This is a genomic window from Rhizobium sp. Leaf321, assembly GCF_001423215.1.
Classification (GTDB): Bacteria; Pseudomonadota; Alphaproteobacteria; order Rhizobiales; family Rhizobiaceae; genus Neorhizobium; species Neorhizobium soli.
In genome coordinates this window covers 809918-865021 of record NZ_LMOF01000008.1, presented here as the reverse complement: position 1 = coordinate 865021, position 55104 = coordinate 809918, and the positions used below count along the sequence as shown (strand labels likewise).

Genomic DNA, 55104 nt, shown 5'->3' with positions numbered 1-55104 from the left:
TATTTCCTGTTCGACAGCTCGGTTCCGGACCTGATCCAGGGCGTGAAGCGCGGCATGACCTCGTTTACCCGACTGAGCGAATACGAGCGCGTGCCTTCGCTTTACAGCGAACCCGGCATCACCGGCGTCTGGCTGGACAACTTTCTGCCCGGCCGCTGGTACGAAGCGCCGCTGGTCGAAAAACTGCTGGATGACGGCAAGCTGGTCGCGCTTGTCGCGCCCGACCTGCATCGCCGGCACGACGAATACGAACCTTTCCTGCACTGGCTGGTCTCTTCCGGCCTGCGCGATCGCGAAGGGCTGATGATCTGCACCGATTTTCCCGAGAAAGCCAAAGAACTGCTGCGCGTATAGCGCAAAGTCTGGCGCACGAGGTTTGATGACGATGATTAAGGCTGTAATTTTCGACATGGATGGCGTGCTGATCGATGCCCGCGAGTGGCATTACGAAGCGCTGAACCGCGCGCTGGAACTGTTCGGCTTTACCATTCCGCTGCACGAGCACCTGACCACGTTCGACGGCCTGCCGACCCGCACCAAGCTGCAGATGCTGACCTCCACCCGCGGTCTTCCGGAATCCCTGCACGGATTCGTCAACGAGATGAAGCAGCGCTATACGACCGAGCTGATCCACACCAAGTGTAAGCCGGTGTTTCGCCAGCAATACGCGCTCGCGCGGCTGCGCGGCGAAGGCTACCGTCTCGGCGTCGCCTCGAACTCCATCCGCAGCACCGTCAACCTGATGATGGCAAAGGCCGGCCTCGAGGACTACCTGGAGTTCCAGCTCAGCAACGAAGACGTGAGCGTCGGCAAGCCCAGCCCGGAAATCTACCTGAAGGCCATCGGCATCCTTGGCCTCTCACCCGAAGAATGCCTGATCGTCGAGGACAACGACCACGGAATCCGGGCAGCGCGCGCTTCCGGTGCCCATGTCATGGTCGTCAACGACGTGTCCGAGGTGAACTACCAGTCGATCAGCAAGTCGATCGACAAGCTGCAGGCATCGTTCGAGCTTCCGGCACTGCAGGTGGTCGCATGAACATCCTGATCCTGATGGCGGGCGAGCCCCGCATCCTCTCCTCCGAAAGTTTCCCGACGCCGCTGGTCGAGGTGGACGGCATGCCGCTGGTGCAGCGTCTGCTCGAACAATGCGCGCGGATCACCGGCCACCGGGTGATCATCGCGATGCAGGAAAAGGAACTGCGCCGCTACCATCTCGACGACGTCGTCCGCCTGATCGATCCGACGGCCGAGATCGTTGCCGTCAAGGACAAGACCCACGGTGCGGCCTGCACCGCACTGCTTGCCGCCGGCAGCATCGACAATGACACCCCGCTTCTGATCCTCAACGGCGACGAATTCCTGACCGTTCCGATGGAAACCATCATCGCCGATTTCAGCCGGCGCGAGCTCGATGGCGGCACCGTCACCTTCCGGTCGGTGCATCCGCGCTATTCCTTCGTCCGGCTCGACGAGCGCCAGATGGTGGTCGAAGCGGCCGAAAAGCACCCGATCAGCGACAATGCGACGGCGGGCTTTTACTACTTCCGCAAAGGGTCCGATTTCGTCAAGGCAGCCAAGGCGGCGATCCGCAAGGATGCCCGGCACAACGACATGTTCTATGTCTGCCCGGTCTATAACGAGCTCGTTCTCGAGGACAAGAAGATCGGCGTCTACCCGATCGACGCGAAGGACTATCATCCGATCAAATCGGACCGCCAGCTGAGCGAACTGTCGATCTGAGAGGGCAAGATGAGCGAACCGTCCTATAATCTCGACAACATGATCGGCGGCTGGTTCGTCGGCGATTTCGATCCGAGCGTCGTCAAGACCGACGCGTTCGAAGTGGGCGTCAAGAGCTACAAGGCGGGCGATCGCGATGCCCGGCACTACCACAAGATCGCCCGGGAAATCACGCTCGTCGTCTCCGGCCGTGTCCGCATGCTGGACAGGGAATGGGGCGAAGGCAGCCTGATCGTCATTGAGCCCGGCACGGTCAACGCGTTCGAAGCGCTGACGGACGCTACGCTGACAGTGGTGAAGATACCGAGCGCCAAGAACGACAAGTATCTCGTCGACTGACCAAGAATCCTGTCCTCTCAACGAACGATATCAGCAGGTTAAGTCGGCCTGCTGAACAGATCCATGCGCGTCGGGCCGGGATATTGCCCGCAAAGCCTTGACGGACGGCTCTGCGTTCGCGACGATCTCCACCCCGCTGAACCACAGCGAAACGTTGGCACGAGCCCCACAAAGCTCAGCCGCAAATCATTCGATCGGAGACATTCATGGCCGAACTCTCAACCCAGGCGTTCAATCCCGAAACGCTGGCCGAGAGCCTGATCACGCTGCGCAAGGAAGGCCGCAAGGCGCCGTCCGCAAGCTTTGCCCTGCCCCAGGATCTGAGCGCCGGCATGGCGGCACAGAACGCCGTGGCACAGAGGATCGGCGCCAGCGCGAAGATGATCAAAGTCGCGATGTCGACGGACAAGCAGCCGGTGATCGCGCCGCTGTTCCCTTACGTGGAGACGACCAGCGAAGCGAAGCTTCCCTATCACCCCGGCACACGGTTTGAAGTCGAGATCGCCGTCAAGCTCGGCGCGGATCTGCCGGTAAGATCCGAAGCCTATACAAGGGCGGAAGTGCTGGACGCCGTGGCGGATGCCTATCTCGGCTCGGAACTGCTTGTCACCGCAGTCGAGGAAGGTGGCAGCGTCTCCTTCCCGCTCTACCTCGCCGACCGGATCGGCAATGGCGGCTATGCGCTCGGCCCGAAAGTGCCGAAGACGCTGATCGACACGGTCGGCGGGCTTGTCCTCAAGGTCACCCATGACAGCAGCCCGGTCTATGACGGACCAGTGGCCCATCCGGTCGGAGACGTGCTCGCCTGGCTGGTTGCCTATGCCAATGACACCAAGCGCCCTGCCACATCCCTCACCTCAGGGATGGCGGTGACGACAGGTGCGCTCTCGGGCGCGATGCCGCTGCCCGGCGCCGGTCGCGTCGTCGTGGAACTCGAAGGCGGTTATCAGATGAGCGTTCTGCTCTCGGCTTAACCGGAAATCTGCAGCACGCGACCCCAAGGCTCGCGTGCTGCCTTCACGACGTGAGGATCACGGGCAGGTGTTGACTGGTGCCGCCTTGACGATCGGGAAGCAGCCTTTCCACTGTTCGGTGCGGGCCGGCCACGGCGTCAGCGTCTTCGGGCTTTCCTCGAGCTGCAGCACGCCGAGCGCCTGCAGATCCTTCACCCGGCCGTCGAGATATTCCTTGATCACCGAAATCTTGCCGTCCTTGACATGGGCGATCCAGACATCGTTGACGACCTGGCGGTTGCCGCGCTGAAACGTGCGGAACTGCAGCTCCACCGCGATGCGGCCGGTCGTCGTATCGATGAAGAACGCGTCTTCCGGAAGGTAGATGCTGGTATCCTTGGCCGCCTTGCAGAACGTGTCGAGGTCGGCGAGCATCTTGTCGCGACCGGTGATGCTGCTGGTCGGGTAGGAGAACGCCACGTCCTCCGTAACGGCATTCGTCATCAGTTCGAGATTGCAGGACGCCCAGGCGGAGGCGAGGTCGAAGACCAGGTTCTCCATGGCGGCACGCGCGGGATCGGTGGACGGCGTGCCCGCGAAGGTGACACCGGGACGGATGTCCGCGGCTTGAGCCGAGCCGACGGAGGCGACGACGAGAGCGGCGGAGAGAGTTTTGAGCACGAAGCTGCGAAGATGGAAGGTCATTACGAGTTCCCCGGTTTGTTCGTTTATCGAACTTGTGTTCGGATATGAGTAGAAAAGCGTAAATTCTGGTGCAGTGCAATATCACCGTGTCGAGATCTTGCTGATTTCCATCAAGACGATCCGAGCGCCGCATCTGCGACATTGCGCATCAGGCAAGCCGTGGTGACCGGACCGACGCCATCCGGCACATGCGTCACCGTGACGTTGCGCCCAGCAACCGCGTCGAGATCGACATCCCCGACAAGTCCGTTAGGGCCGCGATTGATCGAGACGTCGAGCACGATCGCGCCATCGCTCAGATGGTCGGAACCGATCAGCCCGGCAACGCCCGCAGCCGTCACGACGATATCGGCGCGGCGCGTATGAGCCGCCAGATCCCGTGTCGCCGCATGCGCAATCGTGACGGTCGCCTCCGCGTCAAGCAGCAGGTTGGCGAGTGGACGACCGACGATCCGCGACGCCCCGACCAGCACGATCTCGCGCCCTTTGAGCGACCCGGCCAGCGCCTGCGCCATCAGGAGACAAGCCTTCGCCGTCGCCGGCGGGCGGGTCATGGCACCGAGCGCCAGGTCACCGGCATTGAGAGGATGAAGTCCGTCCACGTCCTTGCCCGGCCCGATCAGAACAGCAGCCGTGCGCGCATCCATGCCCGCTGGCAACGGATAGAGCGTCGCGATTGCATCGATCTCGGCCACTGCTGCCAACTCTTTCAGCCGCGCCGTCAGCGCGCCGACATCAGACGGATAGGCTTCGAGCTGCAGGTCTATGCCGACCTCCTGCGCGCTGGCCTGCTGACGACGCGCATAGGCGGCCATGCCGGCATTGCTGTCATCGAGCAGCACGACGCAACGAACCGTCCGACCACTTGCCGAAATGCGCCGCCGTGTTTCGGCATTGATCCCGGCTGCAATTTCGAACCCGGTGACGATCTCAAGCATGTGACTTCCCTAGAGTGTGGAGGCTATCTGCCCGGCGCAGATTTTCAGCCTTGCCGCCATCTCCGCCAGCGCCGCATCATCATACTGTCCATGCTCGAAGATGATCGACACGGCACCGACGACCTCGCCGATGCCGGGATGAAACACGGGGGCGGCCAGCGATGCGACGCCGCTGACATATTCGCTGTCGGTCAGCGCATAGCCGCGCTCACGGATCTGTTTCAGCGCCTCCTCCAGACGATCCCGGTGGGTCTCGGTCTGGTCGGTATGGGCCGAGAAGGCGGCACTGTCGAGGATGGCATCCAGCCGCACCGTATCGAGGAATGCAAGGATCGCCCGCCCCGAAGCCGTCGGCAGCAACGGCACCCGCGTGCCGGTCGTGACCCGATTGAGCGTGAATTTAGACGGTAGGAACGCGTGCGCGACATAGACGGCATCCGTCTCGTCCAGCATCGCATAGGAGACGGACTCGCCGACCTCCTGCGCCGCATTGCGCAGCACCGGCTGGATGATCTGCGGAATGCCCCGGCCCTCGATAAAACCCTGGCTCAGCCGCAGCACATGGGGGGTCAGCTCATAGCGGCCGCGATCGCAGGCGAGATAGCCAAGCTGCTCCAGCGTCCGCACCAGCCGCCGTGCAACGGCGCGGTTGAGCTGGACCTTGTCGGCAATCTCGCTGATCGTGATGGCGCGATCCTTCGCATCGAAAGCAAGCAGGACCGCAAGCCCCTTGGCGAAGGTCAGCGAGACTTCCTTGTCGTTTTCATCCAGCACCGGCGCTCCTTCCAGACCCGAGGTTGAACTCGTGTGCCTATCTTTTCCGCACCGCAACATTTTTCACCTTGACGAACCGGCGACATAAGTTACGATTTAGCGAACAATTGCTCGATAAGCGAACAAACCATGCCGTTTCAGTTTTGGCAAGACCTCAAGACCACCGATTTCGCAGCCATCGACAAAGGTCGCGCTGTCGCGGTCCTGCCTGTCGGCGCGACGGAGCAACACGGCCCGCACCTGCCGCTGGCCACTGACAGCATCCTTGCCGAACGCATGGCGATCGAGGCAGCGCGGCTCGTCGAGGATGCAGCTGTCTACATCCTTCCGACCATCGCTTACGCCAAATCCGACGAGCACCTGTCCTTTCCCGGCACGCTGACACTCGATGCCACGACGCTTCTGGCAACCCTCACCCAGATCGGTCACGGCGTTGCCCGCGCCGGCTTTCGCAAGCTGGTGTTTCTGAATGCCCATGGCGGCAACGTTCCGGTTCTGCAGATCGTGGCGAGAAGCCTGCGGCTGGAAACGGAGCTGTTCGTGGTATCGGCAGGATGGATCTCGATGGGCTTTCCGCCGGGCCTCGTCTCGGCGCTCGAACAGCGCGACGGCATCCATGGCGGACTGGTCGAAACCGCGGCCATGCTGCATTTCCGGCCGGATCTGGTCGACATGAACGAAGCCCGCAATTTCGTGCCGGCCTCGGCAGCCGTCGCCGAGAACAACGACGTCCTTCGCCTGCTCGGCCCGATCAGCGTCGGCTGGGTCGCGGAGGATCTGCACCCGGCAGGAGTCGCCGGCGATGCCGCATCCGCAACGCCTGAGATCGGCGCCGCCATCGTTGCCCATGCGGCGGCCCGTTACGCTAAACTTCTGGACGAGGTCGCAGCGCATCCGGGCATGGCTGCCATCGGGACACAACCGATATGAGCGCCGTTCTGCCGCCCTTCGGCGTCGCCCCGCTCACCATCCGCAATCTTCGCGCACCCGCAGCGCTGGTCGATGGCCTTCCCCATCACGCAGCAGACAGCCGCAGCGGCCTCGTCACCTTCGACGTCACGATCCGCGACGGTCGTTTCCATGCGCCAACCTCAAGCGAGCGCGAGTGGGATGCGCAGGGACGCCTCGCTTTGCCCGGCTTCATCGACATGCACGTCCATCTCGACAAGGCTTTCACTGCAGAGCGAACCGGGTTTTCCGACAACGGCCTTGCCGGCGCCGTCGAACTGGCAATGGCCGACGCGCCAAACCGAACTGTCGAGGATATCGTGGAGCGCATGGACCGCGCACTCGTGAAGGCCGAACAGCATGGCACGGTCGCGCTGCGCACCCATCTCGATACGTTCGAGGAACCCGAAAACAGCCCCGCCTGGATCGCCTTTGGCGAAATCCAGTCAGCCTGGAAGCACCGTCTGACCCTGCAGGCGGTCGCCCTGATGGCATTGTTTCGGGTGGAGCAGGACGGTTTCGATCGACGCTGCGCGCAAATCGCGAAGCGCGACGGCGTGCTCGGCGCCTTTATCGGACCGGGCAGCGCCACGCCGGAGCGGATCGACAGGCTGTTTCTGGCAGCCGCAAGACACGGGCTCGACCTCGATCTTCACGTGGACGAAACGACGGACGCATCCGCTGACGGCCTTTCGCTCGTCGTCGAAACGGCCCTGCGGCACAAGTTTGCCGGACGCATCGTCGCCGGACATTGTTGCGCGCTTGCCCAAAAGCACGAACCCGAAGCGCAGGCCCTGATCGCCGGCATTGCCGAAGCCGGCATCCATGTCGTCGCGCTGCCGCTCACCAACGGCTTCCTGCAGGACCGCAAACCCGGCCGCACGCCGCGTCTGCGCGGCCTTGCCCCGGTCACCGAACTGCGCGCCGCCGGCGTCAACGTCGCCTTCGCGTCGGACAATGTGCAGGACGCATTCCACCCCTACGGCGATTTCGACATGCTGGATGTGATGCGCCAGGCGCAGTTCCTCGGCCAGCTCGAAGGCGATCCCGCCGGCTGGTCCACCGCCTGCCATTCTGGACCGGCGGCCGCCGTGGGTCTCGAGAACGCCGGCATGATCCGCGCCGGCGGACCGGCGGATGCCATCATTTTCGAAGCGACCGGCTGGACCGACCTCTTCTCCCGCACGAACACCGCCCGCACTGTTTTGCGCAACGGCAAACCCTTGGGCATCGAGACTGCCGAAGCGGCAGGTATCGAACGGAGGTGCGCGTGAGTGCAGAGCTGGAAGCCTGCCGGGCAGCCCTCGCCCGGTTCGACATCGACGACAATCCGCGCACGGTGCAGCAGAAAAGCCGGGATTTCTACTGGTACAGCCCGGTCCTGAAGGATCTTTTGCAAGACGTCTGCGGCGATCTGGTGGTTGCTCCCCGCAGCGAAGCCGAGGTGATCGAGATCCTTTCGATCTGCCACCGCTGCAACGTGCCGGTTACCGTGAGAGGCGCCGGCACCGGCAACTACGGCCAGTCCATGCCGCTACAGGGCGGCGTCGTCCTCCATATGAAACACATGAACGGGGTCGTTCGCATCGGCAACGATCATCTCGTTGCCCAAGCCGGCGCCGTCATGGCGGATCTTGAACAGGCGGCGCGTGAAAAGGGCCTGGAAATCCGCCTGTTTCCGTCCACCACGGCAACTGCGACGCTCGGCGGTTTCATCGCCGGCGGATCGAGCGGTGTCGGCGCCATCCGCTGGGGCGGCCTGCGCAATCCCGCCAATATCCGCCGCCTGCGTCTCGTGACGATGGAAGCAGAGCCTCGCGTCCTCGACCTTGTCGGCGACGACATTGCCAAGGCGGCACACGCCTACGGCGTCAACGGCGTCATCACCGAAATCGAGATCCCGGTCGATCCGGCCGGAGACTGGGTCGACGTGCTGATCGGCGCCCCCAACTTTGCAGCAGCGACCCGGCTCGCCTTTCGTCTCGGTGAAGATGACGCGATCACGCTCCGCATGCTCTCGACCTTCGAAAGCGCCATTCCCGATCGCTATTTCACCCGGCATGCGGCTTTCCTGAAATCCGGCGAGGCGCTGATCGCGGTCATGGTCGCAAGGCAGGATCTCGATACGCTGGTGACCGCAGTCGACGATACCGCCGGCGCCGTCATCCGCTTCCGCGCCGACCGGGATGGTGCCGGCATGCGCCTGCCGCCAGCCTATGAGCTCGCCTGGAACCACACGACGCTTCGGGCGATCAAGATCGATCCGTCGATCACCTACCTGCAGATGATGCTGCCGCAGGACGATCTCTATGGCGCGATCGACCGCATCGCCGAGACATTCGGCGACGAGCTGATCCTGCATTTCGAATTCACCCGGTTTTCCGGCAAGGTCGCCGCCGTCGCCATGCCGCTGCTGCGATACGAGAGCACTGAGCGGCTCGAAGAGGTGGTCAAGATCCTGGAAACACGGCTGGGCGTCACGGTGTTCAACCCGCACCGGGTAACGCTCGAAGAAGGCGGCATGAAACGCACAGATCCGGCCCAGCTCGAATTCAAGCGCCACACGGATCCGAAGGGCCTGCTCAACCCCGGCAAGATGATCGCCTGGACGCATCCTGACTGGGTCCCCGCTCCCGGCCGCATCTTCCTTTTCAACCGATAACGAGAATTTTGGACCGATGAAGGTACATGTCATTTACGCCCACCCGCTGAAGGAAAGCCTCGCCTCGCGTCTGCACGATACGGTCGTCGCGAGCCTGCTCGAGGCCGGGCATACGGTGGACGATCTGGATCTTTACGCCGAAGGGTTCGATCCGGTTCTGTCGGCGGAGGATCGGCGCGATTATCACGACCTTTCCATCAATCGCAGCCGCGTCGCGCCCTATGTCGACCGGCTGATGTCCTGCGATGCGCTGGTTCTTTGCCATCCCGTGTGGAATTTCGGCTGGCCGGCGATCCTCAAGGGCTATTTCGACCGGGTGTTTCTGCCCGACGTGTCGTTCAAGCTGCAGGACGGGCAGCTTTCGCCGGGCCTCACCAATATCCGCAAGCTCGCGACCGTCACCACCTACGGCTCGAAACGCTGGCGTGCGATGGTTCTCGGCGATCCACCACGCCGCAATGCCACCCGCTTCCTGCGCGTCGTCTGCAATCCGCGGGTGAAGGTGAAATATCACGCGCTCTACGATATCAACAACGTCACCAATGAGCGCACGGAGGCCTTCATCGAGCAGGTCCGCACGTCCATGCTGCGGTTTTGAGATGAGAAAAGGGGATTTGTCATGACGGGATCGCCGACAGTCACCGCCACAGAAATTGGTGCACGTCCCCATCCGCCCCTGCCCGGCGGCAATGCCGTGGTGTTCGAAAAGGTCTCGATGACCTTCCCGGATGGAACGGAAGCGCTCTCCGATGTCGACCTCGCCATCGGCCACGGCGAGTTCGTGTCGATCGTCGGTCCGTCCGGCTGCGGAAAATCGACGCTGCTGCGGATCGCGAGCGGCCTGTCGAGCCACAGTTCCGGCGATGTCTGGGTCGATCGGCAACAGCTCGGCTACACGTTCCAGGATGCGACCCTGCTGCCATGGCGGCGCGTGCAGGGGAATGTCGAACTGCTGATGGAGCTGCGCGGTTACCCGGCCGCCAAACGCCGCGAAATCGCGAAGGAAAAGATCGAGATGGTCGGCCTTTCCGGTTTCGAGGCCCATTATCCGCGCAGGCTTTCCGGCGGCATGCGGATGCGCGCCTCGCTGGCGCGGTCGCTCGCGCTCAATCCCAATGTCTTCATGTTCGACGAACCGTTCGGCGCGCTCGACGAGATCACCCGCGAACGCCTGAACGACGAGGTAATCGACCTCCACTGCCGCGAAGGTTTCACCGGCATTTTCGTCACCCACTCCATTCCCGAGGCCGTCTACATGTCGAGCAAGGTCGTGGTGATGTCGCGCCGGCCCGGCCGCATCATCGATACGTTCGACATCGGCTTTCCCTTCCCGCGCCAGCCGGACCTGCGTTACGAGCCGGAATTCTCGAAACTGTGCGGAGCGGTATCGCGTGCCCTTCGCCATGCCATAGAGGCCTGAGCGCCATGTCGGATCCTATTGTCGCCGCTTACAAATCGACGCCGCTGAAGGCGCAGGTCGAGCGCTACAGCCCCGTCCCGCTTGCACCGGCACCAAGCGTCGGCCGCCGCCTCGTCTTAAGCTTCGCACCGCCTCTCATCCTCGGCATCCTGATCGTCGCAGCCTACGCCCTGATCCGGGCCGACCTTCCAGCGCATCGCCAGTTCCTGATGCCGAGTGCGGAGGGCCTGTGGAGCCAGGCATTCGGCATTGCAGCCTTCCGCTCTGAGCTGCTGATGCGGGCGCTGACCACGATCTCCATCGCCATCACGGGACTTGCGGTGTCGATTCCCGTCGGCATCATGCTCGGCATCGTCATGTTCCGCGTCTATGCGCTGGAAAAAGCCGTCTTCCCCTATCTCGTGGCGCTGCAGTCGATCCCGATCATGGCGATCATTCCGCTGATCCAGAGCGCCCTCGGCTTCGGCTTTCTGCCCAAGGTGCTGATCGTCGCGCTCTTCACCTTCTTCGCCATTCCAACGACGCTGCTGCTCGGCCTCAAAAGCGTCGACCGCAACATTCTCGAACTTTTCAAGCTGCAGAATGCCTCCTGGTGGGTGATGCTGCGCAAGGCGGCGCTGCCATCTGCCGCGCCGACCCTGTTTGCGGGCCTGCGGATTTCCGGAAGTCTCGCCGTCATCGCCGCGATCGTCTCGGAACTGTTCTTCCTGTCCGGCAAGGGAGGTCTCGGTCAGCTGCTGATGAACGCCAAGATCGATTTCAAATACGAGCAGATGTATGCCGCACTGATCGTCGCCTCCGCCCTGTCGATCACCGTCTACCTGACCTTCAACTGGCTCGGGAACCGGCTGTTTGCGCATTGGCACGAATCGAGCGACAGGCAACGCTGACACCGCCGCTGAACTGACCTAGAAAAAAGCAATCAGGGGAACGAACATGACAAAAAAACTGACTGCCAGACTGACCACCGCCGTGGCGATCGCCACGTTCGCAACGGCTTTGCCTACAGCAAACAGTGCGACTGCCGGCGAGTTCGCCAAGACCCGCTACACGACGCCGCTCGCCGATGTCTGCCCCAGCCCGTTCATCATCCAGAAGGACTGGCTGGCCCAGGCCGAGCAAGGTCCCCTCTATCAGCTGATCGGCTCGGGCGGAGAGATGACGTCGGGACAATATACCGGCCCGCTCGGCTCGACCGGCATCGAGCTCACCATCCTCGAAGGTGGCGGCGGGCTTGGCATGGGCGATGGCGAGACCGCCTATTCGGCGCTCTACATGGGCAATTCCAAGGCCGGCGTCACGCCGCATCTCGGCTATCAGGAACTGGACAACGCCTTCATCTTCTCCAAGCGCTTCCCCGTTGTCGGCGTCATGGCGCCGCTCGATATCGCGCCAACGGTTCTCCTGTGGGACAAGGCCACCTATCCTGACGGCTTCAAGTCGATCGCCGATCTCAAGACCTTTGCAGAGAGCGGCAAGGGCAAGATCTACGTCTCGACCACCAAGCGCACCTTCGGTCTCTACCTCGTCGAGCAGGGCATTCCCGCAGACGTGTTCGTCGAGGGATATCGCGGCGACGGCGAGAATTTCGTCACCAACAACGGCACATGGCTGAACCAGGGTTTTGTCACCAGCGAGGTCTACAAGTTCGAGCACGGCAACAACTGGGGCAAGCCCATCGGCTACCTCGACATGAACGACCTCGGCTATCGCAACTACACCGGCATGCTCTCCGTCGCGACCGCGAGGATGGAAGAGCTCGCACCGTGCCTCGCAAAGCTCGTCCCGCTTCTGCAGCAGGCGACCGCCGACTATGCCAAGGATCCGGCCGAGGCGAACAAGGTGATCGTCGACTTCAACACTGCCGGGCACGCGGCAAGCTGGTGGAAGACCGCGCCGGAACTGATGGCCTATGCCGCAAAGACGATGGTCGACACCGGCATTATCGGCAACGGCCCCAACGCGACGATCGGCGATTTCGACATGGACCGTGTCACCGAGATGCTGAAACTGGTGAAGCCCCGTTTCGACGAGCGCGCCGATCCGGATGTGAAGCCGGATCAGGTCGTCACCAACCGCTTCATCGATCCCTCGATCGGTCTGAAATGAGCGTGACCACGCCCAAAACGCCCGCAACAGTGCTGGACGGCGAAGCCCTCGCCGCCCGGCTGCGGCGCGAGATGGCAGCAGAGGTTGCCGGTCTCCGCGCCCGGGGCATTGCGCCGAAGATGGTGACGGTGCTGGTGGGAGATGATCCAGCCAGCGCCACCTATATCGGCCGCAAGCATGCAGACTGCGTCGAGGTCGGTATCGAGGCCATCGACCTGCGCCTGCCCTCGGATACGACCAGCGAAGCGCTGCTCGAACGGATTGCCGCCGTCAATGCCGACCCCGCCATCCACGGGCAGATGGTGCAACTGCCGCTGCCGCCTGAGATCGACGAGACGGAGGTGATGACCGCCATCTCGCCGGCAAAGGATATCGACGGGCTTCACCCGCAAAATCTCGGTCTGCTGCTGTCGGGTAAGCCGAGCCTCCTGCCCTGTACCCCGGCCGCCATCCTCGCGCTTCTGCAGGACAATGCCGTTCCGCTTGCCGGACGCCGGGTCGCCATCATCGGCCGCGGCCAGCTCGTCGGGCGCCCGCTTGCCATGCTCCTCTCGGCCAAGGGAATCGATGCGACGGTGACCCTGCTGCATAGCGGCTCGCGGGATATCGCCGAGGACGTCAGGCGCGCCGATATCGTCATCGCCGCCCTTGGCCAGCCGGGTTTCGTCACCGCAGACATGGTCAAGCCCGGCGCAGCCGTCGTCGGCGTCGGCATCAGCTATGGCACAGATGGATCGATGGTCTCGGACGTCGCAGCCGATGTCGCCGAGGTCGCAGGCTGGGTGACCCCGCCGCAGGGTTCGGTCGGCGCGCTCACCCGTGCGATGCTCTTGCGCAACCTGCTGCAGATCGCCGCCGACTAGACTGGTTCACATCAGGAATTGGATATGCAGCCGGCCGTGATGCGGCGATGTCGAGACATGGGCTTCAACGCCGAATACGTCGGCGATCATCTTCTCGGTCAGAATATCGGTGGGCGAACCGCAGGCGACCAGGCGTCCTTCGGAAAGAACGGCGATCACATCGCAGAACCGGGCGGCGAGGTTGAGATCATGGATCGCGACGACCGTCGTCAGCGGCAGCTCCGAGACAAGCCGCAGGATGTCGATCTGGTGCTGGATGTCGAGATGGTTGGTCGGTTCGTCGAGGATCAGCACCGACGGCGACTGTGCGAGCGCCCGGGCCAACTGCACGCGCTGACGCTCGCCCCCCGACAGCGTATGCCAGAACTGCTCGCGGCGATCATCCAGCCCGACGCGGACCAGAGCCTCGGTCACGATCCGGTCGTCCTCTTGCGTCCAGGGCGACAGCGCCGACCGGTATGGCGTGCGTCCAAGCCGGACCACGTCGATGACGGTGACATTTGCTTCGGTTGCCGAATGCTGTTCGACAACGGAAACGCGCCGGGCGAGCTCGCGTCGTGCGAAACCGCTCATCGGCTTTCCGTCGAGCGTGACCTTGCCGGCGGCGGGCGCCCTCAGACCCGCCAGCAGTCGGATCAGTGACGACTTGCCGGAACCATTAGGCCCGATCAGCCCGAGCGTCCGGCCCTCATCGACCGAAACCGTGACGCCATCGAGGATGACCTTGCGTCCGGCAAGCCAGCGCACGGCAGTTGCGGCCAGGACCGGGGCGGATACGGGATCGGATGTCATGCGACCCTCCGTGCCCGATAGAGAATGACGCAAAAGAAGGGAACACCGACCAGCGCCGTCACCACCCCGATCGGCAGGATCTGCGGTGCGATGACGATGCGCGAGACGATATCGGCGAGCACCATGAACAACGCACCGATCAGCGCACAGGCAGGCAGAAGCCGGATATGGCCGGGACCGACGATAAACCGGGCCGCATGCGGAATGACAAGCCCGACAAAGCCGATCGCCCCCACCATGCTGACGATCGTCGCTGTCATCAGCGCCGTGACGAGCAGCAGCACCACGCGGACCCGTCGGACCGCGATGCCGAGCGACCGCGCCGCATCCTCGCCGAAGGTAAACGCATCGAGCGCCCGCGCATGCCAGATGCAGACGATGAGCCCGATGGTCACGACCGATGCGGCAAGCGTCACCTCCGGCCAGCGGACTCCTGCCAAGCTGCCGAGCAGCCAGAACATCACGCTGCGCGCCTGTTCGGCATTGGCAGACGTCGAGACGATGTAGGAGGTGAGCGCATTGAACAATTGCGAGGCGGCAACGCCGGCCAGAATGGTCCGGTCCGCCGTCTGGCGTCCGCTCGACAGCATCACCACGAAGACAAAGGCGATCAGCGCGCCGGCAAAGGCCCCGGCGGAAAGCGAGATCGCGCCCGCGCCAAAGCCGAGCAGCATGACGCTGACCGCACCGGTCGATGCTCCCGCCGAAATGCCGAGAACGTAGGGTTCGGCAAGCGAGTTCCTCAGCAAAGACTGCAGGATCGCCCCCGACAGCGCCAGCCCAGCGCCGCAAAATGCCGCGACCAGTGAGCGCGACAGGCGGTAATCCCATATCACCGCTTCCTGGATGCGCGGCAAGGCCACGGCCGTAAAGCCGAGCCGGTTCGTCACCGCCGCAATCGTCGTCCCCATGGGAATGGTCATCTCACCGATCGCCACACCGGCGACGATGGCGACGAGAAGCGCCGATAGCACCAGGAACACGCCTGCGGCACCCAGCGCCCAGCGTCCGATACGGGATCGCGTCACTTGGGGCGCCTGGGCAGGTCGGGCAAATTCGCCTCATCGACGATGGCGGAAACAGGGAAAGACATCATCTCCCGCCGCACCCTAGTTCGCAAGTCCGAAGGACTGGATGCCCCGGGCGAGTGTCTCGATGCCCTCGATCGTGCGGATGGTCGGGTTCATCGACTGGGCGTCCATCATCACGAAACGCTTCTTTCTCACCGCATCCAGCTGGCTGACGACGGGATCGGTTTCGAGGAACTTGATCTTCACCGCCGGATCGTCAGCGGCATAGCGGCGACGGTCCATGGTGGCGACGACGATGACGGACGGGTTGGCCTCAGCAATCGTTTCCCAGCCCACCAGCGGCCATTCTTCTTCCGTCGTCACTACATTGCGAGCGCCGATCGTTTGAAGGATGTAGGCCGGCGCGCTGTTCTTGCCGGCGATAAAGGCGTCGCCCTTGGTTTCCTTGCTGGAGTACCAGAAGACGATTGGCAGGTTCTTGATCTCCGCGCCCTTGATCGATGCGACGGCTGCGGCTTCGCGCTGTTTCAGGTCTGCGATCAGAGCGGTGCCCTTGTCCTCGACATCGAAGATCTTCGAGAGCTCTGAAATCTCGCGGTAGATCAGGTCCATCTTGAACAGTTCGTTGCGAACGCCATCGCCGCCGTCGGCATTGGTCTTCGCGACGCAATCGGCGGGCGAGACATAGGTGTTGATGCCGAGATCGGAAAACTGCTCGCGCTTGCCGACCGATCCCATCGGCCCGACATGCCACTCGAACTCGGCAGCGACCAGATCTGGTTCGAGACTGACGACCGATTCAAAGCTCGGGTCGTTGTCAGCAAGCCGTTTGATCTTCGCATCAACTCCGGCATAGGGCGCAAGCACCGGCCCGACCCAGACCGCGGTGCCCGCCACCTTGTCGGCCAACCCGAGCGAATAAAGCACTTCGGTCATGCCCTGACCGATCGAGACGATCTTCTCGGGCGCCTTGTCGAACGTGACGGGGCGACCGCAATTCTCGATCGTCAGCGGGTAGCTGCTCGGTGCTGCAAACGCCAATGTGGGAAGTGCCGCAACTAAGGCGGCGATAAGCCCTGATTTCATGTCCTGTCCTTTAATGATCGGAAAAAAGGGCAGGACGACCTGAAGCCGCATCGCGGCTCGACGTCGACATGGCGCACGAGCGCATTGCTTGCGTCATAATCATCTCCCTGCCGGAACCCCTCGTCCGGTGTTGGTTGTCCATGCCACGGCAGGTCTCCTGACTTGCGGCTCGAACGCCTTCCATCGCCTTCCCGATCGGATGATCAGTGGTATCGATGGCTGGCTCGCCGCTTACAGTTGCGAGGGCAGTCGCGGACTTGGCCCGAAAGCCTCACCGCATTCCCTTTTCATCTGCGATTGCAGAACCGTAGCGCCCCAACTGATAGGGAACACGCCGGTGCTTGTCCAGAGCGATCCCCGCGCGATCTCTGCCGTTGCCGAGCGTAATAGTATAACATACCAATTTACGCAACGGTCTATTTTGGATTGGTCGCGACCTTCGTGAGGCGCTCAATTCAGGGATGCTGTAGATTAAATTGCGATGACATCGCCCTCACCCTACTCCTGCCTCTTTGGCCTGACAGCGCTCTGGTCTATGACCGTGCGGACAGATAGCCTGCGGGGCGATTCGCCGTCCTTCTGGTATGGGACGACCGGAAGGAGCTGAAGGAGACGAAGATGACGGATATTAAGAGCGGCTTGACCGAATTGAAACCGCAGATAACCGTGATCGGTGTCGGAGGCGGTGGCGGTAACGCGATCAACAACATGATCACGGAAAATCTCCACGGCGTGGAATTCATCGCCGCCAATACGGATGCCCAGGTTCTGGCGACATCCAAGGCGTCGCGCCGCATACAGCTGGGTGCGCAGGTGACCGAAGGTCTCGGTGCTGGCTCGCTGCCGGATATCGGCCGCGCGGCCGCCGAAGAATCGATCGACGAGATCATGGATCATCTCGCTGGCTCGCACATGTGCTTCGTCACCGCCGGCATGGGCGGCGGAACCGGAACGGGCGCAGCCCCCGCGATTGCACGCGCGGCACGCTCTGCCGGCATCCTGACGGTTGCGGTTGTCACCAAGCCCTTTTCGTTCGAAGGGCATCGCCGCATGAAGACGGCAAACGAAGGCATCGAGGCCCTGCGTGAGGCCGCCGACACCGTCATCGTCATTCCGAACCAGAACCTGTTCCGCATTGCCGACGCCAAGACCAGCTTTGCCGACGCGTTTATGATCGCGGACCGCGTGCTGTTTTCCGGCGTCAGCTGCATCACCGACCTGATCGTCAAGGAAGGCCTGATCAACCTCGACTTCGCCGACGTGAAATCGGTGATGAAGGGCATGGGTCGTGCGATGATGGGAACCGGCGAAGCCTCCGGCGATGGCCGCGCGCTGATCGCTGCCGAAGCCGCTATCGCCAATCCGCTGCTCGACGACATCTCGATGAAGGGCGCCAAGGGCGTGCTCATCTCGATCTCAGGCGGTACCGACATGACACTGTTCGAAGTCGATGAAGCTGCGAGCCGCATCCGTGACGAAGTCGAAGCCGAGGCCGACATCGTCGTCGGCGCGATCTTCGACAAGAACCTCGACGGCAAGTTCCGCGTGTCGGTCGTCGCAACTGGCCTCAACGGCAACCAGCAGGGGTCTTCATCCCCGACTGCGCAGTACTAAGACCAGTCTCAGCAAATAAAAAAACGCTCCGTGGACATCCGCGGAGCGTTTTTTGTTTGTCGGATCCGAAGAAATCAGCTTCTCGGCTTGAGGTTCTCAGGATCGTAGAGCGGCTTGTAACCAACCGCTGCGACTTCCACCGGGAACGCCTCGTTGAAATAATCCACCGTCAGTTTCCGGCCGACCTGGCAATGCGACCAAGGCAGATAGGCGAGCGCGATATTCTTGCCGATGGTCGGGCCGTAGGCGATCGAGGTCGTATAGGAACGCCGTCCAAGGTCGTCGATTAGAACCTCGCCCGTGTCAGGATCCATCACCGGCAGCGAGCCGACCGGATAGCGGGCGACACCGGACGCATCGACATTGTCGGTCATCAAGAGCGTGCAGAGCATCGCCGGCTGATGGTCGCGGGCCTTGTATTCGAGATGCTTCGCCTTGCCGCAAAAATCGGCTTCCTTGACCTTTGGACGGGCAAGATCCGCTTCGATCAGGTTGTACTGGGTCAGGAGATCGCCGTTCTGCAGGCGCAGGCTCTTTTCCATGCGGCGTGAGTTGGCATAGGTCTCGACGCCAAAGGCCATCACGCCGGTGGCGCGCAGCGCGTCCCAGACGGCAACGCCGTCTTCGTATTTCATATGCAGTTCCCAGCCCTGCTCGCCCACATAGGAGATGCGGAACGCCGTGACATGCTTGCCGGCGATCTCGATAGGCTTGATCGCGGCGAAGGCGAAGTTCTCGACATTAAGACCATTGGGGTCGGCCACGACCTTCTTCAGCGTCTCGCGCGCGTTCGGGCCCCAGATGCCGATGGTGATGTACTTTTCCGAGACATCGGTAATCGTGACGTCGAGCCCGCGATCCTGCGCGACACGCTTCATGTAGAGCAGGTCACGCGGCCCTGCATCCGCGCCGTTGACGAGACGGCCGCGGTCAGCCAGACGGAAGACGGTGAAATCTGCCCGCACCATGCCCTCGTCGTCGAGGAAGTGGGTGTAGATACCCTTGCCGATATTGCCGTCGCCACCGATCTTGGCCGCACACAGCCATTCGAGCAGCTCGACATGGTCGGGCCCCTCGATATCGACCATGTGGAAATGCGACAGGTTGACGATGCCGCAATCCTCGCTCATCGCCAGATGCTCGGCATTCGACACGCGCCAGAAGTGGCGGCTGTCCCACTCGTTTTCGCGCTTCGGCACCCGGTCGCCGTATTTCTCCAGCAGATGCTCGTTGGCCGCGTAGCCGTGGGCACGCTCCCAGCCGCCGAGTTCCATGAAGTAACCGCCGAGTTCCTGTTCGCGGTCGTGGAACGGCGAACGCTTGGCGCCGCGGCCCGTCGCATAGGGTTCGCGCGGATGAACGGCCGGGAAATAGATCTTTTGGGCCGCCTCAAAGGTGCGCCCCTCGATGAACTCTTCCGTCAGCTGATGCGGATAGAAGCGCGCGTAATCAATCGAGTTGTGGTCGATCTCGGTGCGGCCGTCGGTCATCCAGTCGGCGATCAGCTTGCCATAGGCCGGGCCGTCCTTGACCCATATGGCAACGCAGTACCAGAGCCCGCGCACCTTCTGGCTTTCGCCGCAGGAGGCACCGCCGCCGGCCGACACCTGCAAGAGGCCGTTGAACGAATGCCCTTCGTTATAGCCGAGTTCGCCGAGGATCGGCGTCAGCTCGATCGCCTTTTCCAGCGGCTCGATGATCTGTTCCATGTCGAGATCGCGCTGCGACGGCGACAGCCGCGCTTCGTGCTTTTCAAGAATGTCGCGGGGATGACAGAGGCGCGGATGGGTGGTCTCGTAGTAACCCCACTCGATCTGACCACCCTCGGTCGTCTTCGGATCGCCGGTGTCGCGCATATAGGCCGAATTGCCCTGGTCGCGCAAAAGCGGATAGCCGATTTCCTTGCCGGTGCCTTCGAACTCGTTATAGGGCCCGAAAAAGGTCAGCGGATGATCGACCGGCATGACCGGCAGATCCTCGCCCGCCATTTCGGCAATCAGCCGGCCCCATATGCCGGCGCAGACGACGACATGGTCGGCCATGATCGTGCCGCGGTGGGTGACGACGCCCTTGATGCGGCCGCCCTCGATAATCAGAGACTGCGCCGCCGTATTGCCGAATACCTTGAGCTTTCCGGCTTTTTCGGCGGCGTCCACCAGCTTGCCGGCGACTGTCTGCGAGCGCGGAATGACGAGACCGGCATCTGGATCAAACAGACCGCCCTGCACCTGATCTTCCTCGATCAGCGGGAACATCGCCTTGATCTCGGACGGCGAGACGTAATGCGCCCGGGTGCCGAAGGCCTTGGCAGAGGTCAGCTTGCGCTTGATCTCTTCCATCCAGGCATCGTCGCCGGTGCGCGCGACTTCGAGACCGCCGATGCGGGCGTAGTGCCCCATCTTCTCGTAGAAATCCACCGAATACTGGGTGGTCCAGACCGACAGGTAGTCATGGCTGGTCGTGTAGCAGAAGTCCGAGGCATGCGCGGTCGACCCGATATCGGTCGGGACCCCAGACTTGTCGATGCCGACGATATCGTCCCAGCCGCGCTCGACGAGGTGGTGGGCGATGGACGCACCGACGATGCCACCGAGCCCGATGATGACGACCTTAGCCTTTTGCGGAAATTCTGCCATTGCATGCCCCAACCGAGTGAAGCCGCGATACTAGAGGGACAGACGCGACAGGTCACCTCAGATTACGACATCAAAAACTGTTGCAGCGCCACGCACGCCCGCAGAGGTATATGAGGAACTTCTTGGCCCCTTCTCCTGTTTAGCACTCGATAAAATGGTAACAGGGGCAATCACATGAAATTCAGAGCATTGAAGGCGGTGACCGCTGTCGGTCTTGCCTGCCTGATGCTGGCGGGCTGCGTCAGTGAAGGCGGCACCTACACCGAGTACCGTTCGTCCGATCGCTACGACCGGTTCAACCGTTACGACGGTTCGAACTACCGTTACCGTCATCACCGCGACCGCGATCGCCACCACGGCCGTCACGACGGCCGCCGGCCCGACCGTGACAGCGATCGCCCGCATCGGGACTGGAACCGCGGCGACCGCCCGGAGCGCCCGGAGCGCCCCGGCTACATCCGCGACGGCCGCAATGATCGGGGTGGTCGCGATGGCCGTGACCGTTCCAGCGGTCGTGGCGGACCGGATCGTTCAGACCGCGGCTCACGCGGCGATCGCGTCGTCGTCCCGCAGAGCTAAAGTGATCCGTCATCGACGTGATCTCGTACCATGTATGGCATAAACCAACGGAGGAACTATCCATGAGCATATTCAGCAAGATCAAGGACGCCATCTTCGGCCATCCTGCAGCAGCAGCACCGGCTTCGCCAACAGGCGCCGAGCCGACACCGACGTCCATGGCAACGCCAGAACCTGCTGCGACGACGGCCCCGCCGGTCGGCGGAACAGCCCAGGCTGCTCCGAAGACTGCAGGCGCACCGCCAGTCGCAACTCCAGGCTCGACCTCTGCCACGATGCAGACCGTCGATATCGCACCGGTCCTCGACGCAGCCGTCAAGAAGAGCGGCCAGAAGCTCGACTGGAAGCATTCGATCGTCGACCTGATGAAGGCCCTCGGCATGGACGCAAGCCTTTCGGAGCGCAAGGAACTGGCCGACGAACTCGGCTACACCGGCGACCAGAGCGATTCCGCCACGATGAACATGTGGCTGCACAAGGCGCTGCTGAAGAAGCTGTCCGAAAACGGCGGCAAGGTGCCTGCCGAACTTCTCGACTAATGGTTTCGGGCGCTCCACTGCGGGCGCCCGAACTTCTATCTCATGAAAACTGCTTGCGATTCCCGTCATCCGGACGGTTGAGACATGACGAAGGCCCGGCTGAGACCGGCTTCCGCGTCATGTCTCAGTAGGCGAGAGACGTACTCCAGAGAAAAATGTCCTGCTGGTCGGTATTCGTCAGTCGATCGGCATCAGTCTCCTCGACCTTCTGCGTCTCGAGCCGTGGCAATGCCGCGGCTTCTTCTTTTCGGTCACCGGCCAACTGCCTTGTCGATCCGAACAGATCGATCCCAAATATCGAAAAGCCGCCACCAATCATCACGCTCTCCATTCCTTCCCGATCTTTGATGTGTAATGTCGCGTCAGAGGGAGTCGTGAACAATATTGCCTGCGAGAACCCTGGACTAAATTTTGCCGCGCGAAGGGATAAACGTGCTCCGTTTCCGATGCCTAGGAAAAAGCCCGTTTTTGCAAGCGCAGCGCCTATCGATTTTTGATTCAACGACGTGCCGTGCGAGTTTAAGAGAGCGGCCGCGTCTAACCGAAGTGACTGACAGTGACAGCATCGAAGACGTCTGAACGGCCTGAACAAACACGATCTTCAATCGCCATTATCGGCGGCGGCGTGACCGGGGCAGCGGTCGCTTTCCATCTCGCGACGGGCCACAAGGCGGACGCCGTCGACATCACCATTTTCGAGCCGCGTGCCGAAATCGGCAGGGGCCTCGCGTACGATACGCGGGACCCGGTGCACCGGATCAACGTCCCGGCAACGCGAATGAGCATACTTCCTGGCGACCCCGAGCATTTTTCGAGATGGATGGAAACGACCGGCTCCGTTGCGGACGATGAGGCGGCATTTCGCGCCGATGGCAACGTGTTTCCGCGCCGGGGCATCTTCGGAAACTATGTCCTGTCCAACCTTCAACCTCTTTTGGCATCAGGAGCCGTCCGCCATATCTGCGCCGCGGTGAACGGCGTCGAAAAGCGGCACGACCAATGGCATGTCACCGATACCACCGGGCAGACGCTGGTTGCCGATATCCTGGTGATCGCTGCCACCCACCCTGCTCCGGTTGCCCCACGCTCCTTGAGACGACTGGCCGAGCATCCGCGCTATGTCGCGGACCCGACAGCGCCGAAAGCATTGGCGCCGATCCGGGCCGACGATCGGGTCCTCGTCGTCGGCAACGGGCTGACCTCCGCAGATGTCATCGCTTCGTTGAAGCGTTGCGGGCATAGCGGCAGCATTACCGCCCTCTCGCGCCGTGGCCTCCGCTCGCGCGGACACGCCACCTTCGCGCAGGAACCGTTCGGCGACTTTCTCGACCATCCCGCCACTAGCGCATCCGAGATCCTACACCGCGTGCGGGCCGCGATCAGGGAAGCACAGGCATATGGTCAGACCTGGCATGCGGTTCTCGACCAGTTGCGCTCGCAAGGCGGCGGCATCTGGAAGCATCTGCCGCTCGAGGCACGCCGCCGGATCGTGCGACACCTGCGTCCCTATTGGGACGTCCACCGCTTCCGGATTGCGCCGCAGGTGGAAGACGTGCTCGACGCGGAGGCGGCAGCCGGCAGGCTCGACATCCTCGCCGCAGGCATCGTCGACGTCAGCACCGACGGAGACATCATCGATGTCACCATCAAGCGGCGCGGGAAGAATGGTGTCGAAGTCCGCCAGTTCGATGCCGTCGCGGTCACGACCGGCCCGGCCCACGGCAACGTGCTGCAGAGCCAGCAATGGCTGCGGCAACTCGGCGATCACGGCTTTCTGCACCTCGATCCGACGGGGCTTGGTCTTTCCTGCAACGAGCAGTCCAACGCGATAGACGCGGATGGCAAGCCCGAACCAAGGCTCTTCATCGCCGGCCCGCTGGCACGCGGACATTTTGGCGAGTTGATGGGATTTCCGCAGGTTGCGGAACATGCGCTGCTCGTCGCCGATTCGATTGCAGCAAACCTCTGAGCTCACCGCCCTACGGAGCCGGCTGAGAGCCGGCCCCTTGGTTCGCTGAAATCAGCGGCCGGTGACCCGTATCGCGCCTGCTTCGCCAAAACTCTTCTGCACCGCCGCCATCTTGCTCTCAGTGATATCGGCAGAAACCTCGATCTCGCCCTCCAGCGGGCCATCGGTGCGCTCTCCGCCATCATGCGACGCATCGCCACCCGACGGCGCGGATCCGACCGTGTTGTCGGCACCGACGGACTGGATGAAGATATCCGGACGCGAGATACCGTGCTGCTGAACCAGATGTTCGACCGCAAGGTCTGCGGCCGCACGGGTGTCGAAAGTCGCTCGAATGGTTGTCGTGCTGTCGTCAGCCATGAAACTGTCTCCTGTTGATGATCACCAGAAGCAAACGCCTTCAAAGCCCGCTTGTTTCCCTCATGCACAGGAAGCTGGGCAGAGAGCTTGGATATTTGTCGCAAGACTGCTATGTTCTCTTTTTGTTTCTATCTTCCAGCAAATCCGCACGCCAGCATGAATGTCCCGGTTCCCATATCCACCCGCAAGATCATCCATGTCGACATGGATGCGTTCTATGCGTCCGTCGAGCAGCGCGACAATCCTGACCTGCGCGGCAAGCCGCTGGCGGTCGGCGGATCTGCGGCGCGCGGTGTGGTGGCGGCCGCAAGCTACGAGGCGCGCGCCTTCGGCGTTCACTCCGCCATGCCCTCCGTCACGGCCAAGCGCAAATGTCCGGACCTGATCTTCGTGCCGCCGCGCTTCGAGGTCTACAAGTCGGTGTCCCGGCAAATCCGGGAGATCTTTGCGGAATACACGCCGCTGATCGAACCGCTGTCTCTCGACGAGGCCTATCTCGACGTTACCGAGAACCTGAAAGGCATGGAGATCGCAACCGAGATCGCGCTGGAGATCCGTGCCAAGATCAAGCAGGTGACGGGCCTCAACGCATCGGCCGGCATTTCCTACAACAAGTTCCTCGCCAAGATGGCAAGCGATCTCAACAAGCCGAACGGCCAGGCCGTGATCACGCCGAAGAACGGTCCGGGCTTCGTGGAATCGCTGCCGGTCAAGAAATTCCACGGCGTCGGGCCCGCGACTGCCGAGCGGATGAAAAAATACGGCATCGAGACCGGCGCTGACCTCAAGTCGAAGTCGCTGCAGTTTCTCGCCGAGAGCTTCGGCAAATCCGGACCCTATTTCTACGGCATTGCCCGCGGCATCGACGAGCGCCAGGTGCGTCCCGACCGGATCCGCAAATCCGTCGGCGCCGAGGATACGTTTGTCGAGGATATCGACGCCCTCGACCTCGCCACGGCCGAACTGAAGCCGCTCGCCGAAAAGGTCTGGCGCCACTGCGAAGCGCATCGCATTTCGGGCAAGACCGTCACCGTGAAGATCAAATATTCCGACTTCACCCAGGCGACACGCAGCCGCACGGCGTCCCTCCCCTATGCAAGCGTCGCGGAAGTGCTGGCGGCGGCATCGGGGCTCCTGGCAACCGTCTATCCGTTCCGGCGTTCGGTAAGGCTGCTGGGTGTGTCCCTCTCGTCGCTGGTCGGCGCCGGGCCGGATGATGTGGAACAACCGCAGCTCGGTCTCGATTTATAATCGACAAGCACATCAAGAGCGCCGGGTAAGGACTTCGACATGAGCAATCCCACCATCCGCGTCATCGACCTCGAGACCGGCGGCAACGGACCGAACGACGTCTGCGAGATCGGCTGGCAGGATGTAACCCAAGGGGCAGACGGAAGATGGCAGGTCAACGAGGACCGCGGTGCGCTTCTGGTCAATCCCGGCCGTCCGATGTCGCCCGACACGATCGCGATCCATCACATCCTTGACAGCCATGTCGCCGACGCGCCGTTCTGGAAAGATATCGCACCGACTGTCCTGCGTCCCCCGCACCGCATCGAGGCGCTTGCCGCACACCGCGCCGCCTTCGAACAGCGATACTGCACGCCGAGGCTGACAGGTGGCCTGCCTTGGATCTGCACCTGGAAATGCAGCCTGCGGGTCTGGCCCGAACTGCCGCGCTTTTCCAACCAGATGCTGCGCTACCTGCGCATGCCCGAAGGCCTGATCCACGAGATCGGCCTGCCCGCCCATCGCGCCATGCCTGATGCCTATGTCACGGCGCACCACCTGCGCGATCTCCTGAACGAAGCATCACTCGAAGACCTCCTGGCCTGGAGCAGCGAGCCGGGTCTGCTGCCGCGCGTGCCGTCAGGAGCCGATCGCGGCAAGACCTGGGACCGGATCAGCGACGATGCGCTTCGCGACCTCGCGGAAGACCGGGATATCGATATCCGCTTCAGCGCCCGCACCGAATTGACGCGCCGCGGTGAACAACCACAGCCGCCCGTCGTTGAACCGCCGCAGGGGACGCTCCTGTAATCGGTATGGCGAAATCCAGGGTTGGACGATGAGTGAGGAAAAATATCCCGACACACCCGACGGCAAATACTTCGTCGTCCGCGGCAGGCTCTGGCGTCGAAGCAACCCGGCACTCGACGCCGAGACGCGTCAGCGGCTGGTCTCGGACCTGATGTCGGCACGCCGGGCCGTCCGCGATGCCAAAGGCAAACCCGACGCGATGGCCGAAGCGCGCCGGCGGGTCGACGATGCCAAGGTTCAGCTTGGCGAACGCGGCCCTGTCTGGTGGGATGACGGCGAGCCCGATCTCAACCGGCATATGGCCAAGAACACGCCCTATGCGGACTGGTTCGCGCAACTGAAGGATTGATATCGCAGGCCCGCATCCCAGATGTCGGCTTCAAAGACCCGTTCGAAACCTGGCCCGGAAGGTTCAATCCCCGTGAAGACGCTTCAGCCGCTGATCCTGACAGCCCGTATCACGGAAGGCGACAAAGCACCTTTCGATCTCTTGCGGAAAACCCATTTCCCGCCGGACCGGAATTTCCTCGATGCGCATCTGACGATGTTTCATCGGTTGCCGGGCGAATATACGGAGCGGATCGTCGAGCACCTCAAACGGGTCGCCGAGGCTGGGTCATCGATCAAAGCCGAGGTCAGCGGCGTCCGCCATCTCGGTGCGGGCGTCGCCTTCACGATCGACAGTGCCGCGCTTCAGGATGTGCGAGCCCGGTTGAAGGAGGTCTTCCTACCATGGCTCGGTCCGCAGGACATGCAGAAATGGCAACCGCATATCACGATCCAGAACAAGGTATCGAAGGACCGGGCCGACCGGCTGTATCAGGAGCTTCGTGCGACGTTTCAGCCTCACACCATCGAGATTACAGGTGTTGATCTGTGGAAATACCTCGATGGACCCTGGCAGCATGAAACCTCCGCGATATTTGCGGAAGATCGAGACGCCGTTGTTTCCGGTCGCGATCAAAGCGAGCGTGCCGGCGTCCAAAGCCATATCAAGGAATGAAAACTGATGCCCGGAGCGTTCAAATCTATCTTCGTCCTCGCCTTCGATCTCGATGAGAGAGGGCAGACCGTTCCGGCGTTCGCGGTAAGGGAAGCACAAGACGAGACGGCTGCGATCGATGAGGCCCGCAAACTCGGCGATCGACATGCCGGCGTGGTGGTCTGGAAGCGCGAGGCATCGCCAGCTATTGGTGAGGAAGGCGAACCGGTGGTTATCTTTCAAACCGGAACGATCGGAGATTTCAACTGAGACGCCGGCCCGTCTATGCGGGCCGCAGAAGAATGGCGGACGGTTGCCCGTCCGCCATGAAGGTTACATCTGAACCTTGGCATTGTCGCCCATGTCGGGCTTCGAACTGGAAACGGCGGCTGCTGCCATCTTGATGTAGCTGATGACGGTGCCAGGGCTATCCCAGTATTCCGCTGCTGACGGCGTGATCTTCAGGACGCGGATCGAAGGATCCTCGGGGCTGTCCCACCAGGCCTTTGCCGGTGTCGCCCAGAGGTCGCGGATCTTCTCGCGATCGTCCTGCACTTCTGCCGTCGCCGAAATGGACACGTATTTCTGGCCCTTGGAATCGGCAAACGCCAGGCAAACGTTCGGGTAGCGCGCGATTTCCTCGTCCTTGTGGCTTGCCACATCCGTCAGAAAGTAGAACGCATTCTCAAGACGCTCGGCATAAGCCGCCATCGGCCGGGCCCGCAGATCCGTACCCGACTGGGTCGTGAGCATGCAAAATCCGATCTTCTCCGCAAGGTCCCAGACCTTCTCGTGTTCGTCTTCGATGTGAGCCATGCGATTTCTCCTTTTGATGACGCGGGTCAACTGGCGAGCTTGGCTTCTGTTCCAGACCCGCCGATATCTTGCACCGGAAACGTGCAGCGGCAGGAACAGGATGACCGGGACGCCGTTAATCTAACTCAAGGTCCGATCTTACGAGCGCTTGCGACAGCGCTTGAGCGGGGTCGCGGCGACTTGGCAGACGATTGACGCAACGGGAAGGAACCGGTTCATGACCGATCAGGAAACCTCGACCAAGAAACTCGCGATGAAATATCTCGAACTCGGCGGCACGCGCCGTGCAAAGCTCGACGACAATATCGCCGACGTCCGCAAGTGGGATGACGAACCGGCCGAGGCAGACGAGTTCTGGAAGACGCAGATCGAACCGCTCGAAGCCGCGCGCCTGCGAGAAGTCGAAACCCATCTGCCGACCATCAACTCCGACTGACGACGCCTACCCAATACCGTGGAGTTCGGGCATAGTGCGATGAAGAAGCGACCTACACGCGCGTATCTCGGATATGTCAGACATGGCCGGCACTGAAACCAGTCTTCTCGCATCGCTGCCGAACGGGTTCCGTGCGGCAGTGATCGGGGCAAGCGGCGGTATCGGTTCCGCGATCTGCGAGTGTCTGCAAAACGAGCCGCATCTCGGCGAACTGATCGCCTTTTCCCGCAGCCGCGACGGTCTGGACTTCGCCGACGAGACGAGCGTGGCGGACGCTGCAGGCTCGATCTCGGCAAAGCCGATCCACCTCCTCATTTGCGCCACCGGCATCCTGACGACCGATGGCCGCGGCCCGGAAAAGTCTCTGCGGCAGCTCGATCCCGAAACGATGATGGCCCAGTTCCGCACCAACGCCGTCGGCCCCGCCCTTGTCGCGAAACACTTTCTCCCACTGTTTGATCGCGAAACCCGCTCGATCGCCGCATTCCTGTCGGCCCGTGTCGGATCGATCGGCGACAACCGCCTCGGAGGCTGGGTGTCCTACAGATCCGCCAAGGCGGCGCTCAACCAGATTGTCCGCACCGTTTCAATCGAATATGGCCGCACCCATCCGGCAGCGGTCGTCACCGCCATTCATCCGGGGACGGTTCGCACGGGTCTATCAGACCCCTATTCACGCGGTCACAACACGGTCAGCCCGGAACAGGCGGCAGCGTCGATCCTCTCAACGCTTAACAGCCTCGCCCCGGAGAATTCCGGCTCCTTCGTCGCCTATGATGGAAGCGGTATTCCCTGGTGAGATAGAGCGGTCAGGGTTTAGCTGACGCCGCGCGCTCCGCGACGCGCCGCCGGATTCTTGCGGCCATAGCCGGATCGACCGGATTGTAGACCATCATGCCGAGATCCGGCCGACCGTCGACGGAGAATGCGGAATATTCCAGCTCGACCGTGCCGAGATCCGGATGTTCGATCCGCTTCAGGCCGTCGCTCTGGAGCCTTACGTCGTTTTCACCCCAGAATGCCGCAAATTCCGGACTGGACTTCGAGAGCTCGTCGACGAGATCCGAAACCTCCGACATCGCACCGGCCCGTGCGGCATCGGCGCGAAAGGCGCCGACGACAAACCGGGCGAGCCCTTCCCAGTCATGTTGCTTGGCGCGGAGCAACGGGCTCGAGAAAATCTGTCGCAGGAGGTTTCGCTGGCCTTCGGGCAGTTTCCCGTAGTCGGTCAGAACCACGGCCGCCGCCGCATTCCACGCCACCACATCCCACGTTGCGGTCTTGATGAAAGCTGGGCTCGCATCGAGCGTATCCAGCAAACGCTGGAGCCTGGGCGTAATTCCCTCCGTGGACTTGTAGCGAACCTCCGGCGGCCGTCCGAGACCGAGCATGAAAAGGTGTTCGCGTTCCGGCTCCGTCAGCATCAACCCGGAAGCGATCCGGTTCAGGACGTCAGCCGAGGGCGCGCCGCCGCGGCCCTGCTCGAGCCACGTGTACCAAGTCGGGCTGATATTGGCGCGTTGAGCAACCTCCTCCCGGCGAAGCCCCGGCGTCCGCCGTCTTCCCGAAAACCCGAAGGCACCAGGGTCGAGCCTCGTGCGGCGGTCTTTCAGAAACGCTGCCAATGAATTCGGCGTGTTGTCCGGCATCGATACCCTGTTAGCAATTATACCCTGATACGGTTACTACTTTAACGGAATAACAGGAGAGCAGATAGTCCCGGTGTAAAAGCAACTGGAGAATGACAATGCGTATATTCCTGACCGGAGCCACGGGCTTCATCGGCTCGGCACTGGTTCCTGAACTTCTCAACGCGGGCCACGAAGTCATCGGCATGACCCGCTCGCAGGCAGGCGCCGAAAAGCTGATCGCATCAGGGGTCGAGCCACATCTGGCGACGCTCGAAGACCTCGAAAGCATCGAACGTGGCGCCCGGAACGCGGATGCCGTCATCCATACGGCTTTCGATCACTACTTCGAACGGTTCGCCGAGAATTGCGAACAGGACCGGCGGGTCATCGAAGCGCTGGGATCAGCCCTTACCGGCTCCGACCGCCCGCTGCTGAGCACCTCGAGCATCGCGATGGGCGCGCGCGGTAAAGGCGAGCTCGCTGTCGAAGACGTCTTCGATACGGATCACCCAAACCCGCGCATTGCTTCTGAGCGCGCTGGAAACCGGCTTCTGGACGGAGGGATCAACGTCTCCGTGCTCCGTCTGCCGCAGGTCCACAACACGTTCAAGCAGGGCCTCATCTCGCCGCTCCTCGACATTGCCAGAGCAAAAGGCGTTTCAGCTTACGTGGGGGACGGAACGAACCGCTGGTCGGCCGGTCACCTTAACGATGTTGCGCGCCTCTACCGCCTTGCCATCGAGAAAGCGGAACCCGGTGCGCGCTATCACGCGGTCGGCGAAGAAGGCGTGGAGATGCGCCTTATCGCGGAAGCGCTGGGTCGCGGCTTGAATGTCCCTGTTGTTTCCATCTCAGCCGACGAGGCTTCGGAGCATTTTGGCGCGATGGCACGGTTCGTCGGTCTGGACATGAGGGCGTCGAGCGCGAAGACACAAGCAAAGCTCGACTGGCACCCGACCGGCCCGACGCTGATCTCCGACCTCGATGCGATGGTCTATTGATGGACTAGCCCGCAAAGCGCGCCGGCGCCTCACTGGATGAGGAGGACTGCAAGCGACAGGGCGAGCGCCGGAAGCATGACGACGGCGCCCAGCTTGAGAAAGCTCAGGGCGCCGATGTGCAACCCTTCGCGCTTCAGCGCCGTCAGCCACAGAATGGTCGCGAGCGACCCGGTGACCGAAAGGTTGGGGCCGAGATCGACGCCGATCAGCACCGCGCCGGCAATCTTGTCGGACACATGCGCCAGCTCCACGGCGCTTCCGGCAACAAGGCCGGCCGGCAGATTGTTGACGAGATTGGAGCCGAGCGCCACAACCGTGCCGGCGAACGCTGCCGTCTGGGCGGGATAAAGCGAGGCATTCTGGGTCAGCTGATGTGCCAATGCATCGATCAGGCCCGTCCGGTTCAGTGCCTCGACCACGACGAACAGGCCGGCCACCAACGGCAGCACGCTCCAGGACACGCCCTTCAGCGTTTCGACAGGGCTCTGTCGGGTGATCGCGAGAACAGCCGCCGTCGCGATGCAGCCGGCCACAAAGGTGGGCAACCCAAGATCGAAATGCAGTGCCGATGCGCCGAGCAGCAGGACCGCCGTCGCGCACAAGGCAATCCCCGTCAGCCTTGCGCTATGCGACAGCGGCACGCTTTCAACCACGGGGGACACGCTGTCGGCGGCGAGGATCGAGCGCTGCGTCCAGTAAAGCGCAATAAACGTGACGACGATTGCGGCAATCGAGGGAAGACCGAACGTAGCGAGCCACAGCGACAGAGGCGGCATCGTTCCGCCGCCAAAGATCACCAGATTGGCCGGGTTGGAGATGGGTAGCACGAAGCTTGCGGCATTGGCGATGAAGGCGCAGATGAGAAGATACGGCATCGGATCCTTCACCTTTGCCGTGCGGCACGCCGCATAGACGGCAGGCGTCAGCACGACCGCGGTCGCATCGTTCGAAAGGAACGCGGTGACGACGATGCCGACCCCATAGATCAGGACGAACAATCGCTTCGGCGAGCCTTTTGCATAGGCGGTCGCAATCGATGCCAGCCAGTCGAACAGCCCTTCCCGTCTGGCAAGTTCCGATAAGAGCATCATGCCGATCAGGAACAAGTAGACGTCGAGCCCCTTGGCAACACCGGCCCAGGCATCCCAGGGGGCGATCAGGCCGAACATCAAAAGGAGCGATGCGCCAAGCACGGCCCATATCGCTTCCGGCCAGGCAAACGGCCGGGTAATGACGCCGAGCGCTGTCAGGCCGGCGATGCTCCAGGTCATGGTCAATGCGTTCATGGATGGTCCAACCGAAACGATTATGGTGCGACAGGGATCTCGCGATCGTCTCCTGCCTTGTTCGCACCTTTTTGGGAAGGGGCAATGCTCTTGCGCCCGGCGAGAAAGGCCGCAACCGCCAGCGCTGCAACGCCGCCATGCACCCAGTAGGCGAGCGCATAGCCGCCGACATTCGTCAGCCAGCCGGCGACGACGTTGCTCAGCGATGCGCCGATGCCCTGAACGGTCATGACCGCAGCCAGTCCGACATTGAAACGACCGGTCCCCGCAAGGATCCGTTCTGCAGCAATCGGGGTCGCGATACCGATCAGGCCTGCGCCAACTCCATCGAGGATCTGCACCGGATAGATCACAGCGAAATTGCTGAAGGAGCCTGCGATCGCACCGCGGATCGGCAATGCAAGCAGCGCGATGAGGAAGACCGTCGCCAGCCCGAACCGCCGGATCAGGAAAGGCGCCGCTAAAGCCATGACGATCATCGACAGCTGCGACACGCCGGTCGTCACCGCCGTCGTCTGAAACGGCGTCCCGAGATGGATCGAGAAGTCCTGGGCAATGAGGCGGCTGATCGGCGCGTTGCCGAAGTGGAAGATCATCAGCGTCACGGCAAGCAGGATCAGCCCCTTGCTGCCCACTAGGACGGAATAGCCGGAGGGACCCGGCGCTCCATCGTCATGCGCCAGACCGCGCGCCGCGTTGTGATTGATCCGCTCCGGGTCGATCGCAAGCGCTGCCAGAATGGCGGCGACCGCCGTGACGATCATCAATCCGATGACACCGCTGACGCCGAAGTAGACCGTCGCTAAATAGATGCCGGCGAGCGAGACGACGTTGCCGAGATGGTTCCAGAATTCGTTTCGCGACACCTGACGGGAAAACGCCTTTTCGCCGACAAGGCCAAGCGTCAGCCCCATCAGCGCCGGACCGACGACGGCGCCAACGATGGCGGTTGCCGACTGGCCGCCGAACACCGATGCGTTTCCGGGGCTGGCAAGCGTCCACAAGGCTGCCGCCGTCACCAGGATCACCGGGATGATGATGAGCGTGCGTTTATGCTTGGAGGCATCCACCCACGCCCCAAACAGCGGCGTGGCGATCATTCCGAGTACACCGCCAAGCGTGGCGATGAAGCCAAGCGTCATCGGCGACCACCCGTGGGTGGCCAGAAACCCGTCGAGAAACGGTCCAAGCCCGTCGCGGGCGTCGGCGAGAAAGAAGTTGAGGACGGCAAGTGCCACCAGGGATCGATCAGTCAGGCCTGTCTGTAGGGTGGATCGCATGCCAGCCTCGCTTCATCATGCTACATGCTTGAAAATTGTGGCGTCCAACGCCGGTGGCGGACGCGGGGTTCCAGCGTGCCCGAAAGAAGATCGGGCAACGCTTTCCCGTTACAACCCTGCCGTCAGGGCTCCGCCACCAAGTTTTGCAACCAGGGCTTTACCCTTTTGGCGCAGGGGGTGTCGGCATATCACCGCGCGGACCGTCATACGGAGGGCCGCCGGCCGGGCCATGAGGCGGAGGGCCACCAGCTGGTCCGTGACGCGGAGGGCCGCCGGCCGGGCCGAGCGCTTCCATGCTGCCGTCCTGGCGAACGATATAGGTCGCGTGCAGGAAGCCGTTGTCGAAGCGACCCTGGACGCTGACGGCTTCGTTGAGATCGACAAGCTTGCCGTCGTCACCCGATGGCCCGGTTTCAACCAGTGCCCGTCCGCTGTCGTCCTGAACGACGAACTTGTTGCCGAATACCTCGGCTACCGTCCCCTTAACCGTCACCAGGCTGTCCTCCTTGACGGCGGAGATGGCGACCGGGTTCATGGGCGCAAGCTCGACGCTCTGCCCGGTCAGCTTCATTGCGCCGGCTCCGGCTGCGGCCCCGATGGCAAGGATCGCCAAGGCCGTGACGCCGAAGGTTGCCATGCGCCCGTTGCCGGTCTTGTGCGGGGGCTTGGGTGCATGCGGCTTGTCGGCCGAACCATCCTTCTGATCGACGGTCGTGTTGTTGTCCGAAATTGACATGGTCTTCTCCTGTTTTGGTATGCCAGGAGAGATTTATCAGCCGACGACCGATAACAGCCTGAACCTTGTGGTTCAGTTTGAGTTAAGCCTTGCCGCCATAGGACAGCGTCTCTCCACCACGGCAAACGGGTTGCACATGCGCGTACTTCTGGTCGAAGACGACACCGATCTTTCCAAACGCATCGCAGCCAGCCTGCGGGCCGAAAGTTTTGTCGTGGACATTGCAAAGAACGGCGAGGATGCCGAGCACGCAGGACTGACCGAACTCTACGACGTGGCCATTCTCGATCTGGGCCTACCGAAGATCGATGGCGTGTCGGTTCTGAAATCGTGGCGGGCTGCAGGGCGCACCCTCCCCGTCCTGATCCTCACCGCGCGCGACGGATGGCCGGACAAGGTCGAGAGCTTCAAGGCGGGCGCCGACGATTTCCTCACGAAGCCGTTCAAGATCGAGGAACTGGTGCTGCGCATGCGCGCCCTCGTCCGCCGCGCCACGGGCCATGCGTCCTCCAAGATTCTTTGCGGTCCGTTGGAGTTCGACGCCCAGCTCGGCACGTTCGAGTTCAACGGCCTGTCGCTGAAACTGACCGCGCTGGAATGGCGCGTGCTCTCCTGCCTCATCCTGCGCAAGGACGTCATCGTCGATCGGCGCGAGCTGATCGAGCGCGTCTACGAAGGCGATGCAGAGGTCGATTCCAATTCGATAGAGGTGATCGTCGCGCGCCTGCGCCGCAAGATCGGCGCGGAACTGATCGAAACGGTTCGCGGCCGCGGCTACATGCTGACGGCAGCGCCATGAGCGGGCTCAACCTATCCGGCCAGGCGTCGATCGCCCGGCGGCTCGCCGGCTTTTCCATCATCTTCGTGACGGCGACGGTGATCGTCGCATCCGTCATTCTCTACCTGATCGTGGCGGGCGTGGTGAGGGAGCAGATCGATCAGCGGCTCGACACCCAGATCGAGGGATTGCGAAATGCACTGACCACCGACAGTGCCGGCGACGTCGTCCTCTCTGCAGACCTCGACGGCCCGCCATTCGATCGTCCGCGCTCCGGTTGGTACTGGCAGGTGTCCGACGATCGGACCCGCATAACCTCCCGGTCGCTGGCCGAGGAAACCCTGGAAAGCCCGCCCCGCCCCTTCGACTGGCGCCACGCGGCGGAGCCCAAGCCACATCCGGCCGATCGTGTCGCCTTCCGCGACGAGACACTGTATCTGCGAACGCTGGAAACGATGGTCGGAGATCGGACGGTCGAGATCATTGCATCGGCGCCGCAATCCGCCCTGAGCGCACCCGCCGGGCGGGCATTGTTGTGGCTGGTTCCCGCCATGCTTCTTTTGGGTGGCGTGCTCGTCGGCGGCATCCTGCTGCAGGTCCGCTACGGGCTTCGACCGCTCAGACAACTGACCTTAGATATTGCATCCATTTCCGCAGGCGTTTTGCCGCGTTTGCCGGATCAGGACGTCGAGGAGTTGCAGCCCGCATCCCGCGAGATCAACCGCCTCGTGGACAAGAATGCCGAGAGGCTCGCCGAAACACGCCTGCATTTCGCAAACCTCGCGCACGGCCTGAAGACCCCCGTTGCAAGCCTGCAATTAGCCTTGAACGGCGCCAACGATCCCACCAACGAGATGCGTGATCTGGTCGACAGGATCGACCAGCGCATCCGCCATCATCTCGCCCGTGCCCGCAAGACTGCCTCCAGCGGCACCGTTTCGGCAACGCAGGTGAACCCCCGCATAGACGATCTCGTGCTTGTCATGTCGCGCATCCACGCCGACCGGGCCATCTCGGTGCAATGCACGATCGAGCCAGCGTTATCAGTTGCCTGTGCGGCCGAGGATTTCGACGAGATAGTCGGAAATCTCCTCGACAACGCGTTCAAATGGGCTGGCAGCCTTGTCGCGATCGATGCCCGCATGGACGGACGCTCGATCGTCATCACGCTCGAAGACGATGGCCCCGGCATCTCCAACGATACGATCGAGAAGGCATTTCTGCCGGGTGTGCGGATGGATGAGACGGTCGCTGGAGATGGGTTCGGCCTGACGATCGCCAATGAACTCGCACAGCTCTATGGCGGAAAGATTGCGCTTCGCAATCAAGACGATAAGGGACTGCGCCAAACCATCACATTGCCGAAAACGGCTACAGGATCGTCACCCGTTGCAGCTTGAACCGTCTTCTTCCCCGACCCTGGAACAACAATGACCGCCCCGTTTCCGGAGCGGCCATAGTTTCAAACGTCTCGACATTCGCCCGGCCTGCTGAGACGCAGGCTCCAGATGCTGCCCGCCTCAGTGAGCCGCGACGAGCTTCGTCACGTGCATCTTGTGCATTTCAAGCTTCGGCAGAGTTTTGGCCGCGAACTCCTTGACCGCCGCATCGTCACCGCCCTTGGCATAGGTCGCAAACAAGCTGACCGCTTCCATATGCGCTGTTGCCTGCATGTCGATATACAGCGGCTCGAAGTCCTGGTCAGAAGCACCCTTCAGCATTTCAAGCATGGCCGCGTGCTTTGGCGACATAACCGGTGCCTCGTCTCCGAGCTTGGCCGCCTTTTTGAGGTCTTCGCCCGCCATCGTATGATCCTTGATCATCTCTGACGCGAACTTCTTCACGTCGGCATCCTTGGCCTTTTGTTCGGCGAGCTTGCTCGACTCGATCTCGAAGGCGTTAGAGCTGGTGACGGCTTTGACGAAGGACGCCTTGTCGACGTTGAACGCGGCAGCGGCTTTGTCGGCGCTGGCGGGCTGTGCCGCAAAGCTTGCCGAGGACATCAAAAGCGAGAGCGATACGAGCGAGGCTGAAATCATCTTTTTCATTGGGGGCTCTCCTTACTTGGCTTTGTCGAAGGCTGCGGTGAGATCGGCGACAGCGAGATCAAGTGCCTGCTTGGCTTCCGGAACGACCTTGCCCATGCCGAAGAACTCGTGCGTCACGCCGTTATAGGTCTTGGTATTCACCGGAACGCCGGCGTCCTTGAGCTTGGACGCATAGGTTTCACCGTCGGACCGCAGCGGATCGATCTGGGCGAGGATCACGGTTGCCGGAGCAACGCCTGCAAGGTCCGAGCGACCGTTGAGGTTAATGCGCGGGTCCTTGGTCTCATCCATGGACGTGACCGTGTTCTTGACGAACCATTCCATATCGGCCTTGCCGAGCGGCTTGGCATTGGCATTTTCCTTGTAGGACGACGTTTCCATGTCGTTGCCGGCGACCGGGTAGACGAGAAGCTGGTGAACCGGCTGCTTCGCCTTCATCTCCTTGGCCATCAGCGCGACGTTGGCCGCGAGGTTGCCGCCGGCGCTTTCGCCCGCAACCGCGATCTTGTCGGAGTTGCCGTTCATGTCGTGAATGTTCTCGACAACCCACTTATAGGCCGTCCAGGCATCGTTATGAGCAGCCGGGAACTTGTGCTCCGGCGCATGACGGTACTCGACTGAGACGACGATGGCTTTGGCGCCGAGCGAAAGGGCACGCGGTGCGCCGTCATAGACGTTGATGTCGGCAACCACCCAGCCACCGCCGTGATAGTAGACGACGACGGGGAACGGACCCTTGCCGGCCGGCATGTAGACGCGCGCGGCGATACCGCCTTCAGCCGTCGGAATGGTGATGTCCTTGGTGGTCACCTGCGCTTCGGGATTGGACGACAGGCGCTTTTCCCACTGGACAGCCTTCGCAGCATCGGCAGGGCTTGCCTGTGTGCGGGCTTCCGGAACGCTCAAGCTCGAGAACGGCTTGGCGTCTAGCGCACCAAGCTTGTCGAGCACGGCCTGCATATCTGTGGTGGGTTTTGCCATCTCCTGCGCAAACGACGGGACGGCAAGCGGGGCGGCCATTACCAGGGCGAGAGGAAGTGCTTTCGCAAACATTGAGGACTTCATGTCGGGTCTCCGGTTTAGATGGCTAGCTAACCGGGACGATGGCCTTATGTTCCAGATAATGCTGTTTTTTCAAATGCCATTCTACAGATGCTGATTTTCGGCGGACACCGCTTGCCGGGTGCCGCGACGGCGAGTAGCGGCCAAAACCGACAGGCGACCGTTGCCGGCCGCCTGCGATAGTTGTCAGATAGAATTACTGATGGGCGGCGTTATTCCAGAGCCGTCCATCACATTTTCCCAATCGAACGACTTCCGTTCTCGATCAGGTGCGGATCGTGAAATCGACGTCGACGCTTGCCTTGATCGCGTTGGAATACGGGCAGATGTCGTGGGTGACCTCGACGAGCTTCTGTGCGTCGGCTTCCGACATACCCGGCAGATAAACATCCAGGGCAGCGGTGATGCCAAAGCCACCTTCCGAGCGCGGGCCGATGCCGACGGTTGCATCAACGGTCGAACCATCCGGAACCTTGGTCTTCAGCTGCGTAGCGCCGACGCGCAGGGCGCCGAGGAAGCAGGCCGAATATCCAAGTGCAAACAGCTTCTCCGGATTGGCGCCATCACCACCGGGGCCACCGAGTTCCTTCGGCACGACCAGCTGCAGTTCTAGCGTCCCGTCGGAAAGCGCCGTCTTGCCGTCACGGCCACCGCCGGATGCAGTTGCGCTGGTCTTGTACTTCGCGTCGACAGACATAGTCTTCTCCTGGGTTGGGGCGGATCAATTTTCTTAATTCGCAACTCAATTGCACGCCATTGATATCGCGCTCGGCAGTGCATGTCAATTGCTTGCAATTACCTTGCGCACAATATAGATTGCGCTAATGACAGATATCCCTGAAAAACCGGCATCGGTTGAACTCGACCAAATGCTGTGCTTCGCCGTCTATAGAGCCGAACAGGCCTTCAACCGGGTCTACCGGACTGCGTTGGCGCCGACGGGGCTGACCTATCCGCAGTTTCTCACGATGAAGCTTCTGTGGAGCGAGGGCAGCCTTTCCGTGGGCGAGATCTCGCTAAGGCTCGGCGTCGATTCCGGCACGACCACGCCATTGATCAAGCGGCTTTCGCTGATGGGTCTCGTGACAAAGATGCGCAGGGACGACGACGAGCGCCGCGTCGATATCTACCTGACGGAAAAAGGCCGCGCCCTGCAGGAGAAGTCGGACGCCGTGACGAAGTGCATCGTTGATGCCGTCGGCATGGATCAGCCTCAAGTCAACGCGACCTTGGCGACCATAAACGCTCTCAGCGCGAAACTGAGTGGAACCACGTCCGACCTCTAAGGACGCAGGCGCACGACACCCTCCTCAAAACAGGCTCACGGGATCGTGCCCTTTCCGGATCCGTCAACTGTCTCATCTACGTCCTCGCCGGACACGATCGACAGGAGGATGTCATGTCGGACACCAATTCACTGCCGCCACCGCCCGACCTTTGCGAGACGGTCTTTTCTGCCTGCGAGGACAAAGCCGGCCTTCCCCTCAGTAAGATGATCATTCTCGGCATGCTTGCCGGCATTTACATCGGCTTCGGTGGACTGTTTGCGACGGTGGCACTGGCTGGCGCCGACAGCCTTCCCTTCGGCGTCGCGCAGATCCTCGCCGGCACGGTGTTTTCGCTCGGTCTCGCACTGGTGATGGTCGCCGGCGCAGAATTGTTCACCGGCAACACACTGATGATCGGTCCGGTGGTTGCCGGACGGATCCCCGCTGGCCGGGCGGCGGGGGCGTTGACGACTGTCTATCTGGCCAACTTCGCCGGTTCGATTGCGCTTGCTGTCGTCGCGGTTTTCGCCGGCTTGCATGAGGCCGGCGACGGAGCGGTCGGTCGCGCGGCATTCGAGCTTGCTGAAACGAAGACTGCCAAGGGGTTCGCAACAACGCTTGCAAGCGGCATCCTTGCCAACACGCTTGTCTGTCTCGGTGTCTGGCTGGCCTATGCGGGCCATACGGTCACGCAGAAGATTTTCGGTCTGCTTCTGCCGGTCGCAGCGTTCGTCGCGGCAGGCTTCGAGCACTCCATCGCCAACATGTATCTGCTGACCTATGCCACTCTCGTCCAGGGCATGCTTGAACCCTCGACGGCGCTGTTGGGCATCAGCGACATCTTCGGCAACTTGCTGCCGGCAACGATCGGGAATGTGATCGGCGGAGCCTTCGTGGCCCTCGCCTATTCTGCGGCTTACGGAAAGCCGGTTAAGAAGTGACCTCGGCTCAGAGGGTCTTGAGCAGTCTCAAAAGAGCAAGCATTTCCAGAGGGCTGCGACGCTTGAAGGCGATGTAGGTCGGCTCTTCGGCGCCATGGAACCGGCGCTTGAATGCCGCCTGTCCCTGCAGGTTGAAGATCCTCTTGTTGATGGCCGGCGACTTGTAGGCATATTCGAACCTGCCGCGCCAGAATGCGCTTTCCGCAAACCCGCTTGTCGTGATCGCCGCAAGGGGCGAAAGCCCAAGCGTCACCAGCGACCTGCCCTCTTCCCTGAAGCGGTCCGTCGCAAACTTCGTCAGACCGATCTCGGCATGCGGGGTCGTCCCCGTCTTCTTCCGCTTGAAAGTGGACGTGTATCCCGTCACCTGCCCCGCATCGAAAATCGGATCGAAATCGAGCACGGCGATGGTTTCGCCTTGCGGATCGAGGATCAGGAACCGGCGCATATGCGCCGACAGCTCGGCTTTGAACGGCCTGTTCAGGAAACACATTTCCCGCCGACGGACGATGCGGCCAGCGCGCCATTCTTCGGAAACGGCCTTGATCTGGTCGGGCCTGGCCAGACTGCCGTCACACTCGACAATCCGGTAACCGTTCTTCAGCAGCCACCGCTCGGAATAGCGGACCGTCTCGTTCTTCTTTCCGGCAAACGAATGCTCGTTGAGCACGAGACGGGTATCGACGCCCATCTGATTGATCCGGTAGCCGAGCCGAGACAGTGTCTCTGCCGTCTGCCGGCCGATCTGCACGAAACAGGGACGTTCGGCCGCTGCGACGAAATCGGACACGTACCGGGCACGATCGGCCTTGTCGGCGACAGGATCGCCCAAGGCAAACATGTGCCCCATCTTCGTCGCGTAGGCGATATATCCCTTGTCGTCGCCAAAGTGGCTTAGGTTCTTCTGAACCGCCGTCGAATACGCCAGCGAGAAGTCGCCGTGTTGCCGGCAAAGCTCCATCCTGCGTTCATCTGACAACTGAGCGGACGCGAGATGCGGAAGGCCACGGTCAAGAACCGAGTCGATGTACCCGCGGAGGCCTGCCATACGATTTTCCTCAAAGTCGATGTCCGCACTTTTGGCACGCGCGTCTTACGGTACATAGAGATATTCTAAACTGGGAGGGCATCTCCCCGCTGTTTCAGGATTGGGTGTTGCAGCAGCGCATGTTTTTCAGCATTGTCTGGCCATGAATCTGCCCGCTGAGCCTCTCCAAATCGAAGATGTCGTGGTCATTGGTGCCGGGCTTTCTGGAATGACCGCCGCCTGTGAGCTGGGAAGGCGCGGCATCCGCGCCCGAATCATTGCCCGTGAAGAGCAGGTCGGATCGACCTGGCGCAAACGCCATCCGCAGCTCTCTCTCAACACGCATCGCGACATTTCCCACATGCCGGGGCTGCAATACCCGAGCGGAACCTCGGCTTTTCCCAAACGGGACGTTGTTGCCGCTCATCTGGCACAGTTTGCCCGTGACAACGCCCTTGATATTGAACACGGCGTTTCGGTTGAGGCGTTGAGCAGACGCGACGGCGTCTTCCATCTTGCAACATCCGCCGGTCCGGTTTTGTGCCGCAACGTCGTGGTCGCCACAGGACGCGATGGCGATCCGTGGCAACCTCTGTTCAAGGGTGCGGAAAACTTCGGCGGACAAAGCATACACGCTTGCGACTTCGGGGATGCGAAGCAGTACCGGGGAAAGCGGGTGCTGATCGTCGGCGCCGGCAATTCGGGGTTCGACATTGCCAATCACCTGGCGAAGGTCGATCTGGCCGACTGCTGGTTTTCCGTTCGCACCGGTTCATCGGTCCTTCCCAAGCGGTTGTTCGGCGTGGCCGTCCATAAATTCTCGCCATGGCTGACACGTCTTCCCACGCCTGTGGTCGATATCGCAATCTCGCTGACGGAACGCATGGCCTTCGGGGATCTGACCAAGCTCGGGTTTCCCAGATCATCGCACAAGGCCGCAACGCGGCTTGCCCGCGATCATGTGGCGATCCCGGTGGATGACGGCGCCATCAAGGCCGTACGTGAAGGCCGCATCAAGGTTGTCGGCGAAGTTGTCGAATTCACGCAAGCCGGCACCGTTCTGCACAAGAACGGCGTGGTGACAGCCCCGGATGTGATCATCTACGCGACCGGTTACGGCGCGCACCATCAATCGCTTCTTGGCGAGCTGGCCATCGAAAACGGTCAAGTCCCATCGCCGAGCGGTCCTGATATTCCAGGCCTCTGGTTCATCGGCATGACGCCGGGCCTTATCAGCTATTTTCACAATGCCAGAGAAGAAGCAGTAGAGATGGCCGCCGCGATGCGATCGCGCCTGGACACGGACAGACGCTCAGGCCGTTGACACAGAGTTTTGCCAACCGGTGATGCGGCGGACAACGGCCCCCATGGAACATTTTGCCGTGCCCACCCATTCCTGACTGAGCCTCTACAGTCTTGTAGCAGCCGAATGGGAGATATCATGGACGATAACAAGAACGCTCAGGAAGCCGTCGAAGAAACTGGCAAGAAAGCGCCGGCGACATCGGATAGCCCCGCCGCCGGTCCGCACGCCAAGCCTGAACTGATGGATGAGAGCAAGACGCCTGGCACAGGCTCGTTGCCGGATACGGATGACGAGAGCGTTTCGCCGGGCGGCGGCTGAGGACCCGCGAAGACAATGACAAAAAGCCCAGCGCAGGCATTGCAGGATGAAAGCGCCGAGTGGTTCGCGTCCCTTGAGCCGGTCAGGCCACAGGACATGGTCGGCCTGTGGAGAGGCCGCGGCCACCCGTCCGGCCATCCGCTCGATGGCGTCCTTGAAAACCTGCGCTGGTTCGGAAAGCGCTTCCATCCGGACGGGCGGGCTGATGCGCTGCTGTTTGAGGGCGCACCGGGCAGGCTGGTTGCAGTCGACCCGAAAGTGTTTCCCATCCGGTGGGCGATCCGGCTTGCAAGGTTCGGCCGCACCTCGAGCGCGGTGAACCTGTTTTCCCACATACGCCCGCGCGTGCGCGCAAAATCCACCACCGCATCCCTGGAAAACAGGATGGATCGCGACGTGTTGACTGCTGCGATGGTCTACGACCAGCAACCGATTACCGATATGTTCCGGCGGATCTCCGATACAGAGATCGCGGGCAAGATGATCGTCGAAGGCGACCCACGCCGGTATTATTTCCGTCTCGAGAAAGTCGTCGATTGACCGCTGCGCAAACGGTCCTCGCCGCCTGCGATCACAACCACATTGGTCGGGCGGAACAAGGTGAACAACACAGGGTTATCTCTGCACTTCAACCCTGATGTGGAACGCCTCATGAAATCTCTCGCCATTGCCTATGTGGCCACTCTCGTTTCCTTTCTCGCAATCGACGCTGTGTGGCTCGGCCTTGTTGCCGGCAAGATGTACCGGGAAAAACTCGGCGACCTCATGCTTCCCTCTCCCAATCTCGGGATCGCTGCGATCTTCTACCTCTTCTTCGCGGTTGCGATCGTCATCCTGGCGGTAAAACCGGGTCTCGATGGAGGGTCCTTGTGGGTTGCGATCGGATGTGGCGCATTGCTCGGTCTGGCCGCCTACGGCACCTATGACATCACCAATCTCTCGACACTGAAAAACTGGCCGGCTTCGCTTGTCATCATCGACATGATCTGGGGAACAGTCCTGACGGGCATCGCCAGCGCCTGCGGTTACATCGCCGCCCGCTCCATGAGCTGAGCTCGATCCGCTCAGTCCGCCACCGTACGAAGCAGCTCCGTCGTTGCTCCCTGCTTCCCAGCCATTGGAAGCAGGGGAAAGTTATGATTTATGGGCGGCGGTAGAACACTCTTCTAGCACCTGGAACAAACGACCGGTAATCGCGTTCCTGTGCGCGCGCTGATGAAGGACGGTAAGGAATTGACGCTGGAAACCAATCCAGAGTGTCGAAATCTATTCGACGTATATGACTGGGAATCCTCAGATATAGGCCCGAAGGATCGCTGGGCCGTGGAGTTGCGGACTCTGGTGAACGTCATGCTCGGGTCGCTGCAACCGATGCTGATCGTGTGGGGCCCTTCACAGACGACGCTCTACAACGACGGCTACGCCGAAATGTGCGGCAAGCGGCATCCGGCCGCATTCGGAAAACCCTTCGGCGAACTGTGGCACGACATCTGGGATCAGGTGGAGCCGATCATTTCTGCAGCCTATGCCGGACAGGGTACGTCGATGGACGATATCGAGTTCGTCATGCATCGCAACGGCGTTCCCGAAGAAACGCATTTCGCCTTTTCCTACACGCCGGTCCGAGACCCTTGGGGAACGGTGCTGGGAATGTTCTGCGCCTGCACCGAGCAGACATCGACCGTGGCGGCACGAAACGCCGAACGGACCCTGCGGGAGCGCTTCGAGCAGGTCTTCGAGCTCAGCCCCGGCGGTATCGCCATGCTGACCGGACCCAATCACGTCTTTGAATACGCCAACGAAGTCTACTATTCAATGATCGGCAGCGGCCGCGACATCATCGGCAAGACGGTCGCCGAGGCCGTGTCGGAAGTGGTCCGCCAGGGTTACATCGACATCCTCGACAGAGTTTACCAGACGGGCGAACCCTTCGTTGCGAAAAACCTTCGGATCGAATTGAACAGAGGAACCGCCGGCGAAAAGCAAGACCGGGTCATCGATCTCGCCTATCAGCCCATGGTGGAGGACGACGGCAAGGTCATCGGCATTCTCGTTCAGGCAATCGATGTCACGGAGCTTCGAGCGGAGGAGGAAAAACAGGCACAGCTGTCGCATGAACTGGGGCACCGCCTGAAAAACCAGCTTGCAATGGTGCAGGCGATCGCATCGCAGACGCTTAGAAATTCGACAGACCTCGCCAGCGCCAGGGTCCGCCTTTCGGACCGGATCGCCGTCCTCAGCGCCGCCCACGATACCATTCTGCTAGGCGGTATGGGCGCCTCGACTGTCACGCAGCTCGTCGACAAGATGACGTCCCTTCATGACGACCCTGCAAATCCCCGCATCACCGTTACAGGCACGAATATCAAGGTCGGCTCGCGCCCTTCCCTCTCTCTCTCGTTGATCCTGCACGAACTGGCGACGAATGCAGTCAAATACGGAGCCCTTTCGCTTCCGGACGGGCGGGTCAATATCCAGTGGAAGATCGCTGGCCCGAAATCGGATCGCTTCGAACTTATCTGGACCGAGACAGGCGGGCCGCCGGTGCAACAACCCGAAGGCCCCGGTTCCGGTTTGCGTCTGATCAATGCCGGGCTTAACGGGACCGCAGACAGTACCGTCGCCTTCACATTCCAGCCTTCAGGTCTCACCTTCCGGATTGACGCAGACCTCCAGGGTTTCCAGCAGGAACATTGATGAAACATCATCCCATCCTCGTGGTCGAAGACGACGGTCTGATCCGCATGGATCTGGCGGACGTCCTCAGCGACAGCGGCTTCGATGTGGTCGAAGCCGCCAATGCCGATCAGGCGCTTGCGCTTCTGGAGGCCGGCATTCCGGTCAAGGCGATGCTGACGGATATCGACATGCCGGGATCGATGAACGGCATCAAACTCGCAAACCTGACGGCTTCGCGGTGGCCGGAATGCAGAATCATCGTCATCTCTGGACGTTTCTCGCCCGATCAGGGTAGTTTGCCGCAGGGAGCACGCTTCCTGTCGAAACCGATCTCGGAACGCCAGCTCAGCGTCGCGCTCTTCGAATTGGGATTATCTTCAACGATCTGAATGAGGTACATCGAGATCGCCCACCGCGAAAGAACCACGAGATGACAAGACCTCTGTCCAATATTGGCAACGGCCGGATGGCGAGGCTGACGGCTCAATACGACTGGTCGCCAACATCGCTGGGACCGATTTCGTCATGGTCCGAAGCGCTGACCTCTGTCATCGAAATGATGCTGGGCCAAAAGCATGCGATCTGCGTGTTCTGGGGGGAGCAACTCAACATCCTCTATAACGATGCCTACGCACCGCTTCTGGGCGCAAAGGAAGCCGGCGCCCTCGGTCAGCCTGCCAAACAGGTCTGGTCGGAAATCTGGCCGGATATCGAGCCTTTCGTCAACCAGGCGCTGTCGGGCGACGGAACCTGGGCCGAGGAACTTCCTCTGACGATGCGGCGCAACGGATACGACGAAGAGACCTTCTGGACCTTTTCCTACAGCCCGCTCTACGAGAAGGGCGAGATCAAGGGCATGATCAACATCGCCCTCGACGCAACGCCGGGAGTGCTCGCCCGCAGGAACCAGCGCGCATTGCAGCGCGAGCTGGTACACCGCGTCAAGAATACGCTTGCGGTAACAGCTGCGGTCGTTTCCTCGACGTTGCGTCAGGCAAGCAGCCTCGACCAGGCAAGGGCCACCGTCTCGGACCGGATCGCCGCGCTTGGGAGCGCGCAGGAACTTCTGCACGATTCTGCCGACAACACCCCCGTCCGGGGGATCGTCGAGGCAGCCCTTACAGCGCATCTCGATCGGTCCGATCGTGCGGTGATCTCCGGACCGGACCTCTACGTGGCATCGCAACAGGCGATCGGACTCTCGCTCGCGGTGTACGAACTTGCGACAAACGCCGTGAAATACGGCGCCTTATCCACAGAGACCGGGCGGATCGGAATTTCGTGGGAAGTCACAGCGGACGGGACGTTCCATCTGGTCTGGCAGGAAACCGGGGGCCCACCCGTGATGGCTCCGGCCAGGACGGGATTTGGATCACGGCTGACCAACAAGATCGTGCCCGCGTATTTTGAAGGCGAAGGCAAGACCCTCTACAATTTCGACGGCGTGCGGTTCGAGCTTCATGGCAAGATCCAGACCGGGCGCCTGAACAGCGCCCGGGAGAACGTTGCCGCCCTGGTCTGACGGGGCTTCGGCAGACGGGATTTGGCAGCGATGACGATCTCGACATAAAGTCAGGCGGGCTCAACGTCGCTCGGCGTTGCATCCACCGCACGGGTATCGACTTTAGCGACAAGCTCGCGAGGATCGAAATAGGCCCGGAACGACTTGATCTTTTCGCCATCGCTTTCGAGAACGCTGACGCCTGAATAGGCCACGGACTGCCCCTCGACAACAGCGTCACTGCGCCATTCGAGTATCGCGACGCCATCGGTTTCGACGACGTTGATGAATTCGGACTCAATCGTCGAAAACGCGGCGCGGTAGGCCGTCCAGAATGTCTGTGCGGCTCCCGACTCGGCTGAATCATGGATCGACAACGGGTTGGACAGGACAGCATCGTCGCGGAACAGGCCGGCGATAGTATTGACGTCGCTGGACTTCTCCAGGCGATGAAGGGCAGCGATGAAATTGTCGGCCAGTTGGGTCATATCGGTTCCTTCTTGGATCTTGCAATTGGAACCAGCACCGGACGATGATGTTCCGGACAAAGACGAAGCGCATTCCGGAGGAGGTCGTCATGACGGTCGTGCGAATGGGTGGTTGCCTCTGCGGCAAGGTGACATTCAGTGTGGCGGGCGAACCCACGCGGGTTGGGCTCTGTCACTGTACCGACTGCCGTCAGGAGAGCGGATCGGCTTTCACCTATTTCGGCATCTGGCCTGCTCATGCTTTCTTGAGTGAAGGAACGACGGCCGAACATGGGGGACGGCGCTTCTGTCCGTCGTGCGGTTCACGGCTTTTCGTCTGCGACGAGCACGAGGCCGAGGTCAAGCTCGGAAGCCTGCACGACGCGCCTTCGGGTATCGTGCCGACCTACGAACTCTGGATCAAACGACGGGAGCCATGGCTTGTGGCGTTGCCGGACGCGGAACAGTTTGACGAGGACCGACCTTAGCTCCCGGGCGGTGCCCCGCGCTTGTTGCTAACGATCAAACCGGTCGCGCAGAAAAAGCACGGCTTGCCTCGCCTCTTCGGACGAGATCGTGTGCCCGACCTGGGGATAGAGTTTCAAAGTAACGTCGTAACCCGCGCCCCGCAGCTGGCCGGCGGCGGCAACGGATGCCACGGACGGTATCGTCTGATCCGCCTCGCCATGCATCAGAAGAACCGGTATCTTCGAGGCCGAGGCCGAGGCCTTGGGCGGCAGCGGCAACAGGCCGGCGATACTGACGACTGCGCCGACCTTCCAGCGCCCGGAGGACACGGCATCCAGCGCCATGATTGCACCCTGAGACACGCCGACAAAGGCGACACTTTCCAGATCACCTTTGAAACCTTCGCGTTCGACGACGCCGGCCATCAGCTTGTCGAAAGCCTTTCTCGCGCCCTCAATACGGTCCGGCCGCAGCACCTGATCGTCGACCGCAAACCACTGACGACCGCCGGACCGATGCGCAAACGGCGCATCCGGCGCGACGAACCGCGTGTCCGTCAGGATTGACTGCCAGGAAGTGCCGATGGCCGCCATGACCGAACCGGAGCCTCTGATGCCGTGCAGGAAGATCACCAGACGACGCGGTTTCGTTTGAGAGGTTTTGATGGCAACGGCTCCTTTCGCCTGATCGACAAGAGGGACGCCCGCCTCGATCGGCCCTGCAACCGGTTTTGGCGCGCGCAGGTCAGCGCGCGTTCCCGAGGCATCCACGGCATGAGCCGGGCTGGACAGAAGCGTCATCAAGAAGATGGAAGCAGATGTGAACGGGACGGCGAAGTTCAGGCGCGGCATGGGTATTCCTGATTGATCCCACCCGAAACCACAGCCATCCCAAATCGTTCCGGAAACCCGCAACGATTGCCCCTCGGCGATTACACTTTCGTGTAGTGACCCGATCGACTTTGGGACAGTTGGCACCATCGGCGGCGCCGAAACAACGCCATGCGATCAGACCGCGGCAACGGTTCCGGCGCGGACATGACAGGCGGCCTCCCTGCCCGGCCCGGTCGAGACCAGCGGCGGGTGCGTCACATGGCAGATATCGACGGCCAGAGGACAGCGGGTCACGAACTTGCAGCCTTTGGGCGGGTTGGCAGGGCTCGGAAGATCCCCCTTCAGCACGATCCTCTGCCGCTTTCGCTGCGCTACAGGATCTGGAAGCGGCACCGCCGACAAAAGGGCTTCCGTATAGGGATGCACCGGGCGCGCAAACACATCGTCCGTCCGGCCCGTTTCGATCAGATGCCCGAGATACATCACCGCAACCCTGTCGGCAAAATGCCGGACGACGGAGAGGTCGTGGCTTATGAACAGGTAGCACAGACCGAACCGCCTCTGAAGATCGAGAAGCAGGTTGAGGATCTGCGAGCGGATCGACACATCGAGGGCGGACACAGGCTCGTCGAGGATGAGCAGTTTGGGGTTGAGCGCCAAGGCCCTCGCGATCACGATCCGCTGTCGCTGCCCGCCCGAAAACGCGTTCGGCTTGCGCTCCGCATGCTGCGGATGCAGTCCAACGAGAGCGAGAAGCTCGGCAACGCGCTCGGCCCTCTCTGCAGCATTGCCGACACCGTGGATCGCCAGCGGCTCGCCGATGCTCTCGCCGATCGACATTTTCGGATTGAGGGCCGAAACCGGATCCTGGAAAACGATCTGTACCTCGCGGGACAGGGCGCGCCGAGACGCGGTCTCGCCATGAACGATCGGTTTGCCCTCGAACAGGATGCTGCCTGCCGACGGTTTGGTCATGCCCAGAATGGCCGCGCCAAGCGTGGACTTCCCGCAGCCGGACTCGCCCACCAGAGCGACGCTTTCGCCGTGGGCGATGTCGAGATCGATGCCGTCGACGGCCTTGACGAACCCGGTCGGACGTCCGAGCAGGCCGCCGCGGATGGGAAAATGCACCTTGAGGCCGGACAGCGCCAGAAGCGGTTCAGTCATAGCATTTCTCCCACCCGTTCCGAATGCCAGCAGGCGGCACTGCCCTCGTCACGGCGAGGCGCAAGCGGCGGGATTTCGTCGAGACAGTGCTGGTCGGCCAGCGGACAGCGCGGGCTGAAGCGGCAGCCGACCGGCCACTGGCCGATGTCGGGCACAAGCCCCTCGATCGTCGGCAGCATCGCCTTCGGCTTTCCGTCCAGCCGCGGAATGGTCGATAGCAGCAGCCGCGTATAGGGGTGTTCCTGACGCGCGAAAATCGTATCAACCGGCGCCTCCTCGATGACACGCCCGGCATACATCACCGCAACCCGGTCCGCCATATCGGCAACCACGCCCATATCGTGGGTGATCAAAAGGATCGCGGTTCCGGTCTCGTCGCGCAGCCGTTTCATCAGGTCGAGGATCTGCGCCTGGATGGTGACATCAAGCGCCGTGGTCGGTTCGTCGGCGATCAAAAGTTTCGGTTTGCAGATCAGCGCCATGGCAATCATCGCCCGCTGGCACATGCCGCCCGAAAGCTCGAACGGATATTGACCGGAGCGGATTTCCGGCTCCGGAATACCCACCTCTTCCAGCATGGCGATCGCGGCACGATGGGCGGCCTTGCCGTCGAGCCCGCGATGCACGACGAGGCTTTCCTCGATCTGCCGGCCGATCTTCATCAGCGGGTTGAGTGAGGCGACAGGTTCCTGGAAGATCATCGCAAGATCATTGCCGCGCAGCTGCCGGCGCTTGGCTTCCGGCACCGTCAGCAGGTTTTCTCCACCGAACAGGACGCGGCCGCCATCGACCCGGGCGACCTTTGGCAGCAGGCCCATCACGGAAAACGCTGTCATCGACTTTCCGCAACCGGACTCGCCGACGACGGACAGGATCTCGCCCTGATCGACGTGGAAACTGACGCCATCGACCACCGGCTGCGCGCCGATCGAAACCCTGAGATCATCAACCACAAGCACAGGCTCTGTCATGTGCGCTCCGCTCCGACGGCCGCAAGCGGATGGTTGGGGTGCGCCATCCCGATATTCTCTGCGCCGTCGCGAAGAACCGCTGACGGAATGGAGAAATTAACCGGATAGAGCGTATCGGCAATGATCTCGACAGGAAACTCCTCGCCGAGCCGTGATGCGACATCGGGTTTCGCCTTGTCGTTGACCCGCAGCGTGACGCCGCTCGCATCGATCCTCGGCGCATGCATCGCCTCTTCCAGCGACATGCCGAAGGCCGCGACATAGGAGAGGATCTGCGCCACCGCCGGCATGATCTGGCGTCCGCCAGCAGCCCCGAGCGCCAGCTTCGGCCGCCCGCCCTTTGTTGCGATGATCGGGCACATATTGGCAAGCGGCCTGGCATTCGCGGCGATCGAATTAGGCTGGCCCGGGCGTGGATCGAACCACATCATGCCGTTGTTCATCAGGAGATCGCTAGACGGCAGAACCACTTTCGAGCCGAAGCGCGACAGAAGCGTATTGGTGAGCGACACCATCGTGCCGTCGCGATCGACAGCGCTGATATGCGTGGTACAGCTTTCTCCCCTGCTGCCGTGGCCGAGCGTGCGCAAGCGATGCTCCGAGGCGCGACGAATGGCGCGGCCAAACGCAAGCGCCGTCCCGCCGGACAACGGGCCATCCTGCGGCAGGGTCCCGTCAAGCTCGGACAGTGCCTCGACAAGCGTCGGACCGCCGGAAAGACCCGGCATCGCATTGATCGTCATGCCGCGGTAATCGACCTTTAGCGGGTCGGACCAACGCGGCTGGTAGTCGCGCATTTCGGCAAGGTCGATCGGTGATCCGCCGGCGTTGAGGTCGCTGACGATCGATGCTGCGGTTTCGCCCTCGTAGAAATCGCGCGCGCCGGCCGTTGCCAGTCGTTCCAGCATGGCGGCCTTGCGCGGCATCGGGACCGTGCTGCCCGGTCCGATTTCCTGTACGCGCGGCGCACGGCCATCCTTCAGAAACAGCTGCGACGATGCCGGGAAGCGTGCGAGGCCTTCCGTATCAATGGCAAGACAGAGAACCGTAAACCAGTCGAGCGCCAGACCGCGGCGGGCATGGTCGATCGCCGGCTGCAGTGCCTCGGCAAAGCTGATCGTGCCGAACCGTTCCAGTGCCGCCGAAAGGCCTGCAATGGCACCCGGAAGGCAGATGGAGCTGTAGCCGATCAGGTTGCGATCATCGCGCACCTGCGGCCAGTCGAACCAGTCTCCGTCCCGTCCCGCCACGACAGGATAATCGGCAGGATCGATGTTGCGCGACGAGCGGACATTGAAATCGAGCGTATCGACCCGGCCGTCCTGTCCGTCGGCCCGCAGCAGGAACCCGCCTCCTCCGACGCCCGAAAGCCACGGCTCGACGACGCTGAGCGTCAGTGCAGTCGTGACGGCCGCATCCATGGCATTGCCGCCGCGCGACAGCACATCGGCGCCGCTTTCCGCTGCCATCCAGTTCTGGCAAGCGACGAGCCCGCCAGCGCTGCGCCGTTCGCCCTTCTGGACGTTCCAGTGTTCACCCATGGCTGTGTCCAATATCCTGTCCGAACCTGCGGGTTCCGATCGCCTCTGGAGCCTTGCCATCAACGGCAAAGCGGCCGGCATTGCCGGATGTGGCGTGGTGGTGAGCAATCTCGGCGGCCGTCGCGATCCAGGTGGCCTTTTCGGCCGTGATCGTATCGAGCAACTCTTCGAGAAGGGCGATGCGCTGGGCACGGCCGGAAATCCAGTCATGCACCGTCAGCGTGAACAACCCGCCGAAGCGATGCAGCGCCTGCCATTCAGCGATCCAGTCCTGCAGCACGGCGCGGCCGGATTGATAGGGCCACTTGTCGCGGCCTCCCCCTTCGAACTTGAAGAAGATCGCATCGTCGAGCGCCCATTGCACGGGGATCTCGACCACACCGTCGATCTCATAGGGGTGATCGAAGCCCGAAAGCGAGGAATCGTAGGCGAGCCCCACACGACGCAGCTCGCGCAGCATATGCGGCGTCATCTCCCAGGCCGGGGAGCGGAAGCCGACGGGCTTTACGCCGGTCTCCCGCGTCAGCAGTTCCATGCTGGCTTCGAGCGCGCCCGTAAACTCGTCGTCGGAGACTTCCGAGACGATCTCGTGGAAATAGCCGTGCAGGCCGATCTCGTGACCGCCCTCAACGATGGCGGCAAGCATCTCGGGATTGGTCTCGGCCGTCAGCGCCGGCACGTAGAAACTGGCCTTCGCCTCATAGCGGGCGAACAGGTCGAGCAGCCGGTAGATCCCCGTGCGCGGACCGAAGCGACGGATTTCGAGCGTGCCCATCCGGTCCGGCACATGGTCCTTGTTCGCCCACATGAACGGCACATGCGCATCCACATCAACCGACAGCAGCACTGCCGACTGCTTGTCTTGCGGCCACTCATAGGCTGGCCAGGGGGACTTTATCTGCAGGGGATTTGGCATCCGACCTCGCTTGGAACGCGCTTGTTACAGCGCCTTCTTCTTTGCCTGGAAGACGACCTGGGAGCCGATCGAATTGCCGCCATCGACGGTCAAGGTCGCGCCGGTCATGTAGGCGCCGCCCGCTGACGTGACGTAGAGAACCGCTGAAGCGACATCCTGCGCGGACGACGTTCTGCCAAGCGGAATGGAGGCCGTGACCGTGTCGATATGATCCTGCGCCAGCGCGCTGACATCGCTGCCGGAAATGAACCCCGGCTCCACCGCATTGACGCGGATCCCGTATTCGGCGAGCTCCAGCGCAAAGCCCTTGGTCAGGCGGTCGAGCGCCGTCTTGGATGTGCAGTATGGAACCACCGTCGTGCGCATTTTCCGCGCGGCACCGGAGGATATGTTGACGATCGAGCCCGGCTTGCCGGCGCTGATCATCTGCTTGGCAAACAGCTGCGACAGCAGGAACGGCGCGCGCAGATTGACGCCCATGATGTCGTCCCAGTCATCGATGGAGATGTCGAGCAGAAACCCCGACGGATAGATGCCGGCATTGTTGACGAGGATATCCGCAGCGCCCCAGCGTCCCGAGACCTGTTCGGCAAATGCGGTCATCGAGCCGGTGTCGGTGAGGTCGGCGGCAATCGCCAGATGGCCGGTACCCGGCAGCGTCGCAAGTTTCGCGTCAAGCTTTTCGGCATCGCGGTCGGTCAGGCAGACCTCTGCCCCCTCGCGCGCAAACGCATCGACGATCCATCCGCCAATAATGCCGCAGGCACCTGTGACGATGACCTTCTTGGCCTTGAATTCATTTTCGAAATTCATGAAGTACTCCTATCGCCCACGCGGATCGAGGCGGTCGCGGGCATGATCGCCAATCAGGTTGATCGAGAGAACCAGCAGAAACAGCGCCAGTCCCGGAAATGTCGCGATCCACCAGGCGGACCCGACATAGTTGCGGCCGGTGGAAAGCATTGCGCCCCAGCTCGCCGTTGGCGGCTGCACGCCGAGGCCGAGGAACGAAAGTCCGGCCTCGAACAGCACCATCAGGCCGAACTCGAGCGTCGCAACGACGATCAGGCCGCCGGCGATATTGGGAAGGATGTGGCGCCACAGCAGCCGGAACCACCCGGCGCCCATGAACCGCGAGAGCCTGACATAGGGCATGTTAGCGACCGACAGCGTCTGGCCGTAGGCGACGCGCGCATAGCGAGGCCACCGCGTCAGGGCGAGCACGATGACTACGTTGGAAAGGCTCGGGCCAAGGACCGCAACCGTGATGATTGCCAGAAGAATGGCAGGCACCGACAACACGATATCGACCAGCCGCATGATGATGGTTTCGACCCAGCCGCGGTAGAAGGCGGCGATCATGCCGAGCGCGCTTCCGAAAATGCCCGACAGGATGACCGAGGCAAAGGCAACCAGCAGCGACACCCGTGCGCCATAGATCGTCCGGCTGAGAACATCGCGGCCGAGTTCGTCCGAGCCGAGATAATAGACAAGCCCGCGGCTTTGAAAGCCCGGTGCCTTCAAGCGCGCCAGAAGGTTCTGGGC

At 61.9% G+C, this 55104-nt stretch carries 63 protein-coding genes and 1 riboswitch (2 of these 64 only partly in view); of the genes, 37 read left to right on the top strand and 26 right to left on the bottom strand.

What is annotated here, in order from left to right; translation table 11 throughout:
* From ASF70_RS21270 to ASF70_RS21250, 5 genes are all read left to right on the top strand, one after another.
* A protein-coding gene (locus ASF70_RS21270; protein ID WP_062582582.1) for a hypothetical protein crosses the window boundary here: on the top strand, nucleotides 1-354 show its 3' portion. 303 nt of this gene lie to the left of the window's left edge; 354 of the gene's 657 nt are visible here — the last part of the coding sequence; its start codon lies off the left edge, out of view; it ends in the stop codon at nucleotides 352-354.
* Nucleotides 355-379: 25 nt separating this feature from the next.
* The gene (locus tag ASF70_RS21265; RefSeq protein ID WP_244474099.1) at nucleotides 380-1039 is read left to right on the top strand and encodes an HAD family phosphatase; all 660 of its coding nucleotides are present in this window, start codon (nucleotides 380-382) and stop codon (nucleotides 1037-1039) included.
* Nucleotides 1036-1743, top strand: a complete 708-nt coding sequence (locus tag ASF70_RS21260; protein WP_062582579.1) for a glycosyltransferase family 2 protein — start codon at nucleotides 1036-1038, stop codon at nucleotides 1741-1743. Before ASF70_RS21265 ends, ASF70_RS21260 begins: the two co-directional genes overlap by 4 nt.
* Nucleotides 1744-1752: 9 nt before the next feature.
* Nucleotides 1753-2082 carry a hypothetical protein gene (locus ASF70_RS21255; protein ID WP_062582577.1) on the top strand — a complete coding sequence of 110 codons (330 nt, stop codon included), beginning with the start codon at nucleotides 1753-1755 and terminating at the stop codon, nucleotides 2080-2082.
* A 206-nt stretch (nucleotides 2083-2288) separates the two neighbouring features.
* Nucleotides 2289-3056 (top strand): hypothetical protein, encoded by a 768-nt coding sequence (locus ASF70_RS21250; RefSeq protein ID WP_062582575.1) that lies wholly within the window; start codon nucleotides 2289-2291, stop codon nucleotides 3054-3056.
* Between the two features lie 57 nt (nucleotides 3057-3113).
* Here ASF70_RS21250 and ASF70_RS21245 read toward each other — a convergent pair whose 3' ends face one another.
* The 3 genes from ASF70_RS21245 to ASF70_RS21235 form a co-directional block, all read right to left on the bottom strand.
* On the bottom strand, nucleotides 3114-3740 hold the full coding sequence (locus tag ASF70_RS21245) for a nuclear transport factor 2 family protein (protein ID WP_200943570.1): 627 nt from the start codon (nucleotides 3738-3740) through the stop codon (nucleotides 3114-3116).
* A gap of 110 nt (nucleotides 3741-3850) precedes the next feature.
* Entirely contained in the window at nucleotides 3851-4678 is an 828-nt protein-coding gene (locus tag ASF70_RS21240) for a bifunctional 5,10-methylenetetrahydrofolate dehydrogenase/5,10-methenyltetrahydrofolate cyclohydrolase (protein WP_062582573.1), read from the bottom strand.
* Nucleotides 4679-4687: 9 nt separating this feature from the next.
* On the bottom strand, nucleotides 4688-5452 hold the full coding sequence (locus ASF70_RS21235) for an IclR family transcriptional regulator (protein WP_062582570.1): 765 nt from the start codon (nucleotides 5450-5452) through the stop codon (nucleotides 4688-4690).
* 129 nt (nucleotides 5453-5581) lie between these two features.
* Here ASF70_RS21235 and ASF70_RS21230 point away from each other — a divergent pair, with 129 nt between their 5' ends.
* Genes ASF70_RS21230 through ASF70_RS21195 form a run of 8 tightly spaced genes read left to right on the top strand, consistent with a single transcriptional unit; the run spans nucleotide 5582 to nucleotide 13454 of the window.
* Nucleotides 5582-6382 (top strand): creatininase family protein, encoded by an 801-nt coding sequence (locus ASF70_RS21230; RefSeq protein ID WP_062582568.1) that lies wholly within the window; start codon nucleotides 5582-5584, stop codon nucleotides 6380-6382.
* On the top strand, nucleotides 6379-7674 hold the full coding sequence (locus tag ASF70_RS21225) for an amidohydrolase family protein (RefSeq protein ID WP_062582565.1): 1296 nt from the start codon (nucleotides 6379-6381) through the stop codon (nucleotides 7672-7674). The genes ASF70_RS21230 and ASF70_RS21225 overlap by 4 nt, the downstream gene beginning before the upstream one ends.
* Entirely contained in the window at nucleotides 7671-9062 is a 1392-nt protein-coding gene (locus ASF70_RS21220; protein ID WP_244474098.1) for an FAD-binding oxidoreductase, read from the top strand. Before ASF70_RS21225 ends, ASF70_RS21220 begins: the two co-directional genes overlap by 4 nt.
* 16 nt (nucleotides 9063-9078) lie before the next feature.
* Nucleotides 9079-9660, top strand: a complete 582-nt coding sequence (locus ASF70_RS21215; protein ID WP_062582563.1) for an NAD(P)H-dependent oxidoreductase — start codon at nucleotides 9079-9081, stop codon at nucleotides 9658-9660.
* A gap of 21 nt (nucleotides 9661-9681) precedes the next feature.
* Entirely contained in the window at nucleotides 9682-10482 is an 801-nt protein-coding gene (locus tag ASF70_RS21210) for an ABC transporter ATP-binding protein (protein ID WP_165699876.1), read from the top strand.
* A 5-nt stretch (nucleotides 10483-10487) separates the two neighbouring features.
* The gene (locus tag ASF70_RS21205) at nucleotides 10488-11372 is read left to right on the top strand and encodes an ABC transporter permease subunit (protein WP_062582561.1); all 885 of its coding nucleotides are present in this window, start codon (nucleotides 10488-10490) and stop codon (nucleotides 11370-11372) included.
* A gap of 46 nt (nucleotides 11373-11418) precedes the next feature.
* Nucleotides 11419-12591: a hypothetical protein gene (locus ASF70_RS21200; protein ID WP_062582560.1), complete on the top strand. Its 1173-nt coding sequence runs from the start codon at nucleotides 11419-11421 to the stop codon at nucleotides 12589-12591.
* A 2-nt stretch (nucleotides 12592-12593) separates the two neighbouring features.
* On the top strand, nucleotides 12594-13454 hold the full coding sequence (locus ASF70_RS21195; protein WP_200943568.1) for a tetrahydrofolate dehydrogenase/cyclohydrolase catalytic domain-containing protein: 861 nt from the start codon (nucleotides 12594-12596) through the stop codon (nucleotides 13452-13454).
* 6 nt (nucleotides 13455-13460) lie between these two features.
* On the opposite strand, the gene ASF70_RS21190 is transcribed toward ASF70_RS21195, so the two are convergent.
* The 3 genes from ASF70_RS21190 to ASF70_RS21180 form a co-directional block, all read right to left on the bottom strand.
* Nucleotides 13461-14246 carry an ABC transporter ATP-binding protein gene (locus ASF70_RS21190; RefSeq protein ID WP_062582556.1) on the bottom strand — a complete coding sequence of 262 codons (786 nt, stop codon included), beginning with the start codon at nucleotides 14244-14246 and terminating at the stop codon, nucleotides 13461-13463.
* Nucleotides 14243-15274 (bottom strand): iron ABC transporter permease, encoded by a 1032-nt coding sequence (locus ASF70_RS21185; RefSeq protein ID WP_062582554.1) that lies wholly within the window; start codon nucleotides 15272-15274, stop codon nucleotides 14243-14245. Before ASF70_RS21185 ends, ASF70_RS21190 begins: the two co-directional genes overlap by 4 nt.
* A gap of 81 nt (nucleotides 15275-15355) precedes the next feature.
* Nucleotides 15356-16363, bottom strand: coding sequence for an ABC transporter substrate-binding protein (locus ASF70_RS21180; RefSeq protein WP_062583147.1), 1008 nt, complete (start codon nucleotides 16361-16363; stop codon nucleotides 15356-15358).
* A gap of 129 nt (nucleotides 16364-16492) precedes the next feature.
* Nucleotides 16493-16688, bottom strand: a riboswitch (cobalamin riboswitch).
* A gap of 293 nt (nucleotides 16689-16981) precedes the next feature.
* Between ASF70_RS21180 and ftsZ the strand changes: the two genes are divergently transcribed.
* A complete protein-coding gene (ftsZ, locus tag ASF70_RS21175; protein WP_062455086.1) occupies nucleotides 16982-17977 on the top strand; it encodes a cell division protein FtsZ in 996 nt (331 codons plus the stop codon).
* Between the two features lie 74 nt (nucleotides 17978-18051).
* Here the strand turns inward: ftsZ and ASF70_RS21170 are convergent, their stop codons facing one another.
* Nucleotides 18052-20613 (bottom strand): FAD-dependent oxidoreductase, encoded by a 2562-nt coding sequence (locus ASF70_RS21170; protein ID WP_062582552.1) that lies wholly within the window; start codon nucleotides 20611-20613, stop codon nucleotides 18052-18054.
* Between the two features lie 174 nt (nucleotides 20614-20787).
* On the opposite strand from ASF70_RS21170, the gene ASF70_RS21165 reads away from it, so the two are divergent.
* On the top strand, nucleotides 20788-21192 hold the full coding sequence (locus tag ASF70_RS21165) for a hypothetical protein (protein WP_156461903.1): 405 nt from the start codon (nucleotides 20788-20790) through the stop codon (nucleotides 21190-21192).
* A gap of 62 nt (nucleotides 21193-21254) precedes the next feature.
* Nucleotides 21255-21731 carry a DUF3597 domain-containing protein gene (locus ASF70_RS21160; protein ID WP_062455081.1) on the top strand — a complete coding sequence of 159 codons (477 nt, stop codon included), beginning with the start codon at nucleotides 21255-21257 and terminating at the stop codon, nucleotides 21729-21731.
* A 124-nt stretch (nucleotides 21732-21855) separates the two neighbouring features.
* Here ASF70_RS21160 and ASF70_RS24110 read toward each other — a convergent pair whose 3' ends face one another.
* On the bottom strand, nucleotides 21856-22233 hold the full coding sequence (locus ASF70_RS24110) for a hypothetical protein (protein ID WP_156461902.1): 378 nt from the start codon (nucleotides 22231-22233) through the stop codon (nucleotides 21856-21858).
* Nucleotides 22234-22287: 54 nt separating this feature from the next.
* Here ASF70_RS24110 and ASF70_RS21150 point away from each other — a divergent pair, with 54 nt between their 5' ends.
* Complete coding sequence (locus ASF70_RS21150; RefSeq protein ID WP_156461901.1) at nucleotides 22288-23700, top strand: FAD/NAD(P)-binding protein; 1413 nt, start codon at nucleotides 22288-22290, stop codon at nucleotides 23698-23700.
* Nucleotides 23701-23751: 51 nt separating this feature from the next.
* Here the strand turns inward: ASF70_RS21150 and ASF70_RS21145 are convergent, their stop codons facing one another.
* A complete protein-coding gene (locus ASF70_RS21145; protein WP_062455075.1) occupies nucleotides 23752-24060 on the bottom strand; it encodes a hypothetical protein in 309 nt (102 codons plus the stop codon).
* 156 nt (nucleotides 24061-24216) lie between these two features.
* Here ASF70_RS21145 and dinB point away from each other — a divergent pair, with 156 nt between their 5' ends.
* The 5 genes from dinB (at nucleotide 24217) to ASF70_RS21120 (ending at nucleotide 27352) form a co-directional block, all read left to right on the top strand.
* Nucleotides 24217-25311, top strand: a complete 1095-nt coding sequence (gene dinB, locus ASF70_RS21140; RefSeq protein ID WP_062583144.1) for a DNA polymerase IV — start codon at nucleotides 24217-24219, stop codon at nucleotides 25309-25311.
* A 39-nt stretch (nucleotides 25312-25350) separates the two neighbouring features.
* A complete protein-coding gene (locus ASF70_RS21135; protein WP_062582546.1) occupies nucleotides 25351-26100 on the top strand; it encodes a DNA polymerase III subunit epsilon in 750 nt (249 codons plus the stop codon).
* Between the two features lie 28 nt (nucleotides 26101-26128).
* A complete protein-coding gene (locus tag ASF70_RS21130; RefSeq protein ID WP_062582544.1) occupies nucleotides 26129-26449 on the top strand; it encodes a hypothetical protein in 321 nt (106 codons plus the stop codon).
* 72 nt (nucleotides 26450-26521) lie between these two features.
* Nucleotides 26522-27103, top strand: a complete 582-nt coding sequence (locus ASF70_RS21125) for a 2'-5' RNA ligase family protein (RefSeq protein WP_082472044.1) — start codon at nucleotides 26522-26524, stop codon at nucleotides 27101-27103.
* Between the two features lie 6 nt (nucleotides 27104-27109).
* Complete coding sequence (locus ASF70_RS21120) at nucleotides 27110-27352, top strand: hypothetical protein (RefSeq protein WP_062582542.1); 243 nt, start codon at nucleotides 27110-27112, stop codon at nucleotides 27350-27352.
* A gap of 63 nt (nucleotides 27353-27415) precedes the next feature.
* On the opposite strand, the gene ASF70_RS21115 is transcribed toward ASF70_RS21120, so the two are convergent.
* Entirely contained in the window at nucleotides 27416-27898 is a 483-nt protein-coding gene (locus ASF70_RS21115; RefSeq protein ID WP_062582540.1) for a pyridoxamine 5'-phosphate oxidase family protein, read from the bottom strand.
* 217 nt (nucleotides 27899-28115) lie between these two features.
* Between ASF70_RS21115 and ASF70_RS21110 the strand changes: the two genes are divergently transcribed.
* Nucleotides 28116-28334: a hypothetical protein gene (locus ASF70_RS21110; RefSeq protein WP_062455061.1), complete on the top strand. Its 219-nt coding sequence runs from the start codon at nucleotides 28116-28118 to the stop codon at nucleotides 28332-28334.
* A gap of 82 nt (nucleotides 28335-28416) precedes the next feature.
* Nucleotides 28417-29133, top strand: a complete 717-nt coding sequence (locus tag ASF70_RS21105; RefSeq protein ID WP_244474097.1) for an SDR family oxidoreductase — start codon at nucleotides 28417-28419, stop codon at nucleotides 29131-29133.
* 10 nt (nucleotides 29134-29143) lie between these two features.
* On the opposite strand, the gene ASF70_RS21100 is transcribed toward ASF70_RS21105, so the two are convergent.
* On the bottom strand, nucleotides 29144-29983 hold the full coding sequence (locus ASF70_RS21100) for a helix-turn-helix transcriptional regulator (RefSeq protein WP_062582537.1): 840 nt from the start codon (nucleotides 29981-29983) through the stop codon (nucleotides 29144-29146).
* A gap of 98 nt (nucleotides 29984-30081) precedes the next feature.
* On the opposite strand from ASF70_RS21100, the gene ASF70_RS21095 reads away from it, so the two are divergent.
* Nucleotides 30082-30966, top strand: a complete 885-nt coding sequence (locus ASF70_RS21095; RefSeq protein WP_062582534.1) for an SDR family oxidoreductase — start codon at nucleotides 30082-30084, stop codon at nucleotides 30964-30966.
* Between the two features lie 29 nt (nucleotides 30967-30995).
* On the opposite strand, the gene ASF70_RS21090 is transcribed toward ASF70_RS21095, so the two are convergent.
* From ASF70_RS21090 to ASF70_RS24690, 3 genes are all read right to left on the bottom strand, one after another.
* Nucleotides 30996-32252 carry an arsenic transporter gene (locus tag ASF70_RS21090; protein WP_062582532.1) on the bottom strand — a complete coding sequence of 419 codons (1257 nt, stop codon included), beginning with the start codon at nucleotides 32250-32252 and terminating at the stop codon, nucleotides 30996-30998.
* Between the two features lie 20 nt (nucleotides 32253-32272).
* Nucleotides 32273-33532: an MFS transporter gene (locus ASF70_RS21085; RefSeq protein ID WP_062582530.1), complete on the bottom strand. Its 1260-nt coding sequence runs from the start codon at nucleotides 33530-33532 to the stop codon at nucleotides 32273-32275.
* A 157-nt stretch (nucleotides 33533-33689) separates the two neighbouring features.
* Nucleotides 33690-34268 (bottom strand): hypothetical protein, encoded by a 579-nt coding sequence (locus ASF70_RS24690; protein WP_062582528.1) that lies wholly within the window; start codon nucleotides 34266-34268, stop codon nucleotides 33690-33692.
* Between the two features lie 136 nt (nucleotides 34269-34404).
* Here ASF70_RS24690 and ASF70_RS21075 point away from each other — a divergent pair, with 136 nt between their 5' ends.
* Together ASF70_RS21075 and ASF70_RS21070 are read left to right on the top strand one after the other, a co-directional pair.
* Nucleotides 34405-35067, top strand: coding sequence for a response regulator transcription factor (locus ASF70_RS21075; protein WP_062583141.1), 663 nt, complete (start codon nucleotides 34405-34407; stop codon nucleotides 35065-35067).
* Entirely contained in the window at nucleotides 35064-36446 is a 1383-nt protein-coding gene (locus ASF70_RS21070) for a HAMP domain-containing sensor histidine kinase (protein ID WP_062582527.1), read from the top strand. The genes ASF70_RS21075 and ASF70_RS21070 overlap by 4 nt, the downstream gene beginning before the upstream one ends.
* Before the next feature lie 120 nt (nucleotides 36447-36566).
* Here ASF70_RS21070 and ASF70_RS21065 read toward each other — a convergent pair whose 3' ends face one another.
* From ASF70_RS21065 to ASF70_RS21055, 3 genes are all read right to left on the bottom strand, one after another.
* On the bottom strand, nucleotides 36567-37094 hold the full coding sequence (locus ASF70_RS21065) for a DUF4142 domain-containing protein (protein WP_062582525.1): 528 nt from the start codon (nucleotides 37092-37094) through the stop codon (nucleotides 36567-36569).
* A 12-nt stretch (nucleotides 37095-37106) separates the two neighbouring features.
* Nucleotides 37107-38159: an alpha/beta hydrolase gene (locus tag ASF70_RS21060; protein ID WP_200943566.1), complete on the bottom strand. Its 1053-nt coding sequence runs from the start codon at nucleotides 38157-38159 to the stop codon at nucleotides 37107-37109.
* Nucleotides 38160-38421: 262 nt separating this feature from the next.
* Complete coding sequence (locus ASF70_RS21055; protein WP_062582523.1) at nucleotides 38422-38853, bottom strand: organic hydroperoxide resistance protein; 432 nt, start codon at nucleotides 38851-38853, stop codon at nucleotides 38422-38424.
* A 127-nt stretch (nucleotides 38854-38980) separates the two neighbouring features.
* Between ASF70_RS21055 and ASF70_RS21050 the strand changes: the two genes are divergently transcribed.
* A complete protein-coding gene (locus ASF70_RS21050) occupies nucleotides 38981-39442 on the top strand; it encodes a MarR family transcriptional regulator (protein WP_082472002.1) in 462 nt (153 codons plus the stop codon).
* Between the two features lie 113 nt (nucleotides 39443-39555).
* On the top strand, nucleotides 39556-40365 hold the full coding sequence (locus ASF70_RS21045; RefSeq protein ID WP_082472001.1) for a formate/nitrite transporter family protein: 810 nt from the start codon (nucleotides 39556-39558) through the stop codon (nucleotides 40363-40365).
* Between the two features lie 7 nt (nucleotides 40366-40372).
* Here the strand turns inward: ASF70_RS21045 and ASF70_RS21040 are convergent, their stop codons facing one another.
* On the bottom strand, nucleotides 40373-41413 hold the full coding sequence (locus tag ASF70_RS21040; RefSeq protein WP_062582519.1) for a phosphatidylglycerol lysyltransferase domain-containing protein: 1041 nt from the start codon (nucleotides 41411-41413) through the stop codon (nucleotides 40373-40375).
* Between the two features lie 142 nt (nucleotides 41414-41555).
* Between ASF70_RS21040 and ASF70_RS21035 the strand changes: the two genes are divergently transcribed.
* From ASF70_RS21035 to ASF70_RS21005, 7 genes are all read left to right on the top strand, one after another.
* On the top strand, nucleotides 41556-42716 hold the full coding sequence (locus ASF70_RS21035) for an NAD(P)/FAD-dependent oxidoreductase (protein WP_062582517.1): 1161 nt from the start codon (nucleotides 41556-41558) through the stop codon (nucleotides 42714-42716).
* 117 nt (nucleotides 42717-42833) lie between these two features.
* Nucleotides 42834-43016: a hypothetical protein gene (locus ASF70_RS21030; protein ID WP_062582515.1), complete on the top strand. Its 183-nt coding sequence runs from the start codon at nucleotides 42834-42836 to the stop codon at nucleotides 43014-43016.
* Between the two features lie 15 nt (nucleotides 43017-43031).
* A complete protein-coding gene (locus ASF70_RS21025; protein ID WP_062582513.1) occupies nucleotides 43032-43556 on the top strand; it encodes a GXWXG domain-containing protein in 525 nt (174 codons plus the stop codon).
* A 111-nt stretch (nucleotides 43557-43667) separates the two neighbouring features.
* Nucleotides 43668-44069: a DUF2177 family protein gene (locus ASF70_RS21020; RefSeq protein ID WP_062455028.1), complete on the top strand. Its 402-nt coding sequence runs from the start codon at nucleotides 43668-43670 to the stop codon at nucleotides 44067-44069.
* A gap of 270 nt (nucleotides 44070-44339) precedes the next feature.
* Entirely contained in the window at nucleotides 44340-45713 is a 1374-nt protein-coding gene (locus tag ASF70_RS21015) for a PAS domain-containing protein (protein ID WP_162238002.1), read from the top strand.
* A complete protein-coding gene (locus tag ASF70_RS21010; RefSeq protein WP_062455024.1) occupies nucleotides 45713-46084 on the top strand; it encodes a response regulator in 372 nt (123 codons plus the stop codon). The genes ASF70_RS21015 and ASF70_RS21010 overlap by 1 nt, the downstream gene beginning before the upstream one ends.
* Nucleotides 46085-46125: 41 nt before the next feature.
* Nucleotides 46126-47217, top strand: coding sequence for a sensor histidine kinase (locus tag ASF70_RS21005; protein ID WP_244474096.1), 1092 nt, complete (start codon nucleotides 46126-46128; stop codon nucleotides 47215-47217).
* Nucleotides 47218-47267: 50 nt separating this feature from the next.
* Here ASF70_RS21005 and ASF70_RS21000 read toward each other — a convergent pair whose 3' ends face one another.
* Entirely contained in the window at nucleotides 47268-47684 is a 417-nt protein-coding gene (locus ASF70_RS21000; protein WP_062582511.1) for a nuclear transport factor 2 family protein, read from the bottom strand.
* A gap of 89 nt (nucleotides 47685-47773) precedes the next feature.
* Between ASF70_RS21000 and ASF70_RS20995 the strand changes: the two genes are divergently transcribed.
* Nucleotides 47774-48151, top strand: a complete 378-nt coding sequence (locus ASF70_RS20995; RefSeq protein WP_062583131.1) for a GFA family protein — start codon at nucleotides 47774-47776, stop codon at nucleotides 48149-48151.
* A gap of 27 nt (nucleotides 48152-48178) precedes the next feature.
* Here the strand turns inward: ASF70_RS20995 and ASF70_RS20990 are convergent, their stop codons facing one another.
* The 7 genes from ASF70_RS20990 to ASF70_RS20960 form a co-directional block, all read right to left on the bottom strand.
* Entirely contained in the window at nucleotides 48179-48982 is an 804-nt protein-coding gene (locus tag ASF70_RS20990) for a dienelactone hydrolase family protein (RefSeq protein WP_244474095.1), read from the bottom strand.
* A 156-nt stretch (nucleotides 48983-49138) separates the two neighbouring features.
* The gene (locus tag ASF70_RS20985) at nucleotides 49139-50131 is read right to left on the bottom strand and encodes an oligopeptide/dipeptide ABC transporter ATP-binding protein (RefSeq protein ID WP_062582510.1); all 993 of its coding nucleotides are present in this window, start codon (nucleotides 50129-50131) and stop codon (nucleotides 49139-49141) included.
* A complete protein-coding gene (locus ASF70_RS20980) occupies nucleotides 50128-51102 on the bottom strand; it encodes an ABC transporter ATP-binding protein (protein WP_062582508.1) in 975 nt (324 codons plus the stop codon). Before ASF70_RS20980 ends, ASF70_RS20985 begins: the two co-directional genes overlap by 4 nt.
* Nucleotides 51099-52643, bottom strand: a complete 1545-nt coding sequence (locus tag ASF70_RS20975) for a gamma-glutamyltransferase (RefSeq protein WP_062582506.1) — start codon at nucleotides 52641-52643, stop codon at nucleotides 51099-51101. Before ASF70_RS20975 ends, ASF70_RS20980 begins: the two co-directional genes overlap by 4 nt.
* Complete coding sequence (locus ASF70_RS20970) at nucleotides 52636-53559, bottom strand: polysaccharide deacetylase (RefSeq protein WP_062582504.1); 924 nt, start codon at nucleotides 53557-53559, stop codon at nucleotides 52636-52638. The genes ASF70_RS20975 and ASF70_RS20970 overlap by 8 nt, the downstream gene beginning before the upstream one ends.
* A gap of 24 nt (nucleotides 53560-53583) precedes the next feature.
* Entirely contained in the window at nucleotides 53584-54372 is a 789-nt protein-coding gene (locus tag ASF70_RS20965; protein WP_062582502.1) for an SDR family oxidoreductase, read from the bottom strand.
* Nucleotides 54373-54381: 9 nt separating this feature from the next.
* A protein-coding gene (locus tag ASF70_RS20960; RefSeq protein WP_062583127.1) for an ABC transporter permease crosses the window boundary here: on the bottom strand, nucleotides 54382-55104 show its 3' portion. Its footprint extends 111 nt past the window's final position; the window shows 723 of its 834 coding nt (coding positions 112-834); its start codon lies beyond the right edge, outside the window; it ends in the stop codon at nucleotides 54382-54384.

Coding starts and splice junctions, on each gene's coding strand:
- ASF70_RS21265 (WP_244474099.1), top strand. CDS start 380: ATGACGATGATTAAGGCTGTAATTTTCGACATGGATGGCGTGCTGATC.
- ASF70_RS21260 (WP_062582579.1), top strand. CDS start 1,036: ATGAACATCCTGATCCTGATGGCGGGCGAGCCCCGCATCCTCTCCTCC.
- ASF70_RS21255 (WP_062582577.1), top strand. CDS start 1,753: ATGAGCGAACCGTCCTATAATCTCGACAACATGATCGGCGGCTGGTTC.
- ASF70_RS21250 (WP_062582575.1), top strand. CDS start 2,289: ATGGCCGAACTCTCAACCCAGGCGTTCAATCCCGAAACGCTGGCCGAG.
- ASF70_RS21245 (WP_200943570.1), bottom strand. CDS start 3,740: ATGACCTTCCATCTTCGCAGCTTCGTGCTCAAAACTCTCTCCGCCGCT.
- ASF70_RS21240 (WP_062582573.1), bottom strand. CDS start 4,678: ATGCTTGAGATCGTCACCGGGTTCGAAATTGCAGCCGGGATCAATGCC.
- ASF70_RS21230 (WP_062582568.1), top strand. CDS start 5,582: ATGCCGTTTCAGTTTTGGCAAGACCTCAAGACCACCGATTTCGCAGCC.
- ASF70_RS21225 (WP_062582565.1), top strand. CDS start 6,379: ATGAGCGCCGTTCTGCCGCCCTTCGGCGTCGCCCCGCTCACCATCCGC.
- ASF70_RS21215 (WP_062582563.1), top strand. CDS start 9,079: ATGAAGGTACATGTCATTTACGCCCACCCGCTGAAGGAAAGCCTCGCC.
- ASF70_RS21210 (WP_165699876.1), top strand. CDS start 9,682: ATGACGGGATCGCCGACAGTCACCGCCACAGAAATTGGTGCACGTCCC.
- ASF70_RS21205 (WP_062582561.1), top strand. CDS start 10,488: ATGTCGGATCCTATTGTCGCCGCTTACAAATCGACGCCGCTGAAGGCG.
- ASF70_RS21200 (WP_062582560.1), top strand. CDS start 11,419: ATGACAAAAAAACTGACTGCCAGACTGACCACCGCCGTGGCGATCGCC.
- ASF70_RS21190 (WP_062582556.1), bottom strand. CDS start 14,246: ATGACATCCGATCCCGTATCCGCCCCGGTCCTGGCCGCAACTGCCGTG.
- ASF70_RS21180 (WP_062583147.1), bottom strand. CDS start 16,363: ATGAAATCAGGGCTTATCGCCGCCTTAGTTGCGGCACTTCCCACATTG.
- ftsZ (WP_062455086.1), top strand. CDS start 16,982: ATGACGGATATTAAGAGCGGCTTGACCGAATTGAAACCGCAGATAACC.
- ASF70_RS21170 (WP_062582552.1), bottom strand. CDS start 20,613: ATGGCAGAATTTCCGCAAAAGGCTAAGGTCGTCATCATCGGGCTCGGT.
- ASF70_RS21165 (WP_156461903.1), top strand. CDS start 20,788: ATGAAATTCAGAGCATTGAAGGCGGTGACCGCTGTCGGTCTTGCCTGC.
- ASF70_RS21160 (WP_062455081.1), top strand. CDS start 21,255: ATGAGCATATTCAGCAAGATCAAGGACGCCATCTTCGGCCATCCTGCA.
- ASF70_RS21145 (WP_062455075.1), bottom strand. CDS start 24,060: ATGGCTGACGACAGCACGACAACCATTCGAGCGACTTTCGACACCCGT.
- dinB (WP_062583144.1), top strand. CDS start 24,217: ATGAATGTCCCGGTTCCCATATCCACCCGCAAGATCATCCATGTCGAC.
- ASF70_RS21135 (WP_062582546.1), top strand. CDS start 25,351: ATGAGCAATCCCACCATCCGCGTCATCGACCTCGAGACCGGCGGCAAC.
- ASF70_RS21130 (WP_062582544.1), top strand. CDS start 26,129: ATGAGTGAGGAAAAATATCCCGACACACCCGACGGCAAATACTTCGTC.
- ASF70_RS21120 (WP_062582542.1), top strand. CDS start 27,110: ATGCCCGGAGCGTTCAAATCTATCTTCGTCCTCGCCTTCGATCTCGAT.
- ASF70_RS21115 (WP_062582540.1), bottom strand. CDS start 27,898: ATGGCTCACATCGAAGACGAACACGAGAAGGTCTGGGACCTTGCGGAG.
- ASF70_RS21110 (WP_062455061.1), top strand. CDS start 28,116: ATGACCGATCAGGAAACCTCGACCAAGAAACTCGCGATGAAATATCTC.
- ASF70_RS21105 (WP_244474097.1), top strand. CDS start 28,417: ATGGCCGGCACTGAAACCAGTCTTCTCGCATCGCTGCCGAACGGGTTC.
- ASF70_RS21100 (WP_062582537.1), bottom strand. CDS start 29,983: ATGCCGGACAACACGCCGAATTCATTGGCAGCGTTTCTGAAAGACCGC.
- ASF70_RS21095 (WP_062582534.1), top strand. CDS start 30,082: ATGCGTATATTCCTGACCGGAGCCACGGGCTTCATCGGCTCGGCACTG.
- ASF70_RS21090 (WP_062582532.1), bottom strand. CDS start 32,252: ATGAACGCATTGACCATGACCTGGAGCATCGCCGGCCTGACAGCGCTC.
- ASF70_RS21085 (WP_062582530.1), bottom strand. CDS start 33,532: ATGCGATCCACCCTACAGACAGGCCTGACTGATCGATCCCTGGTGGCA.
- ASF70_RS24690 (WP_062582528.1), bottom strand. CDS start 34,268: ATGTCAATTTCGGACAACAACACGACCGTCGATCAGAAGGATGGTTCG.
- ASF70_RS21075 (WP_062583141.1), top strand. CDS start 34,405: ATGCGCGTACTTCTGGTCGAAGACGACACCGATCTTTCCAAACGCATC.
- ASF70_RS21070 (WP_062582527.1), top strand. CDS start 35,064: ATGAGCGGGCTCAACCTATCCGGCCAGGCGTCGATCGCCCGGCGGCTC.
- ASF70_RS21065 (WP_062582525.1), bottom strand. CDS start 37,094: ATGAAAAAGATGATTTCAGCCTCGCTCGTATCGCTCTCGCTTTTGATG.
- ASF70_RS21060 (WP_200943566.1), bottom strand. CDS start 38,159: ATGAAGTCCTCAATGTTTGCGAAAGCACTTCCTCTCGCCCTGGTAATG.
- ASF70_RS21055 (WP_062582523.1), bottom strand. CDS start 38,853: ATGTCTGTCGACGCGAAGTACAAGACCAGCGCAACTGCATCCGGCGGT.
- ASF70_RS21050 (WP_082472002.1), top strand. CDS start 38,981: ATGACAGATATCCCTGAAAAACCGGCATCGGTTGAACTCGACCAAATG.
- ASF70_RS21045 (WP_082472001.1), top strand. CDS start 39,556: ATGTCGGACACCAATTCACTGCCGCCACCGCCCGACCTTTGCGAGACG.
- ASF70_RS21040 (WP_062582519.1), bottom strand. CDS start 41,413: ATGGCAGGCCTCCGCGGGTACATCGACTCGGTTCTTGACCGTGGCCTT.
- ASF70_RS21035 (WP_062582517.1), top strand. CDS start 41,556: ATGAATCTGCCCGCTGAGCCTCTCCAAATCGAAGATGTCGTGGTCATT.
- ASF70_RS21030 (WP_062582515.1), top strand. CDS start 42,834: ATGGACGATAACAAGAACGCTCAGGAAGCCGTCGAAGAAACTGGCAAG.
- ASF70_RS21025 (WP_062582513.1), top strand. CDS start 43,032: ATGACAAAAAGCCCAGCGCAGGCATTGCAGGATGAAAGCGCCGAGTGG.
- ASF70_RS21020 (WP_062455028.1), top strand. CDS start 43,668: ATGAAATCTCTCGCCATTGCCTATGTGGCCACTCTCGTTTCCTTTCTC.
- ASF70_RS21010 (WP_062455024.1), top strand. CDS start 45,713: ATGAAACATCATCCCATCCTCGTGGTCGAAGACGACGGTCTGATCCGC.
- ASF70_RS21005 (WP_244474096.1), top strand. CDS start 46,126: ATGACAAGACCTCTGTCCAATATTGGCAACGGCCGGATGGCGAGGCTG.
- ASF70_RS21000 (WP_062582511.1), bottom strand. CDS start 47,684: ATGACCCAACTGGCCGACAATTTCATCGCTGCCCTTCATCGCCTGGAG.
- ASF70_RS20995 (WP_062583131.1), top strand. CDS start 47,774: ATGACGGTCGTGCGAATGGGTGGTTGCCTCTGCGGCAAGGTGACATTC.
- ASF70_RS20990 (WP_244474095.1), bottom strand. CDS start 48,982: ATGCCGCGCCTGAACTTCGCCGTCCCGTTCACATCTGCTTCCATCTTC.
- ASF70_RS20985 (WP_062582510.1), bottom strand. CDS start 50,131: ATGACTGAACCGCTTCTGGCGCTGTCCGGCCTCAAGGTGCATTTTCCC.
- ASF70_RS20980 (WP_062582508.1), bottom strand. CDS start 51,102: ATGACAGAGCCTGTGCTTGTGGTTGATGATCTCAGGGTTTCGATCGGC.
- ASF70_RS20975 (WP_062582506.1), bottom strand. CDS start 52,643: ATGGGTGAACACTGGAACGTCCAGAAGGGCGAACGGCGCAGCGCTGGC.
- ASF70_RS20970 (WP_062582504.1), bottom strand. CDS start 53,559: ATGCCAAATCCCCTGCAGATAAAGTCCCCCTGGCCAGCCTATGAGTGG.
- ASF70_RS20965 (WP_062582502.1), bottom strand. CDS start 54,372: ATGAATTTCGAAAATGAATTCAAGGCCAAGAAGGTCATCGTCACAGGT.